We start from the raw sequence: 57,671 nt of genomic DNA on the forward strand, positions 1-57,671 counted from the left end.
AGCTTCTGGCGCATCGTTGACCGCAGTCACGGTGATGGTGCCGTTGGCTGGCGCAGAAGTCAGCGGGTTGCTGCCGTCAGCGTTGCCGCTGTCGGTCGCGGTGTAGGTGAAGTTTGCCGTGCCGTTGAAGTTTTCGTTTGGTTTGAAGTAAACGGTCGCTTCGCCGTTGACCGCATCAATGGAGCCGGTCACCGGTTTGGTCATCGCCGCATCGGTGTAGAACGTGCCATTGGTTGGCGTGCCGACGGTGAACGATTTCACGTTCTCCACGCCATCGATATCAGTAGCCGACAGTTTGACTTCAATGCCCTGAGCCGGATCTTCCGAACCGGTCGCAGTGGTGGCGACAGCTTCTGGCGCGTCGTTGACCGCAGTCACGGTGATGGTGCCGTTGGCAGGCGCAGAAGTCAGCGGATTGCTGCCGTCAGCGTTGCCGCTGTCGGTCGCGGTGTAGGTGAAGTCCGCGGTGCCGTGGAAGTTTTCGTTCGGTTTGAAGTAAACCGTCGCTTCGCCGCTGACCGCTTCAATGGAACCGGTCACCGGTTTGGTCATGGCCGCGTCGGTGTAGAAGGTGCCGTTGGTAGGCGTGCCGACGGTGAAGGATTTCACGTCCGCCAGGCCATCCACGTCGGTCGCGCTCAGCTTGACCGCGATACCCTCGCTTGGGTCTTCAGCACCGCTCGCCTTAGTGTCCGCAGCCACCGGCGCGTCGTTGACCGCAGTCACAATGATGGTGCCGTTGGCTGGCGCAGAAGTCAGCGGGTTGCTGCCGTCAGCGTTGCCGCTGTCGGTCGCGGTGTAGGTGAAGTCCGCAGTGCCGTTGAAGTTCGCATTTGGCTTGAAGTAAACGGTCGCTTCGCCGTTGACCGCATCAATGGAGCCGGTCACCGGTTTGGTCATCGCCGCGTCGGTGTAGAAGGTGCCGTTGGTAGGCGTGCCGACGGTGAACGATTTCACGTTCTCCACGCCATCGATATCAGTAGCCGACAGTTTGACTTCAATACCCTGGGCCGGATCTTCCGAACCGGTCGCAGTGGTGGCGATAGCTTCTGGCGCGTCGTTGACCGCAGTCACGGTGATGGTGCCGTTGGCAGGCGCAGAAGTCAGCGGGTTGCTGCCGTCAGCGTTGCCGCTGTCGGTCGCGGTGTAGGTGAAGTCCGCAGTGCCGTTGAAGTTCGCATTTGGCTTGAAGTAAACGGTCGCTTCGCCGTTGACCGCATCAATGGAGCCGGTCACCGGTTTGGTCATGGCCGCGTCGGTGTAGAAGGTGCCGTTGGTAGGCGTGCCGACGGTGAACGATTTCACGCTCTCCACGCCATCCACATCGGTCGCACTCAGTTTGACCGCAATGCCCTGGGCCGGATCTTCAGCCCCGCCAGCTTCAACAACCGCTGCCACCGGCGCGTCGTTGACCGGCGTAATCGTTACCGTCAGCGTGCTGCTCGAACCGGTATTAGTGGTGTAGCCGATCTGCGGCACTTCGCCGCTGTAATCCTTGACCGGGGTGAACGTATACGCGCCGTCGACGCCAATCGTGATACTGCCCACGCCTGCGATAACAGCCGTCTGGCCCGCCGCGAAGGTGGTGCCGCCCACGTTGAAGGTGGCGACGCTCAGCACGTTGTCGATGTCGCTGTCGTTGCTCAGCACATTGCCGGTGGCGACGTTATCTTCGACGATCGTGTTGGTATCGGCGACCAGAACGCTGGGATCATCCACGGCAACAACGGTGGAAGTGGCCGGTGCGGGATTGATCGCCAGGTTTTCGTAGTTGCCGCCGGTGGCACTGGTAATGGTGGCGCTGACCGTCAGGTCTTTACCATCCGCCAGGTTAGCCGGAGTGTCGACACTGACCGTACCGGTGGTTTTACCGGCTTCGATGGTGATGGTCTGGTCGTTGGACAGTTTGATCACAACGTCGGTCTGCGCCGCGTTGGTCACGGTGGCGGTGTAGACGATCTTGCCACCCTCATCCACCGATGCCGTCGCGGTGAGCGTAACGGTGGTGGTGTCGATGGTGTCGTTGATCTGAGTGACCGCCGGCGTCGGATCGGTGGTGATGATCAGGTTGCCGCCGCCGGACGTGCCGGCGATGGTGGCGGAGATCGACGAGGCGTCCAGGTAAGGGGTGTCATTACCGGCGAACGTGACGTTCAGCGCGCCCGAGGTCTGGCCGGCTGGGACCACAACAGAGAGGCCGTTGGACAAGGTGACGGTCAGGTCGCTGGTCGGGGCCTGCGTGATAAATACGGTGTAAACCACAACACCACCGGCTTCGGTGATGGTAGGCGTGGCGGTCAGGGTGATGGTGACGTTGCGCGGGTCGACGCCGTTGTTGTCCGCGCCGGTCAGGGCGTTTGCCACCGCATCCGCCGCATTCAGACCGTTGGTCGGATAACCGATGGTAGGGTCGACCACGCCGGCCGTCGCTTCAAGCACAACAAAGCTATGACCGCCGCCGACAGCGCCGTCAGCACCGGCTGCGGTCGGGCCCGCGGCGGTGGCTTCGAGGTCTTGGGTCGGGTCGGCGCCGGCAGCGATGGCCTGCTGCAATTCGGCGACGGACGGTGCTGCTTGAGCAGTGGCGGCGCTGAGGTCGGTGGTCGAGTCAGGTGCGTTGGCGCTCCACTGAGTGTCGCGGCCCAGATCGATCACGCGGCCGTCGGCCAGTTCCAGCGAAACGGCACCGGCCGGGCCCGTATCAATCTGCTCCCCTGCGAACAAGCGGTCGCCTTCTACCAGCAGACGACGAATCCCTTCTGGGGATACCGCGAACACTTGACCGACAATGCTTTTGACGACCGCAACGCTGCTCATAAAAGACTCTCCGTGTATTGCCGTTCAGGGGTATCCACCCAGGAGACCGGCCCTGTCAGTGGTGCCGATTCAATAAGCTGGAGTACTCAATTGCTTAAAAAAATAATGGCGTCAATATTTTGTTGCCGCGCCAGAAAAATTACTTTTCCGTCAAGGTATTGACCTATTGGACGTCATCCTAAACAATCCGCCCAGTAATGTCACATTGATATTTAAGCGGCTTCACGACTTTCTGTTTGCGCCCTGCGGCGCCCAGTAAAAACGGGTATTTCGAGTTGCCACTCCAGTGCAATATTTCAAGTTTGTTGCGGCTTTCAGGCAACCAATCCCCGGGGAAGAATCAGAATGCGTTTGCACTTATTCACCGCTGTGCCATTTGTTCTTGCGACTAGCTTCGTACAGGCTCAAACCCTTCAAGAAGCCATGCAAAAGGCTGTCGACGTTCACCCAGAAATCCAGGCTGCGGTCAACGCACGCATCGCCGCCGACTATCAGGTCAGAGCGGCCCAGGGCGGCTACCTGCCTAAAATCGACTTGCTGGGCGGTTATGGTCGCGAAAGCTCCGACAACACCTCGACCCGCGCCGCCAGCAATAGCCATGATTGGAAAACCCTTAACCGCGGCGAGTCGAGCATTCGTCTCCAGCAAAACTTGTTCCAAGGTTTCGGCACCGAGAATGAAGTCGGCCGCCAGCAGGCCACCGCCAACTCTCGCGGCTATGCCCTGCTCAATACCACCGAGCGCACTGCGCTGACGGTGGCTCAGGTTTATCTGGATGTCCTCACCCGTCGCGAGATGGTGCAGTTGGCAGAAGACAACCTGAAAAGCCACGAACGCATTTTTGACCAAATCAAATTGCGCACCAGCCGTGGCGTCGGAAGAATGGCGGACATGGACCAGGCCGAAGCCCGTCTGGCCCAAGCGCGCAACAACTTGCTGACCGAACAGACCAACCTCGATGACGCCAAAGCCAACTACATGAGCGCCGTCGGTCAAGAACCCGACGAGCTGGAGAAGCCCCAAGGCTTTGTCGCCTTGATGCCTGCCAGCCTGGAAGAAGCACGCCGGCAGATGGTTGAGAGCAGCCCGGTACTGCGCTCGGCCGAATCGGACATCGCTGCGGCTGAAAAGCAATACGAATCCGCCAAGTCGACGTTCTATCCGCGCTTCGATGCTGAGCTGCAGCGCTCGGCCAACAGCAATATCGGCGGCGAAGAAGGTCACGACAATGGCTACTCCGCCATGCTGCGCATGCAGTTCAACCTATACTCCGGCGGCAGCAACAAAGCAGACCTGCAGTCCAAGGCGTCCCAGGCATCCCAAGCGCTGGATATCCGCAACAACGCCCTGCGTGAGCTGAACCAGGAACTGAGCCTGGCGTGGAACGCCTACAACAACGCCACGGCGCAATTGCCGATCGCTCAGGAATACGTAGACCGCAGCACCCGCGTGCGCACGTCATACCAGCAGCAGTTCAGCCTGGGTGAGCGTACACTGCTCGACCTGCTCGACAGCGAGAACGAACTGTTCACGGCATCGCAACGCCTGGCACAGATCAAAAACCTGCAGCTGTATACGCAATACCGTATCAAGGCCGATATGGGCCAACTGCTCAAAAGCCAAGGCGTGGTTGCGCCGCTGGCATCAGTTGTGCAGAACGAAGTCAAAACGAAGGTGAACCTGCCAGGGATGAACTGATTCTTGACGGAGTTGGACCGCTCAACTGCATTAAGAGAGAGTCAGCTTGGATTCTGAAATAAGTGTGGCGCCGCTCAACCATGACCCGCGCAGTCAGCATGATGACCCCTTGCTGGACGGGTTGCTGACCCTCTGCTCCCTGCATTACAAGCCCGCTAGTCGGGCAATGCTGACCACTGGCCTGCCCTTGGCAGGCCAGCGCTTGAGCCCCGACCTGCTCGCCCGCGCAGCCGCGCGGGCGGGTTTGCAGGGTCGGCTCCTGCAGCGCAAGTTGGAGCAGATTCCGACCATCGCATTGCCGGCCTTATTGCTGTTGAAGGAAGGGCGCAGTGCGGTGCTCGTGGGGTGGGACGGTGATACCGCCCGCTTGCTGCTCAGCGAAAGTGAAGGCGGCGAGGTTCACGTCACGCGGGAAGTGCTGAGTCAAGATTACAGCGGCCGGGTGTTCTTCGCCCAACCGCAGCATAAATTTGACGTCACCAGCGGCACGCTTATCCCGCGCGCGCGCTCCTGGTTCAAAGACACCCTCAAACGCTCACGTTGGCTCTACGCCGATGCTATCGCTGCCAGCCTGGTGATCAACCTGATCGCCCTGGCCGCGCCGCTGTTTGTGATGAACGTGTACGACCGCGTGGTCCCCAACCAGGCCACTGCCACCCTGTGGGTGCTGGCGGTCGGCATTTGCGGTGCCTACCTGTTCGACCTGCTGCTCAAGAGCATGCGCAGCCTGTGCCTGGACCTTGCGGGCAAGAAAACCGACCTGATCATTTCCGCAACGCTGTTCGAGCGCATCGTGGGCATGTCGATGAAAATGCGCCCGGCACGCGTCGGCAGTTATGCGCAAAACATCCACGAATTTCAGGGGATGCGCGACTTTTTAACCTCGCTGACACTGGCCAGCCTGATCGATCTGCCTTTTACATTGATAATCCTCGGCGTGATCGCGCTGCTGGGCGGCCACTTGGTGTGGATTCCAATCGTCGCGTTCCCGCTGGCCTTGGGGATTGGTCACTTCCTGCAAAAGCCGCTGACTGCGACACTTGAGCGCACCATGGCGCTGGGCGCCGAGCGCCAGTCCAGCCTGATCGAAACCCTCGCCGGGCTGGATGCGGTGAAGGTCAATAACGCCGAGAGCGAGCGTCAATACCAGTGGGAACAAACCATCGGCACCCTCAGCCGCCTGGAACTGCGGGTGAAAGTTCTGTCCGGCCTGGCGATGAACATCACGCTGCTGATCCAGCAAGTGGCGGGCGTGGCGATGATCATCTTCGGCGTGTATCAGATCATTGATGGCACCCTGAGCATGGGCGGCCTGGTGGCGTGCTACATGCTCAGCGGCCGCGCACTGGGCCCGCTGGCGCAACTGTCGGGCCTGCTGACGCGCTACCAGCAAGCCAAGGTGACGATGGTCTCCGTCGACCAAATGATGGAGCTGCCGCAAGAACGCAACTTCGAAGAGCGCCCCCTCAGCCGCAAATCGCTGCAAGGTGCGATGACCTTCCGCGAGGTCGACTTCACCTACCCGAACCAACAGAACCTGGCGCTACGCGGCATCAACCTGAACGTTCGCCCCGGCGAAAAAATCGGCATTATCGGCCGTAGCGGCTCGGGCAAAAGCTCGCTGGCCAAACTACTGGTGGGCCTCTATCAGCCAGACTCGGGTTCGCTGCTGGTGGATGGCGTGGACATTCGCCAGATCGACGTCAGCGAGCTGCGCCACAACATCGGTTACGTGGCCCAAGACATCCAGTTGCTGGCCGGCACCTTGCGCGACAACCTGGTGTCCGGTGCGCGCTACGTGGACGACGAGATGGTGCTGCAAGCGGCAGAGCTGGCCGGCGTGCATGAATTCGCCAGGCTCCACCCGCAGGGGTACGAACTGCAAGTGGGCGAGCGCGGGCAAAACCTCTCCGGCGGTCAGCGCCAGAACGTGGCCCTGGCCCGCGCCCTACTGCTGAACCCACCTATTCTGCTGCTGGACGAACCCACCAGCGCCATGGACAACACCGGCGAAGAGCGCCTTAAGCAGCGCTTGCAGTCGGTGATCGAAAACAAGACGGTGATTCTCGTCACCCACCGTGCTTCGCTGCTGAGCCTGGTCGACCGCCTGCTGGTGATCGACCGTGGCCAGATACTCGCAGACGGCCCTAAAGCGGCCGTGATGGAAGCGCTGAAAAAGGGGCAGATCAGTGTCGCTTAACTCCGGTCTACGCCGCTTAAAGAAGATGGTCTTCGGTTATTTCAAAGGCACCGACTCACTCGACAACCAGCCACTGCCCGAAGTGGAAAAAGCCCTGGTCGACGACGCGCCACGCATCGTACGTCTGACCATCTGGGGCGTGATCGGCTTCTTCGTGTTCCTGCTGCTGTGGGCGCACTTCGCGATCATCGACGAAGTGACCAAGGGCGAAGGCAAAGCGATCCCCTCCTCGCGCATCCAGAAGATCCAGAACCTGGAGGGCGGCATCGTCGCGCAGATTTATGCGCATGAGGGCCAGATCGTCGACGCCGGGGCACCGCTGGTGCGCCTGGACGACACGCGATTTGCCTCCAACGTCGGCGAAACCGAAGCCGACCGCGTGGCCATGGAACTGCGCGTGGAGCGTCTGAGCGCGGAAGTCGACAACCGCCCGCTGAACATCTCCGACAACGCACGCAAGACTGCGCCAAACCAAGCTTCGAACGAAGAGTCGCTGTATCAGAGCCGCCGCCAACAACTGGCAGATGAGATTGGCGGGCTGCAACAACAGCTGCTGCAACGTCAGCAGGAACTGCGTGAATTCAGCTCCAAACAGGATCAATACCGTAATAGCCTGGGCCTGCTGCGCCAGGAGATCGGCATGTCCGAACCACTGGTGAAGCAAGGCGCGATATCGCCGGTAGAAGTGCTGCGCCTCAAGCGCTCCGAAGTCGAAACCCGAGGCATGCTCGACGGCACCACGCTGGCCATCCCGCGCGCCCAAGCCGCGATCAACGAAGTGCAGCGCAAAATCGACGAAACCCGGGGTAAATTCCGCAGCGAAGCCCTGGCCCAGTTGAACGAAGCCCGCACCAACCTGAGCAAGGCCCAAGCCACATCTAAAGGCCTGGAAGACCGCGTCAGCCGCACCATGGTCACCTCCCCGGTGCGCGGCATCGTCAAGCAGATGCTGGTCAACACCGTCGGCGGCGTGATCCAACCCGGCAGTGACATCGCCGAAGTGGTACCGCTGGACGACACGCTGCTGGTGGAAGCCAAGATCCGCCCGCAAGACATTGCCTTCCTGCACCCCGGCCAGGAAGCCATGATCAAATTCACCGCCTACGACTACACCATCTACGGCGGCCTCAAAGGCAAGCTCGAACAAATCGGCGCCGACACCGTGATGGACGAAGAAAAGAAGAACACCTTCTACGTCATCAAACTGCGCACCGAACGCAGCCACCTGGGCACCGACGAAAAACCCCTGCTGATCATCCCCGGCATGGTGGCGTCGGTAGACATCATCACCGGCAAGAAAAGCATCTTGAGCTACCTGCTCAAACCCATCATCAAATCCCGGGCAGAGGCACTGCACGAGCGTTGATTTTTTGCTGAAGGGGCGGAGAAAAGCAGGGCAATGTGAGAAAACTTGAGTTTTCGCAAAAATAGTCAGATTTCAGGGGTTTACAGAACCTTGCCAATCGCTATAATCGTCGCCCTAACACGCCGGTATAGCTCAGTTGGTAGAGCAACTGACTTGTAATCAGTAGGTCCCGGGTTCGACTCCTGGTGCCGGCACCATATCTCAAAGCCCCGCAATGCGGGGCTTTGTGGTTTCTGGGGTTTGGGAAACGGCGGAAATCCTATGTCTCGTTTTCGTCAAAACGTCCACAAAACGTCCACACTCATTTTTTGAATCGGTTTTTTATACGCTGCCACCGAGACAGTGGCAGAAAGCGCACCTAACCGCGGAGAAGAAAGGGGTCTGACCCCGCTTTTACTGTGCTAAAGCTTCTATCAAAAAAAATTCACGCAATCGTAAGCCTCTAGGCGATGTCCATTTTTCAGCCGAAGCCTCTATCAAGAAGCAAAGTTTCATTCACCTGAAAAACAACCGCGTAATCGGCCATAGCTCATCAACCATATAAACCCAATCAATCTTCTCAACATCCCCAAACCCCGACCGTATTCTCCGGCATGCGACCCGACAGTGAGAAGAAAGGGGGCTGACCCCGTTTTTACCGACACCGTTTTTACTTGACGTCGCAGCAACAGCCCAAGTTAGTGAGGTGCTTGGGTTTATCGCAGCAAATCCTCTGGGCACTCTGGCGCTTGATCGCTACCACGGGCGCTCTGATTTATGATGCATTAGTTAGAAAAACAAAACTCCCATAGCAACCCCATAAAAAAGTCCGCCTACATGGCAGACTTTTTCTTAATACAAAATCTTATAAAAAACAATAAACCAAGTGGAAAAGCCAGCGCAAAATAAAAGCCATATAAAAGCGCATACCCACCATTTGCAGCACCGGTCCTTAACGGGCCCGACCTCCAAAAATCTTTAGATGTATAACGAAATACCAAGTCTTCGACTAGACGCTTGGCAAACGGAAACAAGAACGCATTAATGCCATAAATCAAAAAAAATACTGCTGCATCAGCATCTGATTTAAATACGAATGCGCAAATCGTAAAAATTACCAGCCCAATAATTAGATTTTTCAAATAGTAGCTTTTTTCCATGCCCAACACCCTTCCCATGCATTTATACCAAGAGTTGATATCTCATATGAATAAGCGACTTTTTTCAAACCCCCTCATCATCATACAGCTGACTAGAACTTTTGCTAACATGACTAAAAGTGCGAAAAATGCGACACATCTAAATTCCAAATACTCAAAAACAAATAGTTAAAGATAGGATAGCGATTCTAGCCCCCCGACATGTTCACGAACAGCGACCGAAAATTTCCCACGCCTTTGCTCACGCTGATCTGAGCCTGCTGGCGTTCCTCGTCCGCCTCCGACTCAATAGGAACGCGGCGCATCAGTCGGTACTTCATCCTCCGCCCGCTTTAACTGGCGCACTAAGTGTATGGCGAACACACCGATGAATGTGTTGAACAGAAGATAAGGGGACCATCATTTCAATTGTTCGTAGGCTCGGGATATGACTTCCCATGTTCTCGCATCGGCAGCAATCAGATGCTCTGACCGCCAAACGTATGCAAAGCACTTTGCCCAGCCCCAACCCTTTTCGGTATAACCAACATCCCCAAGCGTCCCGAACGGATTCCCATGAACGCTCTAAAACTCGTCGCTCTTTTGGTGATTTTCCCGCTGCTGTTGGCCGCCCTGGGTAACTGGGAGCGTCAGCGCGCGGAGGAGATGAGCAATGCGATGATCGATTACCACAGCAATGTGAGCATTGCGAAACAGCAACTGCGGGCGCTGGCGGCGAGGAACCCTATGGCCAGTGTCGATCTGCCGAATGAGAAGATCAGCGTGCAGTTGGCGCTCTCGCGCCTGGAAAAGATCGAAGCGGAGTTACCCACGGCTCATCAGGTGAATCGGGCGATGCGCGGGTTGGCGCCGTGGGTGGTGGGGTTCGGTTTGCTGGCGGCGGTGATCGGCCTGGCGGCGTTGGCCGGGACGCACTGGGCGGGACGGCGGGCGTTGCAATCGCGAGAAACATTACTGCGCGTGTTCACCCAAGGCAGTCGGTTGTTGCCTTATGGGCTGGTGAGCCATGTGGTGGCGATGGCGGCGGCAGTGGCGCTAGCCTTGTGCTTCGAAGGCTTGGGGATGTGGCATGTAGGCCGGTTGGGCAGTGGTGAAGTCAAGCTGATGGCGGTGCTGGGGGTGGTTGCGGCGTTCTGCCTGTATTCCATCTGGCTGCTGCTGCGGCAATTGCGCCACATGCTGGTGATGTTCACGCCGGCGCCCATGGAGATTTTCGCGCGGGAAGTTGCGCCCGTACAGGCTCCAGGTTTATGGCGCCTGGTGAGTGAATTGGCGGGGCGGCTCGGTGCTTTGCCGCCCGACCATATCGTGGTGAGCTTGGCCCAAGGCTTTTACGTCACGTCCAGCGACGCCACATTGCTGCCGGCGCACACCTCGCTGCATGGGCGGACGTTGCACGTGCCGTTGCCGTATCTGGGGCTGCTGAATCCGGCGGAAATCAATGCCGTGATTGGCCATGAGCTGGCGCACTTTGTCGGGCAGGACACAGAGTACAGCCTGCGTTTTCTGCCGATCTACGATGGGGTCAATCGCAGCCTGGAGGCGCTGCAAGAGACATTGCTGGCCAGCGATCTGATCCAAGGGTGGCTGATGCGTCCGTCGTTTCTGTTCGGGGTGTTTTTCATACAGCGCTTCGACCACGCGGTGAACCACTGGAGTCGCGAGCGCGAACTGCTGGCCGATGCCGCCGGCGCGCGGTTGGCCGGTAATGGGGCGGCAGCCTCGGCCTTGCTGCGCGTTTCGGTGTTGCAACCGCACCTCGAGGACGCGTTGATCACGCTGTGCGAGACGGCGTCGACCGCAGACCTGACCCAGGGTGTGCTGATTGCATTACGCGAACAAGCCTTGCAACTGCCGCCTGACGCACTGGACATTCACCAACCACACCCGACCGACTCCCACCCTTCCAACGGCGAACGCCTGCAAGCCCTGAACGTGTCGCTGGATGAGACCACGCGCAACGCTACCCGCGCGGTGGATGTCGAGGCGGCGCAGGCGCAGTTGGCGGTTTTTTTCAGTTCGGTGTCAGCGCTTAGCGAACAGCTGTCCGACGACTTGATCCAGGCCGTGGTCGCCGAAGACGAGGCACAAACCGAAATGCTGGAAACACTGGCCGCTTCCGCTCAGGGCGAACACGCCTTACACGAGGGTGGCCAGCGGCGCGCCCTGATCACGACGGTACTGGCGGTGCCGTTTGTGGTACTCGGGCTGCTGATTATGAGTCTGCCTTGGCTTGATCCATCGCGCGTGAAAGGCACGCCGCTGTCGACCTTCGGTGCCGGCGCGGCCATCGCCAGCATCGCGCTGATCTTTGTGTGGCTGGGCGTGCGCCGTTACAAACGCGCGCCGCAGATCGCGCTGCGGCTCACGCCGGAGCATTTTGTGTTTGCCAACCTGGCGCAACCGCTGCCGATCGAGCATATCGCCAATGTGTCGCTGCAACCGATCCAAGGCATCTGGCTCACGCTTGAACTGACGGACGAAGCACCGCTGCCCGAACTGCGCAAAACGGCGTTCGGCGTGCCGGGGGTGCGACTCAATAAGAAGAAGCGCCTGGTGGTGTTGCAGATGGCGCAGTTGTGCATCGATAACCGAAAGATCGCGCCTTATGAAGGGCTGTCGCTGATAACCGATTACGTGAACGCGTCGCTGGCGCGCAGCATCTTGCAAAGCCGTCAGGACTGATCGGCGCTTATAAAAAAACCCCGAACCAGTCGGGGTTTTTTATCGCCTGACATCAGGCGCAACGTGCGGTCAATCAGAACACGTTGATTGGGTAGTCAGCGAACAGACGCAGTTCGTTACCGCCCACGTTGTAGTTGCTGGCGTTGTTGGAAACGCGCAACCAGGACGCACGAGCGCGCAGGCTCAGGTCTTTGGCCGGGCCGCTCTGAACGACGTACTTGAACTGGTTGAAGATTTCACGCTCGGTGCCATCGCCACGGTTGGAGCCGTCATCGATGTTGGTGCCGCGCACGTAGGCCACGTTGTAGGTCAGGCCAGGCACGCCGAAGGTGCTGAAGTCCAGGCCGTAACCGACCTGCCAGGAGCGCTCGTCTTTACCGTTGAAGTCGGACCAGTAGGAGTTGGCCAGCAGGATGGTGTTGCCGCCGTCACCGAAGCCGGTGTCCGGAGTGTTATCGCGGTAGCCGCCATACAGGTAGCCGGTATCGCCAGTGCTGCGCTGATGGGCCACGGTGAAACTGTGTGGGCCGACAGCCCAGGTAGCGCCCAGGCTCCAGATTTTGTTATCACGGGCATCGGCATCGCCGCGCTGTTCGGCGAAGCTCTTGTCCAACTTGGTTTTGTAGCCGTTGAAGTCAAAGGTCAGCGACTGCTTTTCTGGCAAGGCCAGCACGTAGTTGACGTTGACGTATTGCTTTTTCAGCACGTCTTCCATATCGGACGCGTACAGAGCGGCGGACAGGCTTTCGGTGAATTTATAGCTACCACCGAGGTAATTGATGCTCTTGAGGTTACCGCTGTCGGTACCTTCAGCACTCTTACGCGCTTCCTTGGTGAAGTGACCGGCGTCCAGTTGCAGGCCTTCGATCTCTTTGGAAACGATCGAGGTGCCGGTATAGGTTTCGGACAACAGGCGGGAGTTGTCGTAGGCCAGAACCGGGACGTTAGGGAACTGATCACCGTACTTGAGCACGGTGTTGGACACCCGGAACTTCACGGCAGCGCCGCCTTTGGCCAGGTCGTCTGCGGCCGAGCCGCTATCGCCTTGCTTAAAGAAGTCGATGCCGCCAGCGCCGCTGCGGCCTTTACCGCCGTCCAAGCGAATAGCGTACTGACCGATCACGTCCACACCCACACCGACGGTGCCCTGGGTGAAGCCGGACTCGAATTTACCGATGAAACCCTGGCCCCACTCGGCTTTGTCTTGCTTGCCGTTTTTGTAGTCACGGCTGATATAAGCGTTACGTGCGGCGATATTCAGGTGGCTGTCTTCGACAAAACCCTTGGATTGGTCTTGGTCATTAGCCATTGCTGTCGATGCGCTCAAAATCCCCAGAGCGATCAGACTCATCCGTTGCTTCAACATATTCTTGTATTCCTTATTACGGGTTGAGTACGCGCTGTGATACCAGGCTCCATGTCGCTTTCTGATATCGACTTTTTCCAGAAAAAAGAAAGCCCGCGGACGACTGAACATGCCGCGGGCCTTTTTTTATTGGAAGAGTCATGGCGGTTAGCCACAGGCGTTGGGCGCAATCCTAGTCGCGCGTTGAACTATGTGTCAATTTCGCGAATCATCTGTATTTAGGCGAAATAATTCTAAGAGCCTGTCGCTGGCATATCTGAAAACGACAAAAAAACGCTTTCCAATCGTCTGTAAACACATCCAGTAACATATCTCATGGTGGATACGTTTAGTAATGGATAACGCACGCAAATGCGAAGCATTACCATTAGCGCGCTGTTTTTCCAAAACCTTCTGGATGCATTTCTCCATGCCCGCCCCTCGCCTGACGCCCATCACCCTTGGGCTTTCTGTACTGTTGTCTGCCGGTTTCGCCTGCGCCACCACCACTTTACCCGCCACATCGATCAGCGCCGACGCCGACGAAGACGACCCGCGCGTCAAAGCCACCAATACTGCCACCCGCACGGCAACGCCAGTGCGTTACGTACCCCAGGCCATCGACTCGGTAAAGACGGAAAATCTGCGCGCCTATGGCACCAATGACCTCGGCCAAGCGCTCAGCGGTATTCCCAACGTCAGCAGTGGCGCCGACACACGCTTCGACAGCTTGCGTATCCGTGGCTTCGACGCGAGTAACGATTTCTACCTGGACGGCATTCGCGACGACAGCCAATACGTGCGCGACCTGCACAACATCGAACGCATCGAAGTGCTTAAAGGGCCGGCGGCAGTGCTCTACGGACGTGGCGGCCAGGGCGGTATCGTCAACCGCGTAAGCAAATTGCCTTCGGCTGGGCGCGCCTCAACCCTCGAAGTCCAGGGTGGCAGCAATGATTGGCGTAGTGTGTACGCCGACCTGAGCACCGACCCCAGCGATAACATCAGCCTGCGCCTGAACATGGGCAACCAGGACAACAACAGTTTCCGCGACGACGTGAGCGGCAGTCGTCAGTTGTTTGCGCCGTCCATGAGTTGGCAACTGACCCCGGACCTCAACTGGCTGGTGCAGTACGAATACAGTCGTTACAACCGCACCCCGGACCGCGGCGTTCCCGGTGTCAACGGCCGCCCTGCCGACGTAAGCCGCAGCACTACCTACTTTGATAACCGCGACTACATCGACGATAAAACCCAGTCGTTACGGTCCAAACTCGCCTATGAACTCAATGACAATTGGCAACTGCGCCACACCCTGGGCGTGTTCAAACTCGACAGCGATTTCGACAACACCTACCAGACCGGCTACACCGCTGCGACCAACCGCGTGACGCGCCAACGCTGGCAGCAGGATCTGACCACTCGCAATGTGTTCAATAACCTGGAAATGGAGGGCGGTTTCAGCACGTACGGCCTGGAACACCGTGTGCTCACGGGCCTTGAGCTGGGCAGCCAGCATCGCGATCCGAAGCTGTACACCGCCACCGCCGTGAACCGTGGGGGCCAGGCCGTGCCAGATCTGGACCTCAACCAGCCTGATCGCCACCTGAGCCACACCGGGCGCATGAGCGCGTCGAGCAATAACCACACCGAGGTGGATAGCCGTGCGTTGTATGTGCAAGACCAACTGCGCCTGAACGATCAATGGCAAGTGCTCGCTGGTTTGCGCTATGACCGTTTCGAGGTGGACACCACCAACAAGCTGCTGAATACCCAACAAGCGGTGAAGAATCACAGTACCAGCCCACGTTTTGGCCTGGTGTGGACGCCACTGGAAAACCACTCGTTCTACGCCTCGTGGAGCAAGACCTTTTCTCCTGCGGGTGGCGGTTTGATCGGCATCACCCCAAACGCATCCGGCGGCGTCAACGATCTGAGCCCCGAACTGACCAAACAAAAAGAAATCGGCGTGAAAAGCGATTGGCTCGACGATCGCTTGAGCACCACCCTGGCCGTATACGAACTGGAACTCTACAACCGCCGTACCAGCGATCCGCTCGACCGCTCCATCACCTTGCTCAGCGGCCTGCAGCGCTCACGAGGCGTGGAGTTGAAAGCCACCGGCAAGATCGGCGGCAACTGGTATGTTCGCGGCGGTGTAGGCCTGCAGGATGCGAAGGTGGAGAAGGACAACAACGGCTTTGAAGGCAAGCGCGTCAGTGACGTGGCCAAACGTAACGCCAGCCTGTTCCTGACCTGGAAACCGGAAATGGGCTGGTACGCAGAAACCGGCCTGACGCTGGTCGGCGACCGCTATGCCGACAGCCTCAACACCGTGGTCCTGCCAGGCTATGGCCGCTGGGACGCCTTGGCCGGCTTTCGTCAAAAGACGTGGGATGTGACGGCGGCGCTGAACAACATCGCCGACAAAACCTACTACGCGTCGGCCACCAGCGTTGCGCAGATCCAGCCGGGAGATCCGCGCAGCCTGGTGGTGACGGGCACTTATAGCTTCTAGAGACTGGAAGCCTGTATGGGGGTGAGCGTGCTGTGCATCAGCTCGCACAGCGCGTGCACTTCATCCTCACTGAACAACCCCTGCGGGTAGCGTTCACTCAAGACACTGCGCAGGTCGGGTTGCCTGACCTGCCGCGCGCTGTTTTCCTTCAACCAGAGCGCCAGGGCATGGATGGCGTCACTGTCGACCCGTGAAGGATGAAGCGGGCGCGCGCGCATGGGGTTGATTTCGACGTTCATTTCAGCGCTCTCTCCGACTGCGTGAGCGGCTAACTTACTCAAGGTTTATGACAGAACTGCGCAGTCATCACCTTGGGCCACTGCTATGGCAAAACCGATACAAGAGCTATGCCAATGCGCCAGGTTCAGGGGCCTGCGCGCGCAAAAAAGCCCGCGGGCTAGTAGGGCCGCGGGCTTGCCTTGGACGCTGGAGGCGCGTAGCGCCAGGTCGTCGTTGAAGCGCTGTTACAACCGCACTCAGTTTTTGTGCGGCGCAGGCTGCTGTTGAGTCAGGCAGTGAATATTGCCGCCACCCAGTAACAATTCACGACCCGGCACCATCACCACTTCATGCTGCGGGAACAGGTCCTGCAGGATGCGCTTGGCTTCATGGTCGAGCGGATCGTCGAAGCTAGGCGCGATAATGCCGCCGTTGACGATCAGGAAGTTGACGTAGGAACCCGCCAACCGCACGGTCGGATTACGTTCCTGGGAGCCATCCACCGGGTCGACTCCGGCACATTCTTCTTCGGTAGCAAACAAGGGCCCCGGAATCGGCATTTTGTGCACTGTAAACGAGCGGCCCTGGGCATCGGTGCTGCGTTGCAGGACGTCCATGGCGGCATGGCAGCGCGCGTAGTTCGGGTCTTGCGGGTCATCGGTCCAGGCCAGCAACACTTCGCCCGGGCGCACGTAGCAGCAGAAGTTATCCACATGGCCATCGGTTTCATCGTTGAACAGGCCGTCCGGCAACCAGATGATTTTATCCACCGCCAGATTGGCACTCAGCACCGCTTCGATCTCGGCGCGGTCGAGGTGCGGGTTACGATTGCGGTTGAGCAGGCATTCTTCGGTGGTGATCAGGGTGCCTTCGCCATCAACGTGGATCGAACCACCCTCCAGCACAAAACCTTCGGTGCGGTAACGGGGGGCGCGCTCGATCTCAAGGATTTTGCCGCCCACCTGTGTGTCACGGTTCCACGGCGCGTAGAGGCCGCCGTCGAAACCGCCCCAAGCGTTGAAATCCCAATTGACGCCGCGCACTTCGCCGCTGTTGTTGATCACGAAGGTCGGGCCGGTGTCCCGTACCCAAGCGTCATCGCTGGACATTTCCACCACGCGAATATTCGGTACATCCAAACGCGCCCGCGCGTTTTCGTATTGGCCGGCGGACACACACACCGTCACCGGCTCGAACCGCGCAATAGCCTTGGCCACGGCCACATGGGCCGCCTGCGCCGGCTTGCCACCCAGGCGCCAGTTGTCCGGGCGCTCAGGCCAGATCATCCAGGTCTGGGTCTGTGGCGCCCATTCGGCGGGCATATGGAAGCCATCGGCGCGGGGAGTGCTGTGCAAAGTGGTCATGGCGTTCGGTGCTCCGAAGGGGTGATGGCCGACTTTATAACGGATAAAAATCGGCTTTAAAAGCAGTTAAGAGGCTTCAGCCTGAAGCATCCGGCCTAATTATCGATAAGAATCGACTATTTATAACTGTTCATCGAGCACCTTCGACAGCATGTCGACGAAGAAATCCACGCTGCTGCGGGAAGTGACCATCGGTGGTTTGATCTTGAGGATGTTCAGATAATCGCCGGTAGGCTGCATGAAAATGCCCAACTCCCGTAAGCGGTCGCACAGTATTTTGGTTTCCTCGGTGGCAGGCTCCAGGGTGTGCCGGTCGCGAACCAGTTCCAGGCCAAGGTAGAAACCGGACCCATGCACCGCGCCAACCAACGGGTGACGCTCGATCAGGGCTTCCAGGCGAGCTTTGAAATGTCCACCGACTACTTGGGCGTTTTCCCACAGCTTTTCTTCCTCCATCACATCCAGCACTGCCATGCCGATCCGGCAACTGACCGGGCTGCCGCCAGAAGACGAGAAGAAGTAGCCTTCAGCCTCCAGCGCTTCGGCGATTTCGCGGCGAGTGATCACGGCCCCCAGTGGCTGGCCGTTGCCCATGCCTTTGGCCATGGTGATGATGTCGGGCACCACGCCCTGCTCCTCGAAGCCCCAGAAGAAGCGCCCCATGCGCCCATAACCGACTTGCACTTCATCGGCGATACACACGCCGCCCTGAGCGCGCACCAGGCCATACACCTGTTGCAGATAGCCCGGCGGCAGGGAGATGCCACCGGCGTTGCCATATACCGGTTCGCAGATAAAGCCTGCCAGTTGGCGTTTGCTGGCAGCAATTTTCGCCAGGTTGTGTTCCACACTGCGTACATAGTCTGGGGCACTGTCCTGCCCGCGGAACTCACCGCGATAGGTGTTGGGCGCCGTCACTGGATGCACCCAGTCCGGACGACTGCTCAAAGCCTGGGGGTTATCGGCAATCGACGTGGACACGGCGTCCGCCGCCACCGACCAGCCGTGGTACGCCTCCAGTACGCTGAGCATGTCGCGCCCGCCGCTGTAGGCCCAGGCCAGGCGAATGGCCAGGTCGTTTGCTTCGGTGCCGCTGTTGACCAGAAACACGCGGTCCATGCCCGCCGGCGCCAAGGCCAACAGGCGTTCGGAAAACTCCGTGACGGCGGCGTAGTGAAAGCGTGAGTTGGTGTTGAGCAGCGACCATTGCCGCGCCGCCACCGCAGCCATGCGCGGATGCCCATGGCCGAGCACCGCCACGTTGTTGAGCATGTCCAGGTAGGAACGCCCCTGCATGTCGATCAGGTGGTTGCGCCAGCCCCGCTCGATACGCGGCGGATCGGTGTAATAGTGCTTTTGCGAGCGCGCAAAACTGGCGTCGCGGCGAGCCAGCAGGGCGTGAGCGTCCAGTTCAGGCTCGGCGTCGCAAGCCAGCCCCAGCACAGCAGCAGGCGAAGGGCATAGGATTTGCCAGGCCGATGCGCGCGAAGGCGTGCAAAACAGCGGCGGTTCGAGATCGGCGCGGCACAGTTGTACGGTCAGCGGCGCTTGAACCTCGCCAAACACTTGCCCTTTGACCAGCAGCGCACCCGGTTTGAGGGAGGGTTTGACCCCCATCAAGCGAACGCTCGACTCGACGCCCTGCAGGCTCACAACGCCATCGGCGTCCTGGTGCAATGTACCGGCGAAAGGCGCTTCCAGCACCGTGCCGTGGGGCACATGCAGCTCGACGTGCAGAGGAAACGTCTCCGGCTCGGCGGCACTGTCAGGGACGGTGCGCGACAGCCGATATTGCCCGTAGCGGCTGGCCGCCAACCCGTGAACTGCTGCTGCTTCGTCCAGCAGCCTGCGATCGACACCGGGTGTCTCCCAGTTGCCAGCCTCGAAATGCGGGCTGAGCACCCCGAGGTCGATCAACGCAAATTCGCGACCGACCAGCTCTGGTAACAGTGGGGCAAAATCCTGGCTGGCGATGGGCGTCGGCGTTTCGCCAACGCTGCTCAAAATCGCCGCTTCCATCAGTTCGAACGGTACCGAAGTCGCCACATGGAAAATTTCCCACTCATGCTCGGCATTTTTCAGCAGGTAGCTGTTATGCGGGTCCAGGCGTTGCTGCTGCTCACTGCTCAGCACCAGCACCGCAGCCCGCGCAACGATCAGCGGCCACAGCGCCTGTAACTCTTCGCGTTGCAAAGGGGTCACGGCATGGCAGGCCTGGATCGCCGGCAAAATCGCAAAGGGGTCGCCTTCGGCATGGTGCAGCAGGGCCGCGCAAGTCACCGACAGATCAGCGATGCGCCAGGTGTGAACCAGATCGCCGAAGTCGATCACCCCCTGGATGTGCCAATGACGCTGGGCATCGCGCTGCCACAGCACGTTGTCATCGGTGATGTCCATGTGAACAGCTTGCCACGGCAGGCGCTCGGCCAAGGGGCGAATCCGGGCTTGAACCTGCGCGGCCACGCGCTCCAACGTGTCACGGTGCGGGAGGCGTTCCAGGCTGGCCAGCAGGTGGGTGATCAGTTCCTGAGCATGGCGCGGGTCCCACTGCAGCGTGCGCTCAAGGCCCCCATGCTCGAACGGCGCGAGCGCCAGGCTCATGCGGCCGCACAGGTCACCGAACCCGGCTATCACCTCGCGGCCCAAGTGCGGCATGTGGGTCAACGGCTGGCCGTCGAGATAGTCCAGCAGCCGCAAATGCAGGGTTTGCCCGCCGATCGTCAGGGTGAGCAATTCATCGCCGGCCAGGGTCTTGATGACCTTGGGCACACGCACCTCGGCGTGCGCCTGCAGGTGACCCAGCGCCGCGTGCTGAGCCTGCAACTCCAGCGCCGCGTAGTCACCCCGGCAGATTTTCAGAACAAACTGTCCCTGGGGGGTGTCGACTCTATAATTGAGGTCTTGCTGGCTGCCCAGTGATTGCAAAGTGCCAGCAAGGCCATAGTGCTGCGCCAAGAGTTGAGTGGCCTGATCGAGGCCTACTTGCGGGCAAGGTAGACTGGCGCGATGGATCAACGTGGCGAGCAGCATGGTCAGAGCCTCTGATTTTTAGGCGTGTATATCGCCATTGTTTTGGGGGGTTAAGCAACCCCCTGCTTATAACCGTGCTTGCGCCGGCCCGCTGCGCAACTCAAGCTATGCTTCATCCGCTTAATGTCCGTCTAAGGAAAAGGCCCTCCGACATGCGCATTTTCATCACCGGTGGCGCCGGATTTATCGGCTCAGCACTGATCCGCCATCTGATTCAACACACCGAGCACGAAGTGCTCAACCTCGACAAACTCACCTATGCCGGCAACCTGGAGTCGCTGACCAGCATCGCCTCCAACAGTCGCTATGAGTTTGTCCAGGCCGATATCATCGACCAGGCCACCGTCAGCGCCGTGCTGGCACGCTTCGAGCCCCATGCGATCATGCACCTGGCCGCCGAGTCCCATGTCGACCGTTCGATTGACGGTCCGTCGGATTTTATCCAGACCAATATCGTCGGCACCTACAGCCTGCTCGAAGCCGCCCGTGCCTACTGGCATACGCTGACCGAGCCGGCCAAAAGCGCCTTTCGCTTTCATCACATTTCTACCGATGAAGTGTATGGCGACCTGCACGGCGTGGACGACCTGTTCACCGAAACCACGCCCTACGCTCCCAGCTCGCCCTACTCAGCCAGCAAGGCCGCATCCGACCACTTGGTGCGCGCCTGGCACCGTACCTACGGCCTGCCTGTGCTGCTGACCAACTGTTCGAACAACTACGGCCCGTTCCATTTCCCCGAAAAGCTGATTCCGCTGGTGATCCTCAACGCCCTCGCGGGCAAGCCATTACCGGTCTACGGCGATGGTCTACAGGTACGCGACTGGCTGTTCGTCGAAGACCACGCCCGCGCTCTATTGAAAGTGGTCACCGAAGGTGTGGTCGGCGAGACCTACAACATCGGCGGCCATAACGAACAAAAGAACATCGACGTGGTGCGCGGTATCTGCTCCCTGCTGGAAGAACTGGCGCCGCAACGGCCCGCAGGCGTCGCGCAATTCACCGACCTGATCACTTTCGTCAAGGATCGGCCAGGTCACGACCAACGCTACGCGATCGACGCCAGCAAGATCGAACGCGAACTGGGCTGGGTTCCGGAAGAAACCTTCGAAACCGGTCTGCGCAAAACCGTGCAGTGGTACCTCGATAACCTGGAATGGTGCCGCAGGGTCCAGGACGGCAGTTATCAGGGCGAACGATTGGGCAACACCGACATGAAGGATCTGATTGCATGATGAAGGGAATCGTATTGGCCGGTGGCTCCGGCACGCGCTTGCACCCCATTACCCTGGGTGTGTCCAAACAGCTGTTACCGGTGTACGACAAGCCGATGATCTACTATCCGATCTCAGTGCTGATGCTGGCGGGGATCAAGGACATCTTGGTGATTTCAACCCCGGTGGACTTGCCGCAATACCGCAACCTGCTTGGCGACGGCAGCCAGTTCGGCGTGCGGTTCAGTTACGCCGAACAGCCTTCTCCGGATGGCCTGGCGCAGGCGTTTATCATCGGCGAAGAGTTTATCGGTGACGACCCGGTCTGCTTGATCCTGGGCGACAACATTTTCCATGGCCAGCACTTCGGCGATCAATTGCGCACAGCCGCCAATCGCCCGTCCGGCGCCACTGTATTCGGTTATTGGGTCAAAGACCCGGAGCGCTTCGGCGTGATCGACTTTGACGACGAAGGCCGCGCCCTATCAATCGAAGAAAAACCCGCCAAACCGAAGTCCAGCTACGCCGTGACCGGCCTGTATTTCTACGACAACGATGTGATCAAGATCGCCAAGGCGGTCAAGCCTTCGCCTCGCGGTGAACTGGAGATCACTGACGTCAACAACGCGTACCTGCAGCGTGGCGATCTGCATGTGGAGCGCTTTGGGCGTGGCTTTGCCTGGCTCGACACGGGCACCCACGACAGCTTGCTCGAAGCCTCGACGTACGTGCAGACCATCGAACATCGCCAAGGTCTGAAAGTCGCTTGTCTTGAAGAAATCGCCTACGAGAATGAGTGGATCGACCGCAACCACCTGCTGCAGCGCGCCCAATATTTTGGCAAGACCGGCTATGGTCAATACCTGTACTCGCTGGCGGGAGATAGCCAGTGAACGTGGTTGAAACCTCACTTCCCGGTGTTGTAATCCTCGAACCCAAAGTCTATGGCGACGACCGAGGTTTTTTCTACGAAAGTTTCAACGCCAGCACGTTCAAGCAGGCCACGGGCCTCGAACGCAACTTCGTACAAGACAACCATTCGCGCTCGCAAAAGGGCGTGCTGCGGGGCTTGCACTATCAGTTGACACACACACAGGGAAAACTCGTGCGTGTCACCGCAGGTGAGGTGCTCGACGTGGCTGTGGACATTCGCCGCAGTTCTCCGAACTTCGGTCAATGGGTGGGGGTCCGTCTGTCGGCTCAGAACCACCGCCAGCTGTGGGTACCCGAAGGTTTTGCTCATGGGTTTGTGGTGTTGAGTGAATACGCAGAGTTTCTCTACAAGACCACTGATTACTACCAGCCCAGTGCTGAGCGCTGCATCGCATGGAACGACCCAACGCTGGCAATTGATTGGCAACTGACCGAGACGCCGCAACTTTCCGTCAAGGACCAGGCCGGCAAACGCTTGGTGGAAGCGGACCTGTTCCCATGAAAATCCTCATCACCGGCCAACACGGCCAAGTCTCCCAGGCTCTGCAACAGCGTCTGCCCCCGCTCGGCGAACTGATCGTGCTGGGTCGCGAGCAACTGGACCTGACCAACGTCGACCGTATCCGCCAGCAGGTCCGTGCCCACCGCCCCGACCTGATCATCAACGCCGCCGCCCACACGGCGGTCGACCAGGCCGAAAGCGAGCCGGAGGTGGCCTTCGCCATCAATGCCATCGCCCCCGGCATTCTGGCTGAGGAGGCCAAGGCCCTGGGCGCGCCGCTGATCCACTACTCCACCGACTACGTGTTCGACGGCAGCAAACCGGCGCCGTACACCGAGACCGATACGCCGAACCCGTTGGGGGTGTATGGCCAAAGCAAGCTCGCCGGCGAGCAGGCGATTGCGGCAGTGGGAGGCGAGCATCTGATTCTGCGCACCAGTTGGGTGTATTCCAACCACGGCAAGAACTTCCTGCTGACCATGCAGCGCCTGCTGCAGGAAAAGCCGCAGATGCGTATCGTCGCCGACCAGATCGGTGCGCCGACCTGGGCCGGCACCATCGCCGACAGCACTCGCGCCCTGATCGAACATTGGCAGGCTGGGGCCGCCGGCGCGTGGGGGGTGTATCACCTGACGGCCCAAGGCGAAACGTCGTGGTTCGGCTTTGCAGAAGCAATCGGCGAGCACCTGCGAACCACCGGCAAAGCCTGCTCGGAGTTGGAGCCTATCCCTTCCAGTGCTTATCCGACACCCGCCAAACGCCCGCTGAACTCGCGTCTGGACTGCAGCCGCTTGCAGCACCAGTGGCATGTCGCCCAACCGCATTGGCTGGACGCACTGCGCGAGTGTCTTGCACAGCCGCACTAGGCATAATGCGCCTGTACCCCCAGGCGCACGACTCCTATGACTCCACCCCTTCCGCGACGACCCCGCTGGCGCAGCCTCGCATTGCTGGCGTTGTGCCTGGCACCGCTGCTGTGGCCGCTGGAGCACCTGGCCGAGCGCTACTATCGCAGTGAGCTGGCCGGGCAAAACCGCCAGACCCTCGACCTGTACGTCGCCAACCTGTTGGGCACCCTGCACCGCTACGAAGTACTGCCGCAGATCCTCGGTGATCTGCCCGCCCTGCGCACCGCGCTGGCGGCGCCCGAGGTCAGTACTCACCTGGCCAACGCTAACCTGCTGCTCAAAGACGTGGCGGCCCAGGCCGGCGTGGAAGTGATGTATCTGATGGATACCACCGGTAAGACCCTCGCCGCGTCGAACTGGGATAAACAGGACAGCTTCGTCGGACGTAACTTTTCATTCCGCCCCTACTTCAGTGAAGCCATGGCCGGGCGCTTGGGTCGATTCTTCGGCCTGGGCACCACCTCCGCCAAGCGCGGGTACTTCTTCGCCGCGGCGGTGCGCGACGGTGAAAAAGTCATCGGCGTGCTGGTGGTCAAGGTCGACCTGGATCACACCGAAAGCCTGTGGGGTAACACCCCGGAACAACTGCTGGTCACCGACCACAACGGCGTGGTGATCCTGACGTCACGCCCGCAATGGCGATTCCGCGCCACGCGCCCGCTCACCCCCGAAGAGCGCCAGGCCATCATCGCAATCCAGCCCTACCCGACCCGCGATCCACAGCCGCTGAACCTGAGCAGCACCGCCTGGTTGCGCCAGTCCACGGCCATCGCCGAAACCGGCTGGAACGTGGAAATCCTCGCGCCGAAATCCTTGATCAGCCGCCCGGTGCGCACCGTGGTGGCCGTGGGCGGCGCGGCGCTGCTGGTGTTGATGCTGTTGCTCGGTCTGTTGATGCAGCGCCGCCGCCACTATCTGGAGCGCATCGCCTTTGAAGCCAAAGCTCGCCGCGAACTGGAAATGCGTGTGGCCGAACGGACCAGCGACCTGGAAGGCCTTAACCGACGCCTGAAACAAGAAGTGCTGGAGCGCGAACACGCCCAGCAGGAACTGGTACGCGCTCAGGATGACCTGGTACAGGCCGGCAAGCTGTCGGCGCTGGGGACCATGTCGGCGAGCATCAGCCACGAACTCAATCAGCCCTTGGCTGCGATCCGCAGCTACGCCGAAAACGCCGAAATCCTGCTCGATCACCAGCGCACCGACGACGCGCGCGGCAACCTCAAGCTGATCAGCGAATTGACCGGGCGCATGGCCTCGATCATCGCCCACCTGCGCGCCTTTGCCCGCCGTGACCGCCACGCCCCCGAGAGCGTGGCGCTGCAACCGGCGCTCGATGACGCCCTGGCGCTGCTGGCCAAGCGCCGCCGCTCGATGGAAGTGGAATTGATCCGCGATCTGCCGGAAGCCACGCTGTGGGTGCAGGCCGGCGAAACCCGCCTGCGCCAGGTGCTGGGCAACCTGCTGGCCAACGCCCTGGACGCGCTGACCGAAAAAGGTCCGCCGCGCAAACTCTGGCTGAGTGCCGAAACCACCGAGCACGGCGTCAACCTCTACATTCGCGACAACGGCCCGGGTTTCTGCATGGAAGCGCTGGGCCGCGCCAGTGAGCCGTTCTATACCACCAAGACGCGTACCCAGGGCCTGGGGTTGGGCCTGGCCATCTGTGAAACCCTGATGCGCGCCTTTGGCGGCGAACTGCTGTTTGCCAACCACAAGGAAGGCGGCGCGCTGTTAACTTTGAAATTGCGTGCCGGTTCGCCGGGCGTCAGTCTGCAACCGTCCGAGGACCGCAGTGTATGAGTATCGATAACCAGATTCAGGTGGTGCTGATCGACGACGACCCGCACTTGCGTCAGGCCCTGTGCCAGACCCTGGACCTGGCCGGGCTGAAGGTCCTGCCTTTGGCCGAAGCCACCGGCCTCACCGCTCAGCTGTCGCGGGACTGGCCGGGTGTGGTGGTCAGCGATATCCGCATGCCCGGCATGGACGGCCTGGAACTGCTGACCGAGCTGCACGGCCAGGACCCGGATCTACCGGTGTTGCTGATCACCGGCCACGGTGATGTACCGCTGGCTGTGCAAGCCATGCGCGCCGGGGCCTATGACTTTCTCGAAAAGCCTTTCGCCAGCGACGCTTTGCTCGATAGCGTGCGCCGCGCCCTGGCTCTGCGTCGATTGGTGCTCGACAACCGCAGCCTGCGCCTGGCCCTTAGTGACCGCCAGCAACTGAGCACGCGCCTAGTGGGGCATTCGCCGCAGATGCTGCGCCTGCGCGAGCAGATCGGCGCCCTGGCGGCGACCAAGGCCGACGTGCTGATCCTCGGCGAAACCGGCGCCGGTAAAGAAGTGGTGGCGCGCGCGTTGCACGATCTGTCGAGCCGACGCAGCGGGCCGTTCGTGGCGATCAACGCCGGGGCCCTGGCCGAGTCGGTGGTCGAAAGCGAACTGTTCGGCCATGAACCCGGCGCATTTACCGGTGCGCAGAAGCGCCGCATCGGTAAGTTCGAGTTTGCCAATGGCGGTACGTTGTTTCTGGATGAAATCGAAAGCATGAGCCTGGACGTGCAGGTCAAGCTCCTGCGGCTGTTGCAGGAGCGCGTGGTCGAGCGCCTGGGCGGCAACCAGTTGATCCCACTGGACATCCGCATCATCGCCGCAACCAAGGAAGACCTGCGCCAGGCCGCCGACCAGGGCCGCTTCCGCGCCGACCTGTATTACCGTCTCAACGTGGCGCCGCTGCGCATCCCGCCGTTGCGCGAACGGGGCGAGGATGCGCTGATGTTGTTCCAGCACTTTGCCGACGAAGCCAGCAGTCGCCATGGCCTGCCGCTACACGAACTGCAACCGGGCCAGCGCGCATTGCTGTTGCGCCACAGCTGGCCGGGTAATGTGCGGGAACTGCAGAATGCCGCCGAGCGCTTTGCACTGGGCCTGGAGCTGGCCCTGGACAGCTCGGCGGACAACCCCACCGGCAGCGTGCTGACATCCACGCCGGGCGGCTTGAGCGAACAGGTCGAACAGTTCGAAAAAAGCCTGATCGCCGCCGAACTCGCCCGCCCCCACAGTTCTCTGCGCAGCCTCGCCGAAGCCCTCGGCGTACCGCGCAAGACCTTGCACGACAAACTGCGCAAGCACGGGCTGAACTTCGCCGACAGCGCCCAGCACAGTGCCGACGACGAATGACCCTTCCTACCCGCCAAGAGGCCACCATGAGCCGCGACAGCCGTTACCTGGAATCCATCCTTCACCATGACATTCCCCTGACCCGGGAAATGGGGCTCAAGGTGCTCGACTGGCAAGATCGCCAGTTGCAGCTGCACCTGCCCTTACAAGCCAATATCAACCACAAGAGCACTATGTTCGGCGGCAGCCTCTACTGCGGCGCGGTGCTGGCGGGCTGGGGTTGGTTGCACCTGCAGTTGCGCGAGGAAGGTATCGAGGACGGGCATATCGTGATTCAGGAGGGGCAGATCAGTTATCCGTTGCCGGTGACACAGGACGCCACGGTGATTTGCCAGGCGCCGGAGGAAAAGGTGTGGAAGCGTTTTTTAGCCACCTACAAGCGCTATGGGCGGGCGCGGTTGACGTTGGACACCTGGATCGTGAATGAGGGCAGTGACGAAAGAGCGGTCGCCTTCTCTGGCCAATACGTTCTGCACCGCTAGAACCCCCTATACAAAACAACTGTGGGAAGGGGCTAGCTCCCACAGTCAGCTCGCTTGAGGTCTTAAGAACGCGCCAAGCTCAACAAACGTTCACGCCAGGCCGCCTTGGCCGGCAGCGCCAAAAAGAACGGATTGAGCAGTGATTCCCGCGCTGGATAACTGAACGGTGCACCGCTCAATTCCAGCACTTCGCCACCGGCACCTTCCAGCACGCCTTGGGCGGCCGCGGTGTCCCACTGTGAGGTCGGAGCCAGGCGCGGGTAGCAATCGGCGCTGCCTTCGGCCAGCAGGCAAAACTTCAACGAACTGCCGATATTCGCCAGCTCCAGTTTGCCCAGCCCTTCGCTCAGCCCCTCCAGCAATCGCTCTTGCTCAGGGCTGCTGTGTCGACGACTGGCCACCACCGTAAAGCACTCGCCCTCCGCCGGCGCTTGGCGCACTTGAATCTGCCGTGGGGCTTCATTGACATCCGAACGCCACGCCCCCAGGCCCGCGCCACCGAAGTAGCAACGGCCAGTGGTGGGCATCGAGACCACGCCAAACACTACGCGGCCCTGTTCGATCAGCGCGATATTGACGGTGAACTCTTCGCTGCCGGCGATGAATTCCTTGGTGCCGTCCAGCGGGTCCACCAGCCACCAGCGCTGCCAGCCGGCACGCACGCTTTGGTCGATATCGGCATCTTCTTCGGAGAGCACCGGGATGCTGGGGTCCAGGGCCGTCAGGCCGGCGAGGATCAGGTGGTGCGCCGCCAGGTCCGCCGCCGTCACCGGCGAGTCATCAGCCTTGGAGGTCACGGCCACATCCGCGCGCCAGTACGGCAGGATCGCTTCACCCGCCTGGCGGGCCAGTTCAATGACAGGGGCGATAAACGGGTGACCCAGAAACAGTTCGCTCATGCGTTGAAGGCTCCACGCTGGGTCAACAGATCGCGCACAAGGTACAACGCGGCAAGGGCGCGACCTTCGCTGAATTGCTCGTTCTGCGCCAGGCTCGACAGCTCGCGCAGGTTGACCTTGTCCACCCGCATCGGCTCGGGCTCATCGCCTTCTAGACGTTCTTCGTACAGATCGGTAGCCAGCACCACTTGGATTTTCTGGCTCATATAGCCAGGCGACAGCGACAACTCGGTAATGTGCTCCAACTGCCGGGCACCGTAGCCTGCCTCTTCCTTGAGTTCCCGATCCGCGGCCGCCAGCACATCTTCACCGGGCTCGATCAAGCCTTTGGGCAGCGACACTTCATATTCGTCCGTGCCGCCACAGTATTCTTCCACCAGCAACGCATGGTCCTCATCGATCATCGCCACGATCATCACCGCACCATAACCGTTCCCCCGGCCCACCAGGCGCTCGTAGGTCCGTTCAACGCCATTAGCGAAGCGCAGCTGCACTTCCTCCACGCGGAACAAACGGCTACTGGCGACTATTTCGCGGGCGAGGACGGTGGGTTTCTGGCGCATAAGCGGCTCCTTGGCGTGATCGGGTTACTATACCGTGGCTTTTCCGATTGTCTGTGTCGGATATCTTTACTTAGATGAGAACGCCCATGCCCTCTTTGCCCTGGCACGCCATCGACACCGTCCTGCTGGACATGGACGGCACCCTGCTGGACCTGCATTACGACAACCATTTCTGGATGGAACACCTGCCTCAGCGTTACGCCGAGCTGCATGGCGTCAGCCGCGCCATGGCCGAGATGGAATTGCAGCCCCTGTTCGAGCGTAACGCTGGACAGTTGCAATGGTATTGCCTGGACTTCTGGAGCGCAGAACTCAACCTCCCGGTGCGCGAACTCAAGCTGGAGACCGCGCACCTGATCGCCCTGCGCCCGGATGCGGACACGTTTTTGCAGGCCATCAAACAGGCCGGCAAGCGGGTGATCCTGATCACCAATGCTCACCGCGATTCGCTGTCGTTGAAGTTGGAACGCATTGAGCTGGCGCCCTATTTCGAACGGTTGATCAGTTCCCACGACTACGGTTTCGCCAAGGAAAACCCGCAATTCTGGGACGCTTTGCAAGCGGATATAGAGTTCGACCCGGCCCGCAGTCTGTTTATCGACGATACCCTGCCGATCCTACGCAGCGCCGGGGCGTTTGGCGTAAGGCATTTGCTGGCGGTAAAAGAACCGGATAGCAAGAAGGGGCCGAAAGACACTGGCGAGTTTGCAGCGGTCGGTGACTACCGCGATCTTATAGTCGGTCTCTGAGGTGAGAGGGGGGGATGAGCCCCCACCCACTTTTCTTCCGTGTATTACTCAGGAATACGCAGCGTCTGCCCTGGGTAGATTTTGTCCGGATGCGACAACAGCGGCTTGTTGGCTTCGAAGATCTTGTTGTACTGGTTGGCGTTGCCATACACCGCCAGAGAAATCGCACTTAGAGTGTCGCCCTTTTTCACCACGACGAAACGTGCGGCAGCCACCACCGGGCCGGATACTGTGATCTGGTCGTCCACGCTCGCAACACCTTGAATATTGCCCAGCGCCAGCAGAATTTTCTCTTTCTCTTCCTGGCTGGCGACTTCACCGGTGACGGTCACCTTGTCACCCTCCACCTTGGTCTGCACGTTCGGATTACCCAGACCCACTTTGGCCACGTGTTCCTTCAACTGCTCACTGGCATTGGCATTACCCGGCGTCAACAGGTCGATCAACTTCTCGCCGGCTTCCTTAACAAAGCTTAAAAGACTCATGGTGCGCTCTCCTTGGGATATGAATTCCAGATGCCCAAGACTAGACCAGTCCTGCAGACTTGGGTTCCAGACCGACCAAAGACCCAAACGCGCTAGAATCCCCACGCCATTGGAATAAGCCCTGGAGCGAAGATGGACATCAAACAGCTGAAATTCCTCATCGCCCTCGACGAGACCCGTCACTTCGGCCAGGCCGCAGCCCGTTGCCATATCACCCAACCCACGTTATCGATGCGCCTGCGCAGCCTGGAAGAAGAGCTGGACTTGCCGCTGGTCAACCGTGGCCAGCGCTTCGAAGGCTTTACCGCGCCAGGCGAACGGGTACTGGCGTGGGCGCGGACGGTGCTGGCGGCCTACGACGGTTTGCAGGCCGAAGCGGCGGCGTGTCGCGGCAACCTGGTGGGCACGTTGCGCCTGGGGGTGGTGCCGTTGTCGAGCTTCGATCCCTTGGCACTGATGCAGCAGTTGCATAAAGAGCATCCGAACCTGCGCTTCGAGCTGTCGGCACTCAGTTCCGAGCAGATCCTCGAACAACTGGCCAGCAATCGCCTGGACCTGGGCGTGTCGTATTTGGAGCGTCTCGACACGGAACGCTTCGACTCCCTGGCCCTGGGCGAAACCCGCATGGGGCTGCTATATGACCAGCGTTTCTTCAGCTTCGGCGACACACCGTTGAGCTGGGAAGCGCTGATCGAACTGCCGCTGGGCATGCTCACCAGCGGCATGCACTTCCGCCAATCCATCGACCACAACTTCCACAGTCGTGGCCTGCACCCACAACCGCTGCTGCAGACCGATGCCGTTCATCAGTTATTGCAGGCGGTGCACGGCGGTTTATGTTGTGCGGTCATGCCGCTGGAGGGCGGGCTGGAAGCGCTCACCGAGCACCTGCGCCTGCAACCGATCGAAAACGCCCACACCCTCGCGCGGCTGGGGCTGATCATGCGTCGCAGTGCACCGCGTTCGGCATTGGCCGAGGCGTGTTTTGCGCTGTATCAGAAATCGCAAATAGAGTCTTGATCGACGTCATCTATCGGCGCATCAGTACAGGCAATTAGACGCGACGCTTTGTCGCGCCTAGTCTAAACACTGATCAATCCGCCGGTGGTACGCCCCATGAACGCCCAGCGCCCAGCCTGCGCGGCGCCTGCTGCACAAACGCCCGCGTCGGCCGCCAGCCAGAGCTACCAGTATTGCACCCTCGGACACTCAGACTTCGCCAGCACCGCGCTGGCCGAAGAAGTGGCTTTGGCGATCGCCTATAACGACATCAGCCAAGCGGTGATGCTGGTGACGCCTACGGATCTGGAAGACTTTATCGTCGGCTTCAGCCTGGGCAGCGGCATCATCGCCGACATCAGCGATATCTATGACCTGAAGCTTAGCGGCTCGGGCTCTGCGCAATACGCCCAGGTACAGATCTCCAGCCGCGCTTTTTGGAACCTCAAACAGCAGCGTCGTCAGTTAGCGGGCACCAGCGGCTGTGGGTTATGCGGCGTAGAAGCCGTGGAACAGGCCCTGCCGGATCTGCAAGTGCTGGCCGGCGCGCCCCTGCCGCCTGCTGAGTGGCTCGACGGCCTGCGCCAACGCATCAGCGCGTTCCAGCCTCTCGGCCAGCACAGCGGTGCGGTGCACGCGGCGGTGTTTATGAATAATCAGGGCGAATTGTTGCTCGGCCGTGAAGACATTGGCCGGCACAACGCGCTGGATAAGTTGATCGGTGCATTGGTCCGTCAACAAATTCCAACCGACGGCGGCGTGGCGATTGTCACCAGCCGTTGCAGCCTCGAATTGATCCAGAAAGTCCTGCGCGCGGGCATCCAGACCCTGGTCAGCCTGTCGTCGCCCACCGGCCTGGCCTTGCAATGGGCCCGTCGGCACAACCTCAATCTCATCCACCTGCCGCAGAAAAGTGCGCCGCGGGTCTACAGCCCTGCGATGGAGAACCAGCCGTGAGCAATCATCATCAAGCCGACCAAACCCCCACACCGCGCTATAAGCCCTACAAAGGCCCGGCTGGCGGCTGGGGTGCGCTGATCAGTGTGGCGCAGGCGTGGTTGACCAGCGATAACGCGCTGAAAAACCTGCGCATGATGCTCAAGACCAACCAGAATGGCGGCTTCGACTGCCCAGGCTGTGCTTGGGGCGACTCGCCGGAAAGCGGCATGGTCAAGTTCTGCGAAAACGGCGCCAAGGCCGTGAACTGGGAAGCCACCAAGCGCCGGGTGGATGCGGCGTTTTTCGCCAAGCACAGCGTGACGTCGCTGCTGGAGCAAAGTGACTATTGGCTGGAATACCAAGGCCGCCTGACCGAGCCGATGCGCTACGACGCCGCAACCGACCGTTACAAATCCATCAGTTGGGAAGCGGCCTTCGACCTGATCGGCCAGCACCTCAATGCCCTGCCCAGCCCGGACATGGCCGAGTTCTATACCTCCGGCCGCGCCAGCAATGAAGCCGCGTTCCTGTACCAACTGTTTGTACGCGCCTATGGCACCAACAACTTCCCGGACTGTTCGAACATGTGCCACGAAGCCAGCGGCGTGGCCCTGGCGCAAAGCGTGGGGGTCGGCAAAGGCACCGTGACCTTTGATGACTTCGAACACGCCGACGCGATTTTTGTGTGGGGCCAGAACCCCGGCACCAACCATCCACGCATGCTCGAACCCCTGCGCGAAGCGGTCAAACGTGGCGCCCAGGTGGTCTGCATCAACCCGCTCAAGGAGCGCGGCCTGGAACGCTTCCAGCACCCGCAGCACCCGCTGGAGATGCTCACCAACGGCGACAAACCGACCAACACCGCATACTTCCGCCCGGCGCTGGGCGGCGATATGGCGATCCTGCGCGGCATGGCCAAATTCCTGTTGCTGTGGGAACGCCAGGCGCAGGCCGAAGGCACCGAAACGGTGTTCGACCATGACTTCCTCAACGAACACACCGCCAATGTGCTGGAGTACCTGGGCCAGATCGACGATACCTCTTGGGAAGAGATCGTCGAGCAGTCAGGCCTGAGTCTGGTTGAAATCGAGCAAGCGGCGCGTATGTACGCCAAAGGCAAGAACGTGATCATGTGCTGGGCGATGGGTATCACCCAGCACCGCCACTCGGTGCCGACCATCCAGGAAATCGCCAACCTGATGTTGCTGCGCGGCAATATCGGCCGCCCGGGCGCCGGGCTGTGCCCGGTACGCGGCCACAGCAACGTGCAGGGCGACCGCACCATGGGTATTAACGAGCGCCCGCCGGTTGCGTTTCTTGATTCGTTGGAGCGCCGCTTCCAGTTTCAGGTGCCGCGCACCAATGGCCACAACGTGGTCGAAGCGATCCACGCCATGCTCGAAGGACGCTCCAAAGTATTTATCGGCCTGGGTGGCAACTTCGCCCAAGCCACACCGGACAGCACCCGCACCTTCGAAGCACTGCGCAACTGCGACCTGACCGTGCAGATCAGCACCAAGCTCAACCGCAGCCATCTGATGCACGGCAAAGAGGCGCTGATCCTGCCGTGCCTGGGCCGTACCGACATCGATATCCAGGCCGAAGGGCCGCAGGCGGTGACGGTGGAGGACTCGTTCAGCATGGTCCACGGCTCCAATGGTCAATTGCAGCCGCTGTCGAGCCTGATGAAGTCCGAGCCGGCGATTCTGGCCGGCATTGCCGCCGCGACCCTGGGCAGCCAGCCGGTGGACTGGAACTGGCTGGTGGCCGACTACGGGCGCATCCGCGATCTAATTGCCGACACCATTCCAGGCTTTAAGGATTTCAACGAAAAAATCAAAAACCCGGGCGGCTTCTACCTCGGCAATGCGGCCGGTGCGCGCAAATGGAACACGCCGTCGACACGCGCCAACTTCCGCCCGAACGTGCTACCCAAGGACTTGATCCACGAGCGCACCCACGCCACTGGCCGGGTGCCGGACCTGATCATGCAGTCGATGCGCTCTCACGATCAGTACAACACCACGATCTATGGCCTGGACGACCGCTACCGTGGAGTCAAAGGTCAGCGTGACGTGCTGTTCGTCAATGAAGCCGACATCATCCGTCTGGGCTTCAAGCCGGGGCAGAAGGCTGACATCGTGTCGCTGTGGGAAGACGGCCGTGAGCGTCGTGTGAAGGGCTTCACCCTGCTGGCATTTGATATTCCAGCCGGGCAAGCAGCCGCTTATTACCCGGAAGTAAACCCACTGGTGCCGCTCGAAAGCACAGGCGATGGCAGCCATACGCCAACGTCGAAATTTATAGCGATTCGTCTGGAAGCGGCGAGCGAGAGCGGTTTGATCATGTCGCGTTCGGCCTGATCGATCATTTCGGACACAAAAAAAGGCCGCTTTTGCATAAAAGCGGCCGTTCCGAAGTAGCTAAAGACTCGTAAAAAACACTTAAGTTCCCTATTCAAAACAGTAACTTAGAGAATTGTGTACAACTCGTGTTACTGGTCGGATTTCTATTGTCACAATGTCAATACAGCCTCAGGATCGCGCCGTCATCCCCTTGAGGTTTCCCGAATGAAGTTCTCCTCGATTCTCTTGTTGTCCCTTGGCCTGGTCAGTGGCGCAGCCATGGCCGGTGGCACCACCGAAGCCGGTGTGGGCGGCGCATTGGGCGGGGTTCTAGGTTCTGTGGTCGGCCAGCAGTTGGGCGGCAACACCGGTTCGACGATCGGCGCAGCCCTCGGTGGCGCGGGCGGTAGCGCGGTCGGCGCCGACAAGCGTAGCCGTGGCGAAGCAGCCATCGGCGGCGCATTGGGCGCAGCGGGCGGCAACGTTGTAGGCCGCAGTGTCGGCGGCAGCACGGGCGCACTGATCGGCTCAGCAGCAGGCGGTGGCGCCGGCGGTGCCTTGGGCAATTACATGGGCAATAAGAGCGATGATGATGACCGTGGCTATCGTGGTCGAGACGACCGTCGCTACTACCGTGACGATCACCCAGGCCGTGGCCATGCTTACGGGCATCGCAAGAACAAGCATCACTACCGCCACCGTTGATTTCTTAAAACACAGCAAAATCCAATGTGGCAGGAGGCTGCCCCCTCCCACATTGGGTTTCTGCGGTCACACCACCAACCTCTGCAGCGCCTCGCGCAACATCCCCGGAATCGTCACCGGCTGGTTCGTCCTCCGATCCACAAACACATGCACAAAACGCCCCGCCGCACAGGCCTCCTCCTCGCCTGCTTTAAACACCGCCAACTCGTACTGCACTGAGCTATTGCCCAGCTTGCCTACGCGCAGGCCGATCTCAATGCACTCAGGGAAAGCGATCGACGCAAAGTAATCGCACGACGAACTGACCACAAACCCAACCACTTCGCCGTCATGAATATCCAGCCCGCCCTGGTCGATCAGGTAGGTATTCACCGCCGTGTCGAAGAAGCTGTAATAGGTGACGTTGTTAACATGGCCATACACATCGTTGTCGTGCCAGCGCGTAATGATCGGCTGGAAGTGACGGTAATCAGCACGTTGCGGCATTGAGTCAGGCATCGGCACCTCTCTTCGAATGGGCGTTACAGTTCGTTCAAATGGGCCTGGGCCCAGGCGCGAACCTCGGCATAGGGATAGTCTTCCAACGCGGCAAAACCGGGAATAGTTCGTGCTTTCAACTTGGTGAACAACGGCACGCTGATACCGCCCAGAAAGCGCGTCAGTCGCTCGGCGCCGGGTAGGTGACCGGTGTGCTCATGATGCCTGTGGATAAAATCACCGCACAGCCCCATAAAGTTTTTATCCACAAGCGCCGGCAAACTCGGCGGCGGCGGCAGGTGCGCCACCTGGCCATGGCAGACCGAACAATGCCCGCAACGTTGAGGCGCGTTTTCATCGCCGAAATAGCGCGCCAGTCGCTGCCCCAGGCAGTGCTCGGTGGCGAACAGCTCCAGCATGGCGTGAATTCGCGCCACCTGCGCAATCTCGTGCTGCTTGAAGCCTGTGTATAACTCCTGGCTCAGCGCCTGTGGATCAAAGTCGGTATTCAGCAGGCTGTAGACTTCGGTCATCTGCTTGCTTTCCAGCTCGATCAGACCCTGCTCCTGAAAATAATCCAGGGCCTTCACCACACGACTGCGCACGGCATTGTGCTGCTGGTGGAGCGCATCGAAATCTACCGTCGCCCAGGTTTTTGCCCGCTTGCACACCTGGATGATCGCCGCGACAAACTGCTGCCGTTCACCGGAAAACCGCGCCAACAATGCCTCGGGCTCGACCAGGTACTTAAAGCGGTATTCGGCGTAGAACGCATAGCGGGGCGCGATTACGCCCCTGAGTTCCAGTTGCACAAGCAGCGTCTTGAGTGGCAGTTCGCGGATATTGCTGTGATCCGCCAATGACCTGAGCAAGAACTCCCACTGCCCTTCACCGCGCGCTGCCTGCAACTGCTCCAGCACCCGCAGGATGCCTTCCTGTTCGGGCGTATCGCCGTAGACAAAGTTTTCCAGCACATTGAGGCTGTCGCGGTTGGCCAGCACCAAACAGTCGGACGGCCGGCCATCGCGACCGGCGCGGCCGATTTCCTGGCTGTAGTTTTCAATGGATTTGGGCAGGTCGAAGTGCACCACATTGCGGATGTCACTTTTGTCGATCCCCATACCAAACGCGATGGTGGCCACGATGCAATTGGAGCGCCCTTCCATGAAGCGCTGCTGAATGCCCTCGCGCTTATCGTGGGGCAGACCGGCGTGATAAGCCTCAGCCTGGATGCCATGACGGTTCAGGTGTTCGGCAATCTGCTCGGCGGTTTTCTGCAGGGTGACGTAGACGATACTTGGCTGGCCGGCCCGCTCGTTCATCCACTGGATCAACCTGCGACGCTTGTCTGCACCGCTCACCGGCTCGACTAACAGGTTAAGGTTGGGCCGGTAGAAGCCGGTGGTGACCACATCGTTCGCAGCGATGGCGAACTTCGTCTGCATATCGGCAATCACCTCGGGCGTCGCCGTAGCCGTCAGCAACAGCGCCTGTGGGATATTGAACTGACGCTGGTAGTCCGGCAGCTTCAGATAGTCCGGGCGAAAGTTGTGGCCCCATTCGGAAATACAGTGGGCTTCATCCACCACTAGCAGCGATATCCGCACGCTCTGCAGAAAGTTGCGAAAACGCTCGTTCTTCAAGCGCTCCACGGAAATCATCAGGATTTTCAATTCACCGGAACGCGCTCGGGCCATCACGTCATTGGCATCCTCGCGGCTTTGCGCCGAATCGATACTGCCCGCCGAAATACCGTGACGCTGCAGGAAGCCCAATTGATCCTGCATCAGCGCCAGCAGCGGCGATACCACCAACGTCAAATGTGGCAGCAACACCGCCGACAGTTGGTAACACAGAGACTTACCCGATCCGGTCGGGAAAATGGCGGCGGCCGAACGCCCGGCCAGCACAGCGCTGACGGTGTCTTTCTGGCCCGTACGAAACTGTGGATAACCAAAGACCTGCTGGAGGGTGTCGTGCATAGGCTGTCACTCCATTGACCGCTGAAGGTGGCTTTAAAACGTAGTTCAGCCGGTTCAGCGAATCGAGAAAGGTCGCATGGAAAAACGAGACAGGATGATACACAGGGTACAGCCATGGCCTTGGGCCAAATTCGACAAGGGCGACTGTAGTTGTAGGAACACCACAAACAGCTGTGGGAGGGTCATCCCCTCCCACAGTTGTTCAGAACAGCGCTAAGTGCTGAATCAGCGGTTCTGCACACGCTCAATCGCCGTGTCATATACCGGGTTAGCCTTCTGTTCCTTGGCCAACTGGTAGTGACGCAACGCGTCGGAGAATTGCCCGGCCGCTTCGTAGATCCGTGCGATGTTGTAGTAAGCACCGGCACGTACAGTCGCAGCGTTCGCACCAGTGGCCAGGGCGATGGCCTTGCGGTTGGCCCAGATCGACTCGGCGGTGTTACCGGCCTTCTGATAGGCCAAGCCCAGGTTGCCGTAGGCTTTACCGAAGCTGTTATCCAGGTCGATGGCCTGACGGAACAACTCGATGGCCTGATCCAGGTTGCCGGCCTGGTAGGCCGCTTCACCTTGCACGTTCAGACGTTTCGCATCCGCTTGTGCGGAGGAGCTAACGGCTACTGCCGTTACGGCGACGCTGTCATCCAGCAGCGGTTTGACTTCGTCGAGCACGTCCTTGGCGTCCACCTTTACACCGCTGAAGGTGTTGATGTCCTGGAAGTCACCGCTGCCGGTCATGCGGAACACGGTCCACAGGTTGCCGCTGCGGTTCTTCGGCACATAGTAAGTGCGCACCAGGGACTGGCCCATGTACACAAACACCTTGGCTTCGCTGTTGGACAGCTGGCGCGAGCCCGGATTAGCAATGTTGGTGAAGTCATGCACGGCATATACATAACTTTCGCCGTAGTGTTTTTTCTGCAGGGTGATGGTTTCCGGGCCATAACTGTCGACGTCGTCCACGTCCAACTCGGCGTCAGTGCCCTGCTTGTTTTCGAAGTAGATATTGTTGCCCGGGAAGATCATGTGGGAATCGAGATCTTCCGGCGTCTTGCCCCAGGTCAGCACGACACGCAGGCCGTCGAGATTCTCCATAACCGGGCTGATCGCATAGGTCATGCCCGCGCAGGGACACTTGACCACCAGGTTGGAATAGCCAGGCTTTTTGATGATCAGCAGATTGCTCGCATCATCGGCGGCTTCGCTGGTCAGCGTCATTTGGCCTTGGGCGTTGGTGCGGCCCACCACGTTCTGTGCGCCATTGCGCTGCAGCAATACTTCGGCGTCGGCGATTTTCTGGTCCTTGACCACCGCACTGAGCACTTCGATCGGCAACTGCTCAGCCTGGATCGAAAAAGCTACCGCACACAATGACATCGCCGAAGCAACACGAAGCAAACCCATGCTTAACTCCCTTTAATTAGAGGGCGGAATCGCCCTACAAGATTTTGCGGTGAAACATACGCTGAATTCAGCCCGATGGCGGAGTATTTATACAAAATGTGACGTGGTTTTTATCCCGCCTTCCAGCTGACGCATTGCGCTACAATCAAGCCTTGCCACCCAGGAGGACGCTGCGATGAGCGAACTGACCTTTGAGCAGAAACAGGATCACTACCACAAGATCCGCCGTTCCAATTACCTGGCGAGCCTGCGCCTGGAAGGGTTCGAGACCCAACCGGCCGACGCCGACAAACCCCTGCCGACCCGCGAAGCCGTGCTTGCCAAGTACCGCAACACTCCACGCTGATGCTCGACAAATACGGGGTAGGCCAGGACCCGTACTGCTACCCCGGTAGCAGCGTCCTGCGCAATCGCCTCGATTTGCACGATGAACACAAACTGCACCAAGCCGAGCGGGAATTATCCGAAATTGCCGTGAGCAACCTTCCGCTCTTCCCTCCTCCCTACGACCTAGAACGCCTGCAATACCTCCACCGCACGCTGTTCAGCGACATTTACGACTGGGCCGGCGAACTGCGCAGCGTCAACATCCAGAAAGGCGACACCCTGTTCTGCACCCCGGAACGCATCCAGCCGGAAGCGGCAAAGATCATTCGGCATATGGAAGAGGCAAACTGGTTCGTCGGCACAAGCCAAGCCGAACTGGTGACACAAATCGCCGAAGCTTATGGCGACCTCAACGTCATCCATCCTTTCCGCGAAGGCAACGGCCGGGCGCAGCGAATTTTGTTCGAACAGATCATCGTAAATGCGGGGTTTTCGGTGAATTGGTGGCTGGTGAAACAGGCAGCATGGATACCGGCGAATATTGATGCCGTGGCGTGTGACTATCGGGGCTTGGAGGCGATTTTTGAGCGGTGTATCAGTAGACCTTTAGATCAGTGATTGTGGCCAAGCCCGGCTTCCACATTTGACCAGTTCTACCCGGTGCGTCGCTGCCTAGCCACGAATGCCGGAAACAGTTGTAGGAAATCACCAAACGCCACGACATCCCCTTCCCAAACTGCTCCAAACGCCCGCTTACCCCTCTATAGAAGCTAGCCGTAACTGCATGAAAATAACGCGGTCTCTACTTTCTCGGCAGAACCCCGTGAACATCGAAAGGACTCAACACATCGGCCACTATGGCGTCACGTTCACAGTGATGCGCTTCACTGTTGTGCCTGAAAATCGGAATGCTTTAGCCAATCTATGTGTGCGCGAAGCAAAAACGCGAGCACGGCAAGTGCGTGATCAGATAAGCAGGTTGTACGAAAAAATGCTGGCCAGAGACTTGCCGTGCGATATGGCGGTGGCGGTTTCCTTTCCGTTAAGTCGGAGTCAGGCCGATCGGCTAAACGACCAAAACGTGCTCATCAAACAAATATTCTCCGGTGCGGTGAAAGCGCCGGGGGTTGCGGTTTCAACAGTCGCCGCGGGCTTCGTTGGCGATTCGATTTCCGGCAAGCTTCGCAGATATCACGCAGGAGACATCATCATCGGTCTGGATGCCAGTGTGAAAGGAGGCATAGGGCCTCAGCGGTCAATACTTTCAATGCATGTCTACTCGGGCGAGTCTTAGTAACATGGCCCTTTATCTTCAATTCGCTTCTTTTCTCATTATCTATTGGGTGCTGCACTATCACATAACAGACCCTCTGCTCAGAAAGCGCTTCGCTGTCACTTGCCTCATAACAGGCCTTATTTTGACGTTCCTCCTACCCTACGTAGCAGTGATCCTCAGAATGCCGTTCCTGCCTGTCTTTGTGTTCTTGGTGGGCTTAGCGCTCTTCATCACTCGAAACAAATACCGCCTACAACGCAACCATCCTCCTCACCCACTCTTGAGTGCGCCCATCATGAACCTCGCCCCCAACTTCCCCGAAGACCCCGTTATGCAGCAACTCTTGCAATTGCTGCACGAAGAAATCGGTCTACCTAAACACAAGACCATCCGCCTGCAAACCTCACTTAATTTCGACTTGGGCTGTGACGGCAGTGAAGCCAAGCAGCTTATGGAAGCACTGGAGCAGGAGTTTGCCCTCGACCTGGGCGACTACGACACTTATCGCTACTTCAACCCACCGGTCTTTGACGTGTTCCTCAAACGTCGCAGCAAAGGGCATGGCGACAAGGTCCCGCTAACCATTGGCATGCTCTACCTGGCCATCAAAACCCACAGTTGGGACACGCAAACACTGGAAAACCTGAGCTGAGCGCAAAACACCAAGCCTTCCCACAAGGGTATCTTCGCCAGCCTGACGCCCATAAAAAAGCCGCCCACAAGGGGCGGCTTTTTCACAGTTCCCGAATCTTACAACTTCGGACCCGCAGCCTTGATCGCATCGCTCACTTCAAACTTCTTGAAGTTCTCGATGAACAGACCAGCCAGGGCCTTCGCTGCTTCATCGTAAGCGGCTTTGTCAGCCCAGGTGTTACGTGGGTTCAACAGGCCGGTTTCAACGCCCGGTACGGCCAATGGCACGTCGAGGTTGATGGTGTCGAGATGTTCGGTTTCAGCACCGACCAACGCGCCGCTCTGGATCGCTGCGATCACGCCGCGGGTGGTCGGGATGTTGAAGCGCTTGCCAACGCCGTAGCCCCCGCCGGTCCAGCCGGTGTTGACCAGGTAAACCTTGGAGCCGAAACCGCGGATACGCTTGATCAACAGCTCTGCGTATTCGCCGGCCGGACGTGGGAAGAACGGCGCACCGAAGCAGGTGGAAAAGGTGGACTTGATGCCGCTGCCCGAACCCATTTCGGTGGAGCCCACCAGCGCGGTGTAGCCGGACAGGAAGTGATAGGCCGCTTGTTCTTCGCTGAGGATCGACACTGGCGGCAGTACGCCAGTCAGGTCGCAGGTCAGGAAGATCACCGCATTAGGCTCGCCGCCCAGGTTCTTCTCGGAACGCTTGGCAACGTGCTCCAACGGGTAAGCGGCGCGGCTGTTCTGGGTCAGGCTCACGTTGGTGTAGTCGGCGTGCTTGGCATCGTCGATCACCACGTTTTCCAACACGGCACCGTGCTTGATAGCTTTCCAGATGACCGGTTCATTCTTCTCGGACAGGTCGATGCACTTGGCATAGCAACCGCCTTCGATGTTGAACACTACGCCCTCGCCCCAGCCGTGTTCGTCGTCACCGATCAGGTAACGGCTTTCGTCGGCGGACAGGGTGGTTTTACCAGTGCCCGACAGGCCGAAGAACAGGGTCACGTCGCCTGCTTCGCCGATGTTGGCGGCGCAGTGCATCGGTAGTACGTCGGCGGCCGGCAGCAGGAAGTTCTGCACCGAGAACATGGCTTTCTTCATTTCGCCGGCGTAACGCATACCCGCGATGAGCACTTTTTTCTGGGCGAAGTTGAGGATCACGCAACCGTCGGAGTTAGTGCCGTCGCGCTCCGGCACGCACTCGAAGTTGGCCACGTTGAGCACTTGCCATTCGTCGCGACCCGCCGGGTTGTATTTCGCCGGGTTGATGAACAGGCAACGACCGAACAGGTTCTGCCAAGCAGTCTGGGTGGTCATCTTCACCGGCAGGTAGTGAGCTTCGGAAGCACCTACATGAACGTGGGAAACGAAATGCTCTTGCGCGTTGTTGAACGCCTCGACGCGAGCCCACAGAGCGTCGAATTTGTCGGCTGGGAACTTGCGGTTGATCGGGCCCCAGGCGATGGCGTCCTGAGTGGAAGGCTCTTCAACGATGAAACGGTCGACTGGCGAACGGCCGGTGCGGTGCCCGGTTTCTACGACCAGCGCGCCAGTATCGGCAAGCACGCCTTCACCGCGCTGCAGGGCTTCTTTGACCAGATCGTCAACACTCAGATCGGTGTATACGGCGTTATTGGCTTGCGTCATGAGGTTCCCCGTCGGCCTATGGCCGAGTGCTCCAAACGTTTTGTAGTAGAAAGTTGCGCACTACTACCGCGAAAAAAGTGGGCCGGATTATGCCAGAAAAGCCCAAAAAGAGTAGGGCCCTCCCGTCAGAACAGCGCTTATCCGGCGATTCACAGGTGATTTACCTGTACTTAAACGTTTTAGTGACGGGTACCGGAAGGGGTATCGACGCCTGCGCCAGCGAACAATTGGGCTATATCGGCGGCATCGAATAGGTAGCGCTGATTGCAGAATTGGCAGTCGATCTCCACCTTACCGCCATGCTCCACCGCAAGATTTTGCGCATCGTGCAGGCCCAGGCTGACCAAGGCATTGCCCGAACGCTCGCGGGAGCAACTGCAATGGAAGCGCAGGCTTTGTGCATCGAACAACCGCACCTCTTCCTCATGGTAGAGGCGATGCAGGATGGTTTCGTTGTCCAGGCCAAGTAACTCTTCGGCTTTCAACGTGTCGGCCAGGGCGATGGTGTGGCGCCAGCTTTCCGCGCGATCGTCTTCGTCCTTGATGCGATCTGCCGGCAGTTGCTGCAACAGCATGCCGCGGGCGCGCTTGCCGTCCGCGTTGAGCCAGAACTTGGTGCCAACTTGCTGCGACATCACGAAATAGTTAGTGAAGCATTCCGACAGGGTTTTACCGTCAAGGTCGACAATCCCCTGGTAACGCTGGCCTTCGGTCGGGTCGACGGTGAGCGCCAATACGCCGTTGGGCATCAGGTCGGACAAGCTCGCGTCCGGGGCGATCAACTCGGCCTCGTAGCGGGCCAGACCACGAATATCACGCTCGCTGGAACACTCGATCATCAGCAGCGGAATCGGGCCCTCGGAGCGCGCCTGCAGGATCAGCAAACCGTCGAATTTCATGGTCCCCACCAGCAGCGCCGCCGCGGCCATCAGCTCGCCGAGCAATTGCGCGACCGGCTCTGGATAGGCGTGTTTGGCAAGGACTTCGGCATAGCTGAGTTCCAGCGACACCAGTTCGCCGCGAGCGTCGCTGTCGTCGAAGATGAAGCGTTGGGTGAAGTCTGTATGCGGCAAATCAGTCATAGGTCGGATATCTGAAGTGATGACAAAATGGTTACAAAGTTTATAAAATTAAACGCTTTGGCACCAAACTGGTGCGATTTTACAGAGCGAAGAGGAACAGTTTATGAACAATCCGGGTTTGTTCCAAGCCAGGTGGAACCTCGGGGGCTGGGCGCTCTGCAATCTACTCGCTATCGGGCTGCTGTGCTTTTGGCTATGGCCCACGGGGCAGATGCTGTGCGTGGTTTTCGACGAATGGCTATTTCATCTGCTCAATGACCCGCTGGCCACAAGTTCAGCCTGGCTGCATGTGTGGGCCGTAGCGAGTTTGCGACCGTTCGATGCAGTCGTCGGGTTGATTCTGCTGGCGCTGTTGATTCGTGGCGATTGGGTGTTTAAAGCCGTGCAGGTTCGCCAGGCGTTTTTCGGGTTCTTCAGCATCCTGCTATTGCTGCTGTTTATTCGCATGCTGTTTTCCAAACTCGCAGCGCAGATGGGCTGGCAACACAGCAGCCCGTCGATGATGATCAGCGGCGCTATCCAGATGAGCGACTATTTCCCAGGGCTGGAAAAAACCTGGGAGTTGAAGGATCGCTCCAGCCAGAGCTTTCCCGGCGATCATGCGTCGGTGCTCTTGATCTGGGGGATGTTCATGAGCGTGTTTGCCAAACGCATCGGCCAAGTGCTGGTGATCTGGGGCTTGGCGCTGCTGTTCATGATGCCGCGCCTGGTCGCCGGCGCGCATTGGGGTCAGGACGATTACATCGGTGGGGTATTACTGGCGCTGCTGGCCTTGGGTTGGGGTTATTACACGCCTTTTGCCGCGAAGGTGTCCGGGGTACTGCTGCGGGTAACAGCACCGATCTTCAGATTATTTGGCAAACTGCCCGTGCTCGGTCGACTGAGCGTCATGCGGACCTTCACTTAACGCCGCGCTGACAGTGTGATTGGCGCAATCAATCATCATTGCCACTGCCGCGAAACTTAAACAGGTCGCGGCGTTGCTTCTTGCTCGGTTTACCGTCAGTAGTCAGGCCTGACGCCCCGGCCTTGCGCATCGCCGCCGCTTGTTCGCGCTTGGCGATGCTGGCTTGGGTTTCGACGTACAGCGTCTGGGCTTCAGGTGCACCGCGACGCACGATCGACAATGCCTGGACCACGATGGTCTTTTCATCAAACCCCGTACGAATCTCAAACTCATCGCCAACACGCGGCTCTTTACCCGGCTTGCAGCGTTCCCCTCGGTGATGCACTTTGCCGCTTTCAATAGCAGCCTTGGCCAAGGCGCGGGTTTTATAGAAGCGCGCCGCCCACAGCCACTTGTCCAAGCGGACCTTGTCTTCCTCTTCCTGCTTTTGAGCCACTTGAATTCCTCTCTCTGAAAAATGTCGCAACTTTACCGTTGAAACCCTTCGACGCATAAATCCCAAGGCTCGCCTAAGATACGCCAGGTAGCACCCCGTTTTCGCGAGGATACGCCGTGACCGACTTTCCCCTTTCACTCACCTCGCCGGGTCAACGGTGCGTGGGCTGCCAGCAGAGCGAACCTTTGGGGTTCGATTTTGCGTTCGCCTACCAGCCTATCGTAGACCTTAGGGACCATTCGATTTTTGCCAATGAGGCGCTGGTGCGTGGCGTCAACGGAGAAGGGGCGCTCTCGGTGCTGCAACAGGTTAACGAAAGCAACCGTTACCGCTTCGACCAGCGCTGCCGGACCCAGGCAATTGCCGGGGCCGCTGCGCTGGGGATGCAAACTCATCTTTCAATCAACTTCATGCCTAATGCCGTGTACCGTCCGGAGTTGTGTATCCGCAGCACACTCGAAGCGGCTCGCGCGCACAATTTTCCGCTGAACCAGCTGATTTTCGAGACACTGGAAAGCGAGCATGTAGATAACTATCGCCATTTGACGAATATTCTGCGTGAATATCGAGAATTCGGCTTCAAGACCGCCATCGATGATTTCGGCGCGGGCTATTCGGGGCTGAACCTGCTGGCCGATTTCCAACCTGACTTGATCAAACTCGATATGGCGCTGATTCGCGATGTCGACAAGGATCGTGTTCGCCAGGTAATCGTCCGGGGGATTGTCACAATCTGTGAGCAGTTGGGGGTTACTGTCATCGCCGAAGGCATCGAAAGTGCTGGTGAGCGAGACTTCCTGTCCGACTGTGGAATATTTCTGATGCAGGGCTATTGGTTCGCCAGGCCCGCATTCAATGCTTTGGCCGAGATTCCCTCCCAGGCCTGGGCGAATTGAGCGGTTAGCCATATTGAAGACATTTGATCATTTGACCGTTGTGGGTCTGCGTGAGTGGGTGGCCCTTCCCGACCTGGGCGTGGCAGGCCTGCGCGCGAAGATCGACACCGGCGCCAGCACCTCCAGTCTGCACGCCACCGACATAGAGCCGTTCGAACGCGACGGTGAAAAATGGGTGCGCTTCACCGCGCACCTGGGCAGCGTGGTGCAATTGCGCCATCGTCGCTGCGAAGCGCCCTTGGTGACGATGAAAACCATCAAAAGCTCCAACGGCCATGCACAGGTACGCTATGTGATCAGCACCACGCTGGCGTTGGGTGATCGGGTATGGCGGGTGGAGTTCACCCTGGCCTGCCGCAAAGCCATGCGTTACCGCCTGTTGCTGGGTTCCAAGGCGCTGATTGACGGCCAATTGGTGGTCAATCCCGGCGTCAAGTATGTTCAAGACAAGCCGGTGTTCCCGGTCTCTACTATTTCTGCCCCAGGTGCTGCATGAAGATTGCTGTGCTGTCGCGAAACCCGCGTCTGTATTCCACCCGCCGCATGGTCGAAGCCGGCACCGAACGTGGCCATGAAATGGTGGTGATCGACACGTTGCGTGCCTATATGAACATTGCCAGCCACAAGCCGCAGATTCACTACCGGGGCAAGCCTCTGGAGGGTTTCGACGCGGTCATCCCACGCATTGGCGCGTCGGTGACCTTCTATGGCTGCGCGGTCTTGCGCCAGTTTGAAATGATGGGCGTATTTCCACTGAATGAATCGGTCGCCATTGCTCGATCACGGGACAAACTGCGTTCTCTACAATTGTTGTCGCGCCGAGGCATCGGCTTGCCAGTCACCGGTTTCGCCCACTCCCCCGACGACATCCCGGACCTGATCGAAATGGTCAACGGCGCACCGCTGGTGATCAAGGTATTGGAAGGCACCCAAGGCATCGGCGTGGTGCTGTGTGAAACCGCCACCGCAGCCGAGTCGGTGATCGAAGCCTTCATGGGGCTCAAGCAGAACATCATGGTGCAGGAGTACATCAAGGAAGCCGGCGGTGCGGATATTCGCTGCTTCGTGGTGGGTGACAAAGTCATCGCGGCGATGAAGCGCCAGGCCAAGCCGGGGGAATTCCGCTCCAACCTGCACCGTGGCGGCAGCGCCAGCTTGATCAAAATCACTCCGGAAGAACGCATGACCGCGCTACGAGCAGCCAAGGTGATGGGCCTGGCGGTGGCAGGCGTGGATATTTTGCGTTCCAACCATGGCCCGCTGGTGATGGAAGTGAACTCCTCACCCGGCCTGGAAGGGATCGAAACCACCACGGGCAAGGATGTGGCGGGGATCATCATTCAGCATCTGGAAAAGAATGGCGGGCCGAATATGACCAGGACCAAGGGCAAGGGTTAGGGACGCAGCTGTTTGCTTCAAGCTATAAGCTGCAAGAAAGGGCAAAAGCTGTCTGCCTTTTGCTTGCGGCTTTAAGCTTCGAAACTTGCCGCTGTTTTTTTATACCGCGTCTCTAGGCAACATCAGCCCAAGCGGCAACCGCACCCGCGCCTCCAGCCCGCCTCCCTCGCGATTGCGCAGCTCGACATTGCCGCCATGCATCGACGCAATCCGCCGCACAATCGCCAAGCCCAAGCCTGTCCCTTTGCCTCCGCGCGCACGATCACCTCGGGTAAAGGGGTTGAAGATGCCTTCCAGCTCCGCAGGATCAATGCCGGTGCCGCGGTCCATCACACTCAGCACCACATAAGGCGCAGCGCTATCGCCGGACACGTACGCCGCCACTTCCACATCCGTACCGGCGTGATGAAGGGCGTTGCCAATCAGGTTGTTCAACAGGCGCTTCATCGACACCCGCCGCAGCGCGAACGGCTGGATCGGTTCCAGGCGCATGCGTACCTGTTCGCCATTTTGGTTATAGGGGGCGACGACCTCACGCACCAGATCGGTGAGATCGACTTGTTCGACCACCTCATCGCGGCCGTCACGGATAAATGCCAGGAACTGATCGAGGATGGCGTCCATGTCCTCAATGTCCCGGATCATGTCATCCGTCAGGTCCGTATGGTTGCCCATCAACTCCAGGGAGAGGCGCAGGCGTGTCAAAGGTGTGCGCAGATCGTGGGACACCCCCGCCAACATCAACTCGCGTTCGCGACCGGCCTGTTCGACGTCTTCCGCCATCTGGTTGAAGGCGCCGTATACCTCCGTCATTTCACTGGGTGTGTCACTCACCGGCAGTCGCACACTGCGGCCCTGGCCCAACTGCCGGGCAGCGAACACCAGGCGCTTCAGCGGTTGGTTAAGCTGACGCACGAAGATCCACGCGGACGCCGTCGAAAGCAAGCCGATGGCCAGGAACCAGCCCAATACGTTCCAGATTTTCTGCCCGCGCAATGGATGCGGATACAGCGGCACTTTCAGCCAATCCTCACCCAGGCTTGGCGCACGCACCCACAACGCCGGTGACACATGCATGCGCAGCCGCACTTCGGTGTCCTTGCCCAATTCGGCCTGCATTTGACGCTGGTAAATCTCGCTGTAGGGCCAATGCTGCTCGCCTTCCGGCACACCGGCGCCGGCCACACGCACCAGGGTGGCAGCCTTGGCGATTTTCTCGCGATTCTCTGGGTCAGCGGCCCAATAGGCACGCAGTGTAAGAGCAACGCCGTGGCTGTATTGCCGGTCCACCAGCACATCCTCGTTCATCAGCAGATAAACCAGCGTGAGTGCCTTGGAAAACAGAACGACGATCAGCACCAGCCAGAGGGTGCGGGAGAAGAAACTTTGCGGGAACCACAACGGGGTTTTCATAGAGGACAGCTGGACACCTTGCAAGAATGAGCGGCGCTCGCAGAATTGCAGACGCCGAGCATCCCGTCGACCTTTACGGGGTCAAATGCCGGGATGCCCACCTCTGCAAATCATCGGTCACTTGGTAGCGGTGCCATCCGGCACGAACACGTAACCCACGCCCCACACTGTCTGGATATAGCGCGGCTTGGACGGGTCCGGTTCGATCATCCGGCGCAGACGGGAGATCTGCACGTCGATGGAACGTTCCAAGGCATCCCACTCGCGACCACGGGCCAGGTTCATCAACTTGTCACGGGTAAGCGGCTGGCGGGCGTTCATCACCAGCGCTTTCAGCACGGCAAATTCGCCGGTGGTCAGCATGTGCACTTCATCACCGCGCTTGAGTTCGCGGGTCGCCAGCGACAGCTCGTAATCGCCAAAGGTCACGCTTTCATCTTCGCTACCCGGAGCACCCGGCACCGCTGGCGCCTGGCGACGCAGTACAGCTTTGACACGCGCCATCAACTCGTCAGGGTTGAAAGGTTTGGCCAGGTAGTCATCGGCGCCCAGTTCGAGACCCTTGATGCGGCTCAGCTCATCGCCCTTGGCGGTGAGCATGATGATTGGAATCTGGTTGTTGGCGCCGCGCAGACGCTTGCACGCAGTCAAGCCATCTTCGCCGGGAAGCATCAGATCGAGCACGACCAGGTTGAAGACTTCGCGCCCCAGAAGGCGGTCCATTTGCTCGGTGTTCGGTACCGCGCGGGCACGATAGCCCTTGGAGTTGAAGAAACGCTCCAGCAGGCTGCTCAGCCCCGGATCGTCATCAACGATGAGAATTTTTTCGCCTTCAGCAGTTTGTGCAGTGCTGCTCATTGGATGCTCCTCTTATCTCGGCGCGCATTATGGCGTAGCTGCCGTTATACGCACCGTGTGCATTGTTAGCAGATTTTTCCTCTACTGCCAGCGAACCCGCGCCCTACACCCCTCCGGCACAGTACCCCCCAAGAGCAGAACGCTGGTTATAATGCCGCGCCGTCGTGCAGGGCAACGTCAGATCGTTACCGTTTACTGCCGGGTTTTTTCACAGGTTTGTCGCGATTTTTTCGATTTCGAGGGTCAATAGGCTGCCTCTTGACCCAGGCAGCGGCGCCGGTCGGGCCGCTCAACTTGCCTCGCAACGCCTTGTTTACCGGGCTCCCGAGCTGCTTTTCAGAATTTCAGGTGGTTTTATGGACAGCATCAACAGCCGCATCGCCGAGGAACTCGGTGTACGCCCACAACAGGTCGAAGCGGCCGTCGCTCTACTGGATGAAGGCTCCACGGTGCCCTTCATCGCCCGTTACCGTAAAGAAGTGACCGGCAGCCTCGACGATACCCAACTGCGGCATCTGGAAGAGCGCCTGCGCTACCTGCGAGAACTCGACGAACGGCGCATCAGCATCCTCGCCAGCATCGAGGAACAGGGCAAGCTGACCCCGCAACTGGAGCGCGACATCAAGCTCGCGGACACCAAGACCCGCCTCGAAGACCTTTACCTGCCCTACAAACAGAAACGCCGCACCAAGGGCCAGATCGCCCTGGAAGCCGGCCTCGGCGAATTGGCCGATGGGTTGTTCAACGACCCGTCCCTGACGCCGGAAACCGAAGCCGCGCGCTTTGTCGATGCCGCAAAAGGCGTCGCCGACACCAAGGCCGCGCTGGAAGGCGCCAAGTACATCTTGATGGAGCGCTTCGCCGAAGACGCCAGCCTGCTGGAAAAACTGCGTAACTACTTGAAGCAAGAAGCCATCCTCAGCGCTCGCGTAATCGCCGGCAAGGAGGAAGAAGGCGCCAAGTTCCGTGACTATTTCGAACACGACGAACCGCTCAAGAGCATGCCTTCCCACCGTGCCCTCGCCATTTTCCGTGGCCGCAACGAAGGTATTCTCAGCTCCGCGCTGAAAGTCGGCGACGAACTGCCGGGCACCATGCACCCGTGCGAAGGGATGATCGGTCAACAATTCGGCATCCAGAATCAGAACCGTCCTGCGGACAAGTGGCTCAGTGAAGTCGTGCGCTGGACGTGGAAGGTCAAGCTCTACACCCACCTGGAAACCGACCTGCTCGGCGAGCTGCGCGACGGCGCCGAGACCGAAGCGATCAACGTGTTCGCCCACAACCTGCACGACCTGCTGCTGGCCGCCCCGGCCGGCCCGCGCGCTACCCTGGGGCTCGATCCGGGCCTGCGCACCGGTTGCAAGGTCGCGGTGGTGGACGCCACCGGCAAGCTGCTGGACCACGCGACCGTGTATCCGCATGTGCCGCATAACAAGTGGGACCAGACGCTTGCGATCCTCGCCGCCCTGTGCGCCAAGCACTCGGTAGACCTGATTGCCATCGGCAACGGCACCGCGAGCCGTGAAACCGACAAACTGGCCGCCGAACTGATCAAAAAATACCCAGCCATGAAGATGACCAAGGTCATGGTGTCCGAAGCGGGTGCGTCGGTGTACTCGGCATCGGAGCTGGCCTCCAAGGAATTCCCGGACCTGGACGTGTCGATCCGTGGCGCGGTGTCCATTGCCCGTCGCCTGCAGGACCCGCTGGCCGAACTGGTGAAGATCGACCCTAAATCCATCGGCGTCGGCCAGTACCAGCACGACGTGTCGCAGTTGAAGCTGGCACGCGGACTGGACGCGGTCGTCGAAGACTGCGTGAACGCCGTGGGCGTGGACGTCAACACCGCCTCGGTGGCGCTGCTGGCGCGGATTTCCGGCCTCAACGCCACCCTGGCGCAGAACATCGTCAACCACCGCGATGAAAATGGCGCCTTTAAAACCCGCGCCGCGCTGAAAAAAGTCGCGCGCCTGGGCGAAAAAACCTTCGAGCAGGCTGCCGGTTTCCTGCGCGTCATGAACGGCGACAACCCACTGGACGCCTCGGCGGTCCACCCGGAAGCCTACCCGCTGGTGCAGCGCATTGCCGCCGAGACCGACCGCGACATCCGCTCGCTGATTGGCGACGCCGCGTTCCTCAAGCGCCTGGACCCGAAGAAGTACACCGACGAAACCTTCGGCGTGCCGACTATCACCGACATCCTGCAAGAACTGGAAAAACCGGGCCGCGACCCACGTCCCGAGTTCAAGACCGCCGAGTTCCAGGACGGTGTCGAAGACCTCAAGGACCTGCAACTGGGCATGATCCTCGAAGGTGTGGTGACCAACGTGACCAACTTCGGCGCCTTTGTAGATATCGGCGTGCATCAGGACGGTTTGGTGCATATCTCCGCGCTTTCGGAGAAATTCATCAAGGACCCGCGCGAAGCGGTCAAGGCCGGTGACGTGGTCAAGGTCAAGGTCATGGAAGTGGATATCCCGCGCAAACGCGTTGGCCTGTCGATGCGTATGAGCGACACCCCCGGTGAAAAAATCGATGGCGCGCGGGGCGCTCGTCCTGGCTCGGCGCCGCGTCAGTCGCAGAACAGCGCACCGCGCAAGGAAACCACCACCGCGGCGCCTAGCAACAACGCCATGGCCTCGCTGTTCGCCAATGCCAAACAGTTGAAGAAGCGTTGATGGAGATCCCGGCCGGCTTGACCCAGAGCGCGTTCAGCGAACTGATCGGCTGCCGCCTGCAACGCCTGGAGCAGGGCGTTGCCGAGGTGGCCCTGAGCCTGGAGCCGCATCTGCGCAACCGCGCGGGCAAGCTGCATGGCGGGGCGATTTTCAGTCTGGTGGACATCACCATGGGACTGGCTTGCTCCAGTTCCCATGGTTTCGACCAGCAGAGCGCGACCATCGAATGCAAGATCAATTACATCCGCGCCGTGGAAGACGGTGAGGTGCTGTGCACCAGCCGCATCGTTCACGCCGGCCGGCGCACGTTGGTGGTCGAGGCGGATGTGTACCAAGGCGAAAGACTTGTCGCAAAAGCACAGGGCACGTTCGCTGTCCTATAGCTCCCCACCCTCGATTTGAGTTAATTTCGGCGCTGCTTAAACAGCGTCGGAATTTTCTCGCTGTGCTATAGCCCAATTCATGGAATGAAGTAGGCTTTTTCAAAGCGGGTCAACTTGACTCAAAACCAGGCGATCACGCCAGTTTTAACTTCACCCTTGTAGACCGTCCTGCCCACCCCCATATTGGGGCGACTGACGCGTGAAGGAATCCAACTTGAGCGAACTTCTCAACCGCCGCCTGGCCCTGCTCGGCAAGCGCGAACACCTCTCCCTGCTAGAGCAGTGCCTGCACGGCATCGAGCGCGAATGCCTACGTGTCACGGGTGAAGGTCGCCTGGCGCAGACGCCGCACCCCGAAGCCCTGGGCGCTGCGTTGACCCACGAACAGATCACCACTGACTACTCGGAATCGCTGCTGGAGTTCATCACCCCAGCCCTGCCCAACCCGGCCGATACCCTGAGCAGCCTGGAAAGAATCCATCGGTTCGCCTACACCAAGCTGGGCAGCGAATACCTGTGGAGTCCTTCGATGCCGTGCCCATTGCCGGCCGAAGAAGATATTCCGATTGCCTACTACGGCACCTCCAATATCGGACAACTCAAGTATGTGTATCGCAAAGGTCTGGCCCTGCGTTACGGCAAGACCATGCAGTGCATCGCCGGCATCCACTACAACTTCTCGCTGCCGGAAAAATTGTGGCCGCTGCTCAAGCAAGACGAGGGCTATGTCGGCACTGATCGTGACTTCCAGTCCGACGCGTATATCGCGCTGATCCGCAATTTCCGCCGCTACAGCTGGCTGCTGATGTACCTGTTCGGTGCTTCGCCGGCCCTGGATGCCGGGTTCCTGCGCGGACGTTCGCACCAGTTGGAAGTACTCGACGCCGACACCCTGTATCTGCCTTACGCCACCAGCCTGCGCATGAGTGACCTGGGTTACCAGAGTAACGCCCAGGCCGGCCTGACGCCCTGCTACAACGACCTGGCGAGCTACACCGACAGCTTGCGCAAAGCGGTGGCAACGCCCTACGCGCCGTACGTCGAAATCGGCACGCATAAGGACGGTGAGTGGGTGCAGCTCAACACCAACATCCTGCAGATTGAAAACGAGTACTACTCCAACATCCGTCCCAAGCGCGTGACTTACACCGGCGAACGGCCAATCCAGGCGCTGATGGCGCGGGGTATCCAGTACATTGAAGTGCGTTGCCTGGATATCAACCCGTTCCTGCCGATGGGCATCGACCTGCCGGAGTCGCGCTTCCTTGACGCGTTCCTGCTGTACTGCGCCCTCAACGAGAGCCCGCTGTTCGCCAACAACGAGTGCAGCAACGCCACCTCCAACTTCCTCAGCGTGGTCAAGGAAGGCCGCCGTCCGGGCCTGCAATTGCAGCGTCAGGGCCAGGCCGTGGACATGAAGGAATGGGCCACCGAATTGTTGGAACAAATCGCTCCGCTGGCCGCCCTGCTCGATGAAAGCCACGGCATCACCGAACACAGTCACGCGTTGGACGCCCAACTGGCCAAGGTCAATGACCCGTCCCTGACACCGTCGGCCCAGGTGCTGGCGGCGATGGCCGAGCGCAAAGAGAGTTTCGCGCAGTTCTCGCTGCATCAGAGCGAAGTGCACGCCGAATACTTCCGCCGCGAGCCGTTGCCGGCTGAAGAGCAGGCACGTTTTGAGGAGCTGGCACGCACATCGCTGGCGCAGCAGGCGGAACTGGAGCAGAACGAAGTGGGCGATTTCGACGTGTTTGTCGGCTCGTACCAGGCGAGTATTCTGGCGATCAGTAACTAAGACCGAACTCGGTCCATTAGGAGGGGGCTTGCCCCCGATTGTACTGGGCCAGTCAACCCACCAGTGGCTGAACTACCGCCATCGGGGGCAAGCCTCATCCCACATTTGCCCCCAATCAAGCTCAAGGCTCCCTTCACCCTTACCCACATAAGCTAATTCGAAAAAGTTATTTATTTTTCGATTCTTAGATCATTTAGTCTCCTCTCACGCCGAGCCTCGGCCGCCTGATTGAGGAGACTCCCCTTGAAACTGCTTACCCCTCTGCGCCTGTTGGCCGCATTGTCCCTGGCCGGTGCCAGCCTGTTTGCCCAGGCGGCGGATGTAACCATTGCCTACCAGACCACCGTCGACCCGGCCAAAGTCGCGCAGGCCGACGGCGCTTACGAAAAAGCCGCCAACGCCAAGATCGACTGGCGCAAATTCGATAACGGTGCGGACATCATCGCCGCCATTGCCTCCGGCGACGTGCAGATCGGTTACCTCGGTTCCAGCCCACTGACCGCCGCGATTACGCGCAAAGTGCCGGTGCAAACCTTTCTGGTCGCGACGCAGATCGGCGGCGCCGAGGCGCTGGTGGCGCGTGACGGTTCGGGGATCAACAGCCCGCAAGACCTGATCGGCAAGAAAGTCGCCGTGCCATTCGTGTCCACCGGCCACTACAGCCTCTTGGCCGCGCTGAAGCACTGGAACATTGACCCGTCCAAGGTGACCATCCTCAACCTCGCACCGCCGGCGATCATTGCAGCCTGGAAGCGCGGCGATATCGACGCCACCTACGTATGGGACCCGGCACTGGGCGTAGCCAAGGAAAACGGCAAGGTGCTGATCACTTCCGGCGAACTGGCCAAATTCGGCGCACCGACTTTCGATGCCTGGATCGTGCGTAAGGATTTCGCCGAGAAGCATCCGGAAATCGTCAAGGCTTTCGCCAAGGTTACGCTGGATGCCTACGCGGACTATCGAAAAGACCCGCAAGCCTGGCTGGCCAACACAGGCAACGTCGACAAACTGGTCAAGCTCTCCGGCGCCAAGTCCAGTGATATCCCACAACTGCTGCAAGGCAACGTCTACCCGCTGGCCGCAGACCAAATCACCCTGCTCGGCGCGCCGACCACCCAGGCCGTAACCGACACCGCCGCATTCCTCAAGGAACAGGGCAAAGTCGAAGCGGTACTGCCGGATTACGCCCCATACGTCAGCGCACAGTTCATTAGCCACTGATTCGGGAGTTCATCGCGATGGCCTTGCTACAACTGGAGCGCATCAGCGCACAGTACCCAGGCGCCCCGGCACCGGTGCTGGCGGATATCTCACTGGACCTGGGGCCCCAGCAATTGCTGGTGGCTCTCGGCCCGTCCGGCAGTGGCAAGACTTCACTGTTGAACCTGATCGCCGGCTTCGTCGAACCCAGCGCCGGGCGTATCAGCCTCGACGGCGTGCCGGTCAAAGGCCCGAGCGCCGAGCGTGGCGTGGTGTTTCAAGACGATGCGCTGCTGCCCTGGCAGGACGTGCTGGCCAATGTTGGCTTCGGCCTGGAATTGGCCGGCGTGCCTAAAACACAGCGTGAAGCCCGCGCGCGGGAAATGCTGGCACTGGTGGACTTGGCCGGTTTCGACCACCGCCGCATCTGGCAACTGTCCGGTGGCCAGAAGCAACGTGTCGGCCTGGCCCGCGCATTGGCCGCCGACCCGCGCGTATTGCTGATGGATGAGCCGTTCGGCGCCCTGGATGCCTTCACCCGCGAACAGATGCAGGAGCTGCTGCTGCAAGTCTGGCGGCGCACGGCCAAGCCGGTGTTTCTGATCACCCACGACATTGAAGAAGCGGTATTTCTCGCCACCGATCTGATTCTGCTGGCGCCCAACCCTGGCCAGATCGTCGAACGTCTGCGCCTGGATTTCGGCCAACGCTATGCCGCCGGCGAGTCGGCGCGAGCGATCAAGTCCGATCCGCGCTTTATCGAAACCCGCGAACATGTCTTGGGCAAGGTGTTCTCGCAACGGCAGGTATCCCCATGAGCAGCTACGAACTTCCTGTCATCACCACCGAGCCGGCAACACAAACGCCCATTCCGGTCCGCCGCAGCCTGAGCACGCGCTGGATCAGCCTGTTGACCCTCACTACCTTGCTGATCGCTTGGTGGGCCGTGACTGCCACCGGTGTGATCGAGCCGCTGTTTCTGCCGCCGCCGGCCGCTGTGCTGCAAAAAGGCTGGTTGCTGGCGACCAGCGGTTATATGGATTCCACCTTATGGCAGCACCTGGCCGCCAGCCTCAGCCGCATCGGCCTGGGCCTGGGTTTTGCGGTGTTGACCGCCGTGCCGGTGGGGATCGCCATCGGAGCCAACCGCATCGCCCGTGGCATCTTCGACCCGTTGATCGAGTTTTATCGGCCTATTCCACCGCTGGCCTATCTGCCGTTGATCGTGATCTGGTGCGGCATTGGCGAGCTGTCCAAGGTGCTGCTGATCTACCTGGCGATCTTTGCGCCCATCGCGATCGCCACCGCCACCGGCGTACGCACCGTCGACCCGGCCAAGCTGCGTGCGGCGCAGTCCCTGGGGGCAACCCGCGCGCAATTGATACGTCATGTAATTCTGCCAAGCGCCCTGCCCGACATTCTCACCGGTGTGCGCATTGGCCTGGGGGTGGGCTGGTCGACGCTGGTGGCCGCTGAACTGATCGCGGCCACCAGTGGGCTGGGGTTTATGGTGCAGTCGGCGGCGCAGTTTTTGGTGACCGATGTGGTGGTGCTGGGGATTTTGGTCATAGCCCT

At 59.6% G+C, this 57,671-nt stretch carries 47 protein-coding genes, 1 tRNA gene and 2 pseudogenes (2 of these 50 cut by a window edge); 32 read left to right on the plus strand and 18 right to left on the minus strand.

The features are described from left to right. Positions 1 to 2,817 (minus strand): annotated as a pseudogene (locus ABX75_RS29895) (retention module-containing protein); its annotated part reaches 512 nt to the left of the window's first position; the annotation flags it as partial. 345 nt (positions 2,818 to 3,162) lie between these two features. Here ABX75_RS29895 and ABX75_RS03585 point away from each other — a divergent pair. From ABX75_RS03585 to ABX75_RS03600, 4 genes are all read left to right on the plus strand, one after another. Further along, a complete protein-coding gene (locus tag ABX75_RS03585) occupies positions 3,163 to 4,515 on the plus strand; it encodes a TolC family outer membrane protein (protein WP_034111347.1) in 1,353 nt (450 codons plus the stop codon). A 46-nt stretch (positions 4,516 to 4,561) separates the two neighbouring features. Further along, complete coding sequence (locus tag ABX75_RS03590; protein ID WP_034095405.1) at positions 4,562 to 6,715, plus strand: type I secretion system permease/ATPase; 2,154 nt, start codon at positions 4,562 to 4,564, stop codon at positions 6,713 to 6,715. 25 nt (positions 6,716 to 6,740) lie between these two features. Then, on the plus strand, positions 6,741 to 8,081 hold the full coding sequence (locus ABX75_RS03595) for an HlyD family type I secretion periplasmic adaptor subunit (RefSeq protein WP_103387674.1): 1,341 nt from the start codon (positions 6,741 to 6,743) through the stop codon (positions 8,079 to 8,081). Between the two features lie 121 nt (positions 8,082 to 8,202). Beyond that, a tRNA-Thr gene (locus tag ABX75_RS03600) sits at positions 8,203 to 8,278 on the plus strand. A gap of 615 nt (positions 8,279 to 8,893) precedes the next feature. On the opposite strand, the gene ABX75_RS03605 is transcribed toward ABX75_RS03600, so the two are convergent. Then, positions 8,894 to 9,220: a colicin E1 family microcin immunity protein gene (locus ABX75_RS03605; protein ID WP_034111360.1), complete on the minus strand. Its 327-nt coding sequence runs from the start codon at positions 9,218 to 9,220 to the stop codon at positions 8,894 to 8,896. A gap of 191 nt (positions 9,221 to 9,411) precedes the next feature. Then, positions 9,412 to 9,504: pseudogene (locus ABX75_RS29600) on the minus strand (phage portal protein); the annotation flags it as partial. A 271-nt stretch (positions 9,505 to 9,775) separates the two neighbouring features. On the opposite strand from ABX75_RS29600, the gene ABX75_RS03610 reads away from it, so the two are divergent. Then, on the plus strand, positions 9,776 to 11,905 hold the full coding sequence (locus ABX75_RS03610; RefSeq protein WP_047881467.1) for a M48 family metallopeptidase: 2,130 nt from the start codon (positions 9,776 to 9,778) through the stop codon (positions 11,903 to 11,905). A gap of 73 nt (positions 11,906 to 11,978) precedes the next feature. On the opposite strand, the gene ABX75_RS03615 is transcribed toward ABX75_RS03610, so the two are convergent. After that, a complete protein-coding gene (locus tag ABX75_RS03615; RefSeq protein WP_034095387.1) occupies positions 11,979 to 13,271 on the minus strand; it encodes an OprD family porin in 1,293 nt (430 codons plus the stop codon). 409 nt (positions 13,272 to 13,680) lie between these two features. Here ABX75_RS03615 and ABX75_RS03620 point away from each other — a divergent pair, with 409 nt between their 5' ends. Beyond that, positions 13,681 to 15,768, plus strand: coding sequence for a TonB-dependent siderophore receptor (locus ABX75_RS03620; RefSeq protein WP_047881468.1), 2,088 nt, complete (start codon positions 13,681 to 13,683; stop codon positions 15,766 to 15,768). On the opposite strand, the gene ABX75_RS03625 is transcribed toward ABX75_RS03620, so the two are convergent. The 3 genes from ABX75_RS03625 to ABX75_RS03635 all read right to left on the minus strand — a co-directional run bounded on the left by ABX75_RS03625 (position 15,765) and on the right by ABX75_RS03635 (position 20,381). After that, positions 15,765 to 16,007 (minus strand): hypothetical protein, encoded by a 243-nt coding sequence (locus ABX75_RS03625; protein ID WP_034095385.1) that lies wholly within the window; start codon positions 16,005 to 16,007, stop codon positions 15,765 to 15,767. The genes ABX75_RS03620 and ABX75_RS03625 overlap by 4 nt on opposite strands. Before the next feature lie 237 nt (positions 16,008 to 16,244). Continuing rightward, positions 16,245 to 17,351: an agmatine deiminase gene (gene aguA / locus ABX75_RS03630; protein ID WP_034095384.1), complete on the minus strand. Its 1,107-nt coding sequence runs from the start codon at positions 17,349 to 17,351 to the stop codon at positions 16,245 to 16,247. 120 nt (positions 17,352 to 17,471) lie between these two features. Then, complete coding sequence (locus ABX75_RS03635) at positions 17,472 to 20,381, minus strand: aminotransferase (RefSeq protein WP_047881469.1); 2,910 nt, start codon at positions 20,379 to 20,381, stop codon at positions 17,472 to 17,474. Positions 20,382 to 20,533: 152 nt separating this feature from the next. On the opposite strand from ABX75_RS03635, the gene rfbB reads away from it, so the two are divergent. From rfbB to ABX75_RS03670, 7 genes are read left to right on the plus strand one after another with little or no spacing between them, the layout of a single operon-like run. Continuing rightward, positions 20,534 to 21,616 (plus strand): dTDP-glucose 4,6-dehydratase, encoded by a 1,083-nt coding sequence (rfbB, locus tag ABX75_RS03640; protein ID WP_034111343.1) that lies wholly within the window; start codon positions 20,534 to 20,536, stop codon positions 21,614 to 21,616. Continuing rightward, positions 21,613 to 22,488: a glucose-1-phosphate thymidylyltransferase RfbA gene (rfbA, locus tag ABX75_RS03645; RefSeq protein ID WP_047881470.1), complete on the plus strand. Its 876-nt coding sequence runs from the start codon at positions 21,613 to 21,615 to the stop codon at positions 22,486 to 22,488. Before rfbB ends, rfbA begins: the two co-directional genes overlap by 4 nt. After that, positions 22,485 to 23,030, plus strand: a complete 546-nt coding sequence (gene rfbC, locus ABX75_RS03650; protein WP_034111339.1) for a dTDP-4-dehydrorhamnose 3,5-epimerase — start codon at positions 22,485 to 22,487, stop codon at positions 23,028 to 23,030. Before rfbA ends, rfbC begins: the two co-directional genes overlap by 4 nt. Then, positions 23,027 to 23,896 carry a dTDP-4-dehydrorhamnose reductase gene (gene rfbD / locus ABX75_RS03655; RefSeq protein WP_034111338.1) on the plus strand — a complete coding sequence of 290 codons (870 nt, stop codon included), beginning with the start codon at positions 23,027 to 23,029 and terminating at the stop codon, positions 23,894 to 23,896. Before rfbC ends, rfbD begins: the two co-directional genes overlap by 4 nt. Before the next feature lie 36 nt (positions 23,897 to 23,932). After that, on the plus strand, positions 23,933 to 25,741 hold the full coding sequence (locus ABX75_RS03660) for an ATP-binding protein (RefSeq protein WP_034111337.1): 1,809 nt from the start codon (positions 23,933 to 23,935) through the stop codon (positions 25,739 to 25,741). Continuing rightward, positions 25,738 to 27,123, plus strand: coding sequence for a sigma-54 dependent transcriptional regulator (locus ABX75_RS03665; RefSeq protein ID WP_034095377.1), 1,386 nt, complete (start codon positions 25,738 to 25,740; stop codon positions 27,121 to 27,123). The genes ABX75_RS03660 and ABX75_RS03665 overlap by 4 nt, the downstream gene beginning before the upstream one ends. Positions 27,124 to 27,149: 26 nt before the next feature. Further along, entirely contained in the window at positions 27,150 to 27,605 is a 456-nt protein-coding gene (locus ABX75_RS03670; protein ID WP_034095376.1) for a YiiD C-terminal domain-containing protein, read from the plus strand. A gap of 62 nt (positions 27,606 to 27,667) precedes the next feature. On the opposite strand, the gene cysQ is transcribed toward ABX75_RS03670, so the two are convergent. Both cysQ and nudE read right to left on the minus strand, forming a co-directional pair. Beyond that, entirely contained in the window at positions 27,668 to 28,504 is an 837-nt protein-coding gene (cysQ, locus tag ABX75_RS03675; protein WP_034095375.1) for a 3'(2'),5'-bisphosphate nucleotidase CysQ, read from the minus strand. Beyond that, positions 28,501 to 29,067 carry an ADP compounds hydrolase NudE gene (nudE, locus tag ABX75_RS03680; protein ID WP_034095374.1) on the minus strand — a complete coding sequence of 189 codons (567 nt, stop codon included), beginning with the start codon at positions 29,065 to 29,067 and terminating at the stop codon, positions 28,501 to 28,503. The genes cysQ and nudE overlap by 4 nt, the downstream gene beginning before the upstream one ends. 86 nt (positions 29,068 to 29,153) lie before the next feature. Between nudE and yrfG the strand changes: the two genes are divergently transcribed. After that, positions 29,154 to 29,816, plus strand: a complete 663-nt coding sequence (yrfG, locus tag ABX75_RS03685; protein WP_034095373.1) for a GMP/IMP nucleotidase — start codon at positions 29,154 to 29,156, stop codon at positions 29,814 to 29,816. A gap of 44 nt (positions 29,817 to 29,860) precedes the next feature. Here the strand turns inward: yrfG and lysM are convergent, their stop codons facing one another. Beyond that, a complete protein-coding gene (gene lysM / locus ABX75_RS03690; RefSeq protein WP_034111333.1) occupies positions 29,861 to 30,301 on the minus strand; it encodes a peptidoglycan-binding protein LysM in 441 nt (146 codons plus the stop codon). 132 nt (positions 30,302 to 30,433) lie between these two features. Here lysM and ABX75_RS03695 point away from each other — a divergent pair, with 132 nt between their 5' ends. The 4 genes from ABX75_RS03695 (at position 30,434) to ABX75_RS03710 (ending at position 35,289) form a co-directional block, all read left to right on the plus strand. Further along, positions 30,434 to 31,321 (plus strand): LysR family transcriptional regulator, encoded by an 888-nt coding sequence (locus tag ABX75_RS03695; RefSeq protein WP_034095371.1) that lies wholly within the window; start codon positions 30,434 to 30,436, stop codon positions 31,319 to 31,321. A gap of 96 nt (positions 31,322 to 31,417) precedes the next feature. Next, on the plus strand, positions 31,418 to 32,257 hold the full coding sequence (gene fdhD / locus ABX75_RS03700; RefSeq protein ID WP_034095370.1) for a formate dehydrogenase accessory sulfurtransferase FdhD: 840 nt from the start codon (positions 31,418 to 31,420) through the stop codon (positions 32,255 to 32,257). Then, positions 32,254 to 34,602 carry an FdhF/YdeP family oxidoreductase gene (locus ABX75_RS03705; protein WP_047881471.1) on the plus strand — a complete coding sequence of 783 codons (2,349 nt, stop codon included), beginning with the start codon at positions 32,254 to 32,256 and terminating at the stop codon, positions 34,600 to 34,602. Before fdhD ends, ABX75_RS03705 begins: the two co-directional genes overlap by 4 nt. 207 nt (positions 34,603 to 34,809) lie before the next feature. After that, entirely contained in the window at positions 34,810 to 35,289 is a 480-nt protein-coding gene (locus tag ABX75_RS03710; RefSeq protein WP_034095368.1) for a glycine zipper domain-containing protein, read from the plus strand. Positions 35,290 to 35,355: 66 nt separating this feature from the next. Here ABX75_RS03710 and ABX75_RS03715 read toward each other — a convergent pair whose 3' ends face one another. From ABX75_RS03715 to ABX75_RS03725, 3 genes are all read right to left on the minus strand, one after another. Then, entirely contained in the window at positions 35,356 to 35,787 is a 432-nt protein-coding gene (locus ABX75_RS03715) for a thioesterase family protein (RefSeq protein ID WP_047881472.1), read from the minus strand. 23 nt (positions 35,788 to 35,810) lie between these two features. Continuing rightward, a complete protein-coding gene (locus ABX75_RS03720; RefSeq protein WP_047881473.1) occupies positions 35,811 to 37,748 on the minus strand; it encodes an ATP-dependent DNA helicase RecQ in 1,938 nt (645 codons plus the stop codon). A 225-nt stretch (positions 37,749 to 37,973) separates the two neighbouring features. Next, complete coding sequence (locus ABX75_RS03725) at positions 37,974 to 39,149, minus strand: tetratricopeptide repeat protein (RefSeq protein WP_047881474.1); 1,176 nt, start codon at positions 39,147 to 39,149, stop codon at positions 37,974 to 37,976. 175 nt (positions 39,150 to 39,324) lie between these two features. On the opposite strand from ABX75_RS03725, the gene ABX75_RS28205 reads away from it, so the two are divergent. From ABX75_RS28205 to ABX75_RS03740, 4 genes are all read left to right on the plus strand, one after another. After that, complete coding sequence (locus ABX75_RS28205) at positions 39,325 to 39,495, plus strand: YhfG family protein (RefSeq protein WP_080758663.1); 171 nt, start codon at positions 39,325 to 39,327, stop codon at positions 39,493 to 39,495. Beyond that, complete coding sequence (locus ABX75_RS03730; protein WP_034095364.1) at positions 39,495 to 40,094, plus strand: putative adenosine monophosphate-protein transferase Fic; 600 nt, start codon at positions 39,495 to 39,497, stop codon at positions 40,092 to 40,094. Before ABX75_RS28205 ends, ABX75_RS03730 begins: the two co-directional genes overlap by 1 nt. A gap of 205 nt (positions 40,095 to 40,299) precedes the next feature. Further along, complete coding sequence (locus ABX75_RS03735) at positions 40,300 to 40,770, plus strand: hypothetical protein (protein ID WP_053060072.1); 471 nt, start codon at positions 40,300 to 40,302, stop codon at positions 40,768 to 40,770. Positions 40,771 to 41,047: 277 nt separating this feature from the next. After that, a complete protein-coding gene (locus tag ABX75_RS03740) occupies positions 41,048 to 41,404 on the plus strand; it encodes a DUF1493 family protein (RefSeq protein WP_034095363.1) in 357 nt (118 codons plus the stop codon). Positions 41,405 to 41,502: 98 nt separating this feature from the next. On the opposite strand, the gene ABX75_RS03745 is transcribed toward ABX75_RS03740, so the two are convergent. Together ABX75_RS03745 and hslO are read right to left on the minus strand one after the other, a co-directional pair. Then, positions 41,503 to 43,044: a phosphoenolpyruvate carboxykinase gene (locus ABX75_RS03745; RefSeq protein WP_034111322.1), complete on the minus strand. Its 1,542-nt coding sequence runs from the start codon at positions 43,042 to 43,044 to the stop codon at positions 41,503 to 41,505. Between the two features lie 179 nt (positions 43,045 to 43,223). Then, complete coding sequence (gene hslO / locus ABX75_RS03750) at positions 43,224 to 44,126, minus strand: Hsp33 family molecular chaperone HslO (protein ID WP_034095361.1); 903 nt, start codon at positions 44,124 to 44,126, stop codon at positions 43,224 to 43,226. A 103-nt stretch (positions 44,127 to 44,229) separates the two neighbouring features. On the opposite strand from hslO, the gene ABX75_RS03755 reads away from it, so the two are divergent. Then, positions 44,230 to 45,033 carry a phosphatase PAP2 family protein gene (locus ABX75_RS03755; protein ID WP_034111319.1) on the plus strand — a complete coding sequence of 268 codons (804 nt, stop codon included), beginning with the start codon at positions 44,230 to 44,232 and terminating at the stop codon, positions 45,031 to 45,033. A gap of 28 nt (positions 45,034 to 45,061) precedes the next feature. Here the strand turns inward: ABX75_RS03755 and ABX75_RS03760 are convergent, their stop codons facing one another. Beyond that, on the minus strand, positions 45,062 to 45,469 hold the full coding sequence (locus tag ABX75_RS03760) for an RNA-binding S4 domain-containing protein (RefSeq protein WP_034095359.1): 408 nt from the start codon (positions 45,467 to 45,469) through the stop codon (positions 45,062 to 45,064). A 116-nt stretch (positions 45,470 to 45,585) separates the two neighbouring features. Between ABX75_RS03760 and ABX75_RS03765 the strand changes: the two genes are divergently transcribed. Genes ABX75_RS03765 through rimK form a run of 3 tightly spaced genes read left to right on the plus strand, consistent with a single transcriptional unit; the run spans position 45,586 to position 47,763 of the window. Beyond that, positions 45,586 to 46,365, plus strand: a complete 780-nt coding sequence (locus ABX75_RS03765; RefSeq protein ID WP_040265300.1) for an EAL domain-containing protein — start codon at positions 45,586 to 45,588, stop codon at positions 46,363 to 46,365. Between the two features lie 13 nt (positions 46,366 to 46,378). Continuing rightward, positions 46,379 to 46,861, plus strand: coding sequence for an ATP-dependent zinc protease (locus ABX75_RS03770; RefSeq protein WP_005783815.1), 483 nt, complete (start codon positions 46,379 to 46,381; stop codon positions 46,859 to 46,861). Further along, complete coding sequence (gene rimK, locus ABX75_RS03775; RefSeq protein WP_034095357.1) at positions 46,858 to 47,763, plus strand: 30S ribosomal protein S6--L-glutamate ligase; 906 nt, start codon at positions 46,858 to 46,860, stop codon at positions 47,761 to 47,763. Before ABX75_RS03770 ends, rimK begins: the two co-directional genes overlap by 4 nt. A gap of 99 nt (positions 47,764 to 47,862) precedes the next feature. Here the strand turns inward: rimK and ABX75_RS03780 are convergent, their stop codons facing one another. Together ABX75_RS03780 and ompR are read right to left on the minus strand one after the other, a co-directional pair. Further along, positions 47,863 to 49,176: an ATP-binding protein gene (locus ABX75_RS03780; RefSeq protein WP_034095356.1), complete on the minus strand. Its 1,314-nt coding sequence runs from the start codon at positions 49,174 to 49,176 to the stop codon at positions 47,863 to 47,865. Between the two features lie 117 nt (positions 49,177 to 49,293). Further along, positions 49,294 to 50,034: a two-component system response regulator OmpR gene (gene ompR / locus ABX75_RS03785; RefSeq protein ID WP_034095355.1), complete on the minus strand. Its 741-nt coding sequence runs from the start codon at positions 50,032 to 50,034 to the stop codon at positions 49,294 to 49,296. Positions 50,035 to 50,390: 356 nt separating this feature from the next. Between ompR and ABX75_RS03790 the strand changes: the two genes are divergently transcribed. The 6 genes from ABX75_RS03790 to tauC all read left to right on the plus strand — a co-directional run. Then, on the plus strand, positions 50,391 to 52,715 hold the full coding sequence (locus ABX75_RS03790) for a Tex family protein (protein WP_034095354.1): 2,325 nt from the start codon (positions 50,391 to 50,393) through the stop codon (positions 52,713 to 52,715). Then, entirely contained in the window at positions 52,715 to 53,098 is a 384-nt protein-coding gene (locus ABX75_RS03795; protein ID WP_034095353.1) for a PaaI family thioesterase, read from the plus strand. Before ABX75_RS03790 ends, ABX75_RS03795 begins: the two co-directional genes overlap by 1 nt. 214 nt (positions 53,099 to 53,312) lie before the next feature. After that, a complete protein-coding gene (gene gshA, locus ABX75_RS03800; protein ID WP_047881475.1) occupies positions 53,313 to 54,896 on the plus strand; it encodes a glutamate--cysteine ligase in 1,584 nt (527 codons plus the stop codon). Positions 54,897 to 55,139: 243 nt separating this feature from the next. After that, positions 55,140 to 56,117, plus strand: coding sequence for a taurine ABC transporter substrate-binding protein (gene tauA / locus ABX75_RS03805; protein WP_047881476.1), 978 nt, complete (start codon positions 55,140 to 55,142; stop codon positions 56,115 to 56,117). Between the two features lie 17 nt (positions 56,118 to 56,134). Next, positions 56,135 to 56,914 (plus strand): taurine ABC transporter ATP-binding subunit, encoded by a 780-nt coding sequence (tauB, locus tag ABX75_RS03810; RefSeq protein WP_034095350.1) that lies wholly within the window; start codon positions 56,135 to 56,137, stop codon positions 56,912 to 56,914. Further along, a protein-coding gene (tauC, locus tag ABX75_RS03815) for a taurine ABC transporter permease TauC (protein WP_034095349.1) crosses the window boundary here: on the plus strand, positions 56,911 to 57,671 show its 5' portion. 76 nt of this gene lie beyond the right edge of the window; 761 of the gene's 837 nt are visible here — the first part of the coding sequence; the start codon lies at positions 56,911 to 56,913; its stop codon lies off the right edge, out of view. The genes tauB and tauC overlap by 4 nt, the downstream gene beginning before the upstream one ends.

This window comes from Pseudomonas sp. ARP3 (genome assembly GCF_001029595.1).
Lineage (GTDB): Bacteria > Pseudomonadota > Gammaproteobacteria > Pseudomonadales > Pseudomonadaceae > Aquipseudomonas > Aquipseudomonas rhodesiae.

What these genes read in the sequence shown, in the direction of transcription:
- rfbD (WP_034111338.1), top strand. Translation starts at nt 23,027, where the DNA reads ATGAAAATCCTCATCACCGGCCAACACGGCCAAGTCTCCCAGGCTCTG.
- ABX75_RS03665 (WP_034095377.1), top strand. Translation starts at nt 25,738, where the DNA reads ATGAGTATCGATAACCAGATTCAGGTGGTGCTGATCGACGACGACCCG.
- ABX75_RS03635 (WP_047881469.1), bottom strand. Translation starts at nt 20,381, where the DNA reads ATGCTGCTCGCCACGTTGATCCATCGCGCCAGTCTACCTTGCCCGCAA.
- lysM (WP_034111333.1), bottom strand. Translation starts at nt 30,301, where the DNA reads ATGAGTCTTTTAAGCTTTGTTAAGGAAGCCGGCGAGAAGTTGATCGAC.
- rfbB (WP_034111343.1), top strand. Translation starts at nt 20,534, where the DNA reads ATGCGCATTTTCATCACCGGTGGCGCCGGATTTATCGGCTCAGCACTG.
- ABX75_RS03780 (WP_034095356.1), bottom strand. Translation starts at nt 49,176, where the DNA reads ATGAAAACCCCGTTGTGGTTCCCGCAAAGTTTCTTCTCCCGCACCCTC.
- ABX75_RS03660 (WP_034111337.1), top strand. Translation starts at nt 23,933, where the DNA reads ATGACTCCACCCCTTCCGCGACGACCCCGCTGGCGCAGCCTCGCATTG.
- hslO (WP_034095361.1), bottom strand. Translation starts at nt 44,126, where the DNA reads ATGACTGATTTGCCGCATACAGACTTCACCCAACGCTTCATCTTCGAC.
- ABX75_RS03585 (WP_034111347.1), top strand. Translation starts at nt 3,163, where the DNA reads ATGCGTTTGCACTTATTCACCGCTGTGCCATTTGTTCTTGCGACTAGC.
- ABX75_RS03610 (WP_047881467.1), top strand. Translation starts at nt 9,776, where the DNA reads ATGAACGCTCTAAAACTCGTCGCTCTTTTGGTGATTTTCCCGCTGCTG.
- ompR (WP_034095355.1), bottom strand. Translation starts at nt 50,034, where the DNA reads ATGAGCAGCACTGCACAAACTGCTGAAGGCGAAAAAATTCTCATCGTT.
- ABX75_RS03605 (WP_034111360.1), bottom strand. Translation starts at nt 9,220, where the DNA reads ATGGAAAAAAGCTACTATTTGAAAAATCTAATTATTGGGCTGGTAATT.
- tauB (WP_034095350.1), top strand. Translation starts at nt 56,135, where the DNA reads ATGGCCTTGCTACAACTGGAGCGCATCAGCGCACAGTACCCAGGCGCC.
- ABX75_RS03795 (WP_034095353.1), top strand. Translation starts at nt 52,715, where the DNA reads ATGGAGATCCCGGCCGGCTTGACCCAGAGCGCGTTCAGCGAACTGATC.
- rimK (WP_034095357.1), top strand. Translation starts at nt 46,858, where the DNA reads ATGAAGATTGCTGTGCTGTCGCGAAACCCGCGTCTGTATTCCACCCGC.
- ABX75_RS03730 (WP_034095364.1), top strand. Translation starts at nt 39,495, where the DNA reads ATGCTCGACAAATACGGGGTAGGCCAGGACCCGTACTGCTACCCCGGT.
- yrfG (WP_034095373.1), top strand. Translation starts at nt 29,154, where the DNA reads ATGCCCTCTTTGCCCTGGCACGCCATCGACACCGTCCTGCTGGACATG.
- ABX75_RS03620 (WP_047881468.1), top strand. Translation starts at nt 13,681, where the DNA reads ATGCCCGCCCCTCGCCTGACGCCCATCACCCTTGGGCTTTCTGTACTG.
- rfbA (WP_047881470.1), top strand. Translation starts at nt 21,613, where the DNA reads ATGATGAAGGGAATCGTATTGGCCGGTGGCTCCGGCACGCGCTTGCAC.
- ABX75_RS03740 (WP_034095363.1), top strand. Translation starts at nt 41,048, where the DNA reads ATGAACCTCGCCCCCAACTTCCCCGAAGACCCCGTTATGCAGCAACTC.
- fdhD (WP_034095370.1), top strand. Translation starts at nt 31,418, where the DNA reads ATGAACGCCCAGCGCCCAGCCTGCGCGGCGCCTGCTGCACAAACGCCC.
- aguA (WP_034095384.1), bottom strand. Translation starts at nt 17,351, where the DNA reads ATGACCACTTTGCACAGCACTCCCCGCGCCGATGGCTTCCATATGCCC.
- ABX75_RS03615 (WP_034095387.1), bottom strand. Translation starts at nt 13,271, where the DNA reads ATGTTGAAGCAACGGATGAGTCTGATCGCTCTGGGGATTTTGAGCGCA.
- ABX75_RS28205 (WP_080758663.1), top strand. Translation starts at nt 39,325, where the DNA reads ATGAGCGAACTGACCTTTGAGCAGAAACAGGATCACTACCACAAGATC.
- ABX75_RS03710 (WP_034095368.1), top strand. Translation starts at nt 34,810, where the DNA reads ATGAAGTTCTCCTCGATTCTCTTGTTGTCCCTTGGCCTGGTCAGTGGC.
- ABX75_RS03695 (WP_034095371.1), top strand. Translation starts at nt 30,434, where the DNA reads ATGGACATCAAACAGCTGAAATTCCTCATCGCCCTCGACGAGACCCGT.
- ABX75_RS03625 (WP_034095385.1), bottom strand. Translation starts at nt 16,007, where the DNA reads ATGAACGTCGAAATCAACCCCATGCGCGCGCGCCCGCTTCATCCTTCA.
- ABX75_RS03725 (WP_047881474.1), bottom strand. Translation starts at nt 39,149, where the DNA reads ATGGGTTTGCTTCGTGTTGCTTCGGCGATGTCATTGTGTGCGGTAGCT.
- ABX75_RS03790 (WP_034095354.1), top strand. Translation starts at nt 50,391, where the DNA reads ATGGACAGCATCAACAGCCGCATCGCCGAGGAACTCGGTGTACGCCCA.
- ABX75_RS03755 (WP_034111319.1), top strand. Translation starts at nt 44,230, where the DNA reads ATGAACAATCCGGGTTTGTTCCAAGCCAGGTGGAACCTCGGGGGCTGG.
- ABX75_RS03715 (WP_047881472.1), bottom strand. Translation starts at nt 35,787, where the DNA reads ATGCCTGACTCAATGCCGCAACGTGCTGATTACCGTCACTTCCAGCCG.
- ABX75_RS03720 (WP_047881473.1), bottom strand. Translation starts at nt 37,748, where the DNA reads ATGCACGACACCCTCCAGCAGGTCTTTGGTTATCCACAGTTTCGTACG.
- cysQ (WP_034095375.1), bottom strand. Translation starts at nt 28,504, where the DNA reads ATGAGCGAACTGTTTCTGGGTCACCCGTTTATCGCCCCTGTCATTGAA.
- nudE (WP_034095374.1), bottom strand. Translation starts at nt 29,067, where the DNA reads ATGCGCCAGAAACCCACCGTCCTCGCCCGCGAAATAGTCGCCAGTAGC.
- ABX75_RS03745 (WP_034111322.1), bottom strand. Translation starts at nt 43,044, where the DNA reads ATGACGCAAGCCAATAACGCCGTATACACCGATCTGAGTGTTGACGAT.
- ABX75_RS03670 (WP_034095376.1), top strand. Translation starts at nt 27,150, where the DNA reads ATGAGCCGCGACAGCCGTTACCTGGAATCCATCCTTCACCATGACATT.
- ABX75_RS03595 (WP_103387674.1), top strand. Translation starts at nt 6,741, where the DNA reads ATGGTCTTCGGTTATTTCAAAGGCACCGACTCACTCGACAACCAGCCA.